The sequence below is a fragment of the Streptomyces sp. NPDC005728 genome (assembly GCF_040630895.1).
Lineage (GTDB): Bacteria > Actinomycetota > Actinomycetes > Streptomycetales > Streptomycetaceae > Streptomyces.
This window is the reverse complement of record NZ_JBEXYL010000001.1, coordinates 1-57,671: the sequence shown is the minus strand read 5'-3', so window position 1 is coordinate 57,671 and position 57,671 is coordinate 1. Positions and strand designations below refer to the sequence as shown.

Genomic DNA, 57,671 nt, shown 5'->3' with positions numbered 1-57,671 from the left:
CGTCAGCTGGACGTCCGCTTGGAAGCCGCCCGGCCACTGGTTGGTGATCTTGTACCTGACCGTGCAGGCACCGGACGCCGGCGGGGTCGTACCGCCGTCGCCACCGCCGCCGCCCGTCTCGGAGGTGTCGCCGTAGACGACGCCCCGCCCGTTGCAGGAGGAGGGCGCGAGAGCCGGGCGGCCCCCGGTGAGGGTGGGGACCGCCCGGCCGGCGGTGCGATGTCGCGCCCCACAGGGGCACGGGGAACGGCGCGACCAGCCACCGGCAACCCGCGGCTGCCGTGTCGGCCGAGGCCGCGCAGCGTCTCGCGGGGACTTATTCGAGCAACTCCGCGTACGAGCCCATGGCCAGGGCGATGTCCGCCTCGGCCCAGAACCGGTGGTACGTGAAGACGGGCGCCGCGCCGCCCTTGAGGTAGGCCTCGACCTTCGACCAGGCCGGGTCGTTCTTGTAGAAGGACCGGATCGAGGAGAACGTCGACGAGGAGTTGATCGCGTCGCCGTTCGGCATCGTGCCGCTCCAGCCGCTCGGCACGTACACGCTGTCGCCGAACCTGCTGTAGTCGCTGCGGGTCTCGGGGACGGCGACGCCGAGGCCGTCCTGGTAGTTGGCCCACATGCCGTCCAGCAGCGCCTTCGCCGTCGACTTCGCCGCCGTGTCACCGGACCTGGCGGCGTAGTAGGTGAGCGTCTTGGCGTAGGCGGCCGTCACGCCGACGTCGTCGGTGTAGTCGGCGACGGTGACGTGAAGTCCGCTGTTGCTGCCGGGACCTGACGCGTTCCAGGTGTCGGGCCGGCCGGACCACTGGAGCGTGGAGGGGATCCGGTAGGTGCCGTCCGGGTTGACCGTGGTCCTGGACAGCGCCCACTTCACCCACTTGTCGAGGATCGCCTTCGCGGGGGCGTTCCCGGTCTGCTGGTAGTACTCGGCGACCCGCTCCATCGACCAGGCCTGGAACCCGAACCACTGGTTCGAGGGCGGGTCGTGGTAGACGGGCTGCCAGTCGTAGTACATGCCGTAGAACGTCGACGTGTCCGCCGGCGGGGCGGCGTAGCGGCCCTGCCAGCTGTTGGTCGCGCCGCCCGCGATCGCACCCTCGGACGACTGCAGCCACTGGTAGAACTCCAGCTGCCGCTGCAGCGACTTGCCCCAGTCGGCCGCGCCCGTCGCCGACTTCGGCTTCAGGTCGGCGTACGAGCTGAGCGCGTATGCTGCCAGCGGGTTCTGGTAGCCGCCGTGGACATGGCTGGAACCGATCCGCCAGGCCCAGCCCGCGCTGGTGTCGGTGGCGCCGCCCCAGGCGTAGTACCAGGACAGCAGGTAGTGCGAGGCGTCCTTGCCGGTGCCGGCCGTGCAGGCGGACGGGCCGACACAGGTGCCGATCTTCTTGAAGTACTTGTCGTACATCGCATACCGCAGGTAGTCGCCCATCTTCGCTGCCTTGGCGACCGTTGCGGACACGTCAGGGCCCTTGCCCTGCGCCTTCGCCCACACGTCCGCCCAGTACGCGGCCTGCACCGCGCGCGCATCCGCGTCCGGGGCGTCCGTGTACTTCCACTGCCTGGCGTAGGAGGAGTCGCCGGTGAACAGGTCCAGATAGCCGTTGGTGCCGCCGTACCGGAAGGCGTCGCAGGTCGGCTGCGGGACGGTCTCCCAGACCGACTCCTGCGGACCGCGCTGGAAGGTGTTGATGTACGACGGCCCCGTCGCCGTCGGGCCCGCCTCGCACGCGCCCGGCTCGTTGCCGTAGCCGTAGACGTTGTCCACGTCCTGGATCCAGTGCATACCGTATACGTCGTCCGTACCGTATGCAGTCTTCAGTTCACCGGCGATCGGATCCGATCCCACCGGCACCGACGTGTCCAGCTTCGCCGGATACTCGTTCGGCGTGTCCAGCTCCGGCGCGTACGTCGCCGGCTTCGAGGCGTTGTAGAAGGAGTTAGTCGGCTGGTCGGCATGGGTCGGGATCATGTACTTCTCCATGAGGGCCCACGCGCCGTTGAACTTCGACCAGTCACCGGTGACCTTGCCGTACATGGCCTGCAGCCAGAGAAGGTAGCTGTAGGCCTCCGACGTGGTCTCGTGGCCCTGGTCAGGGGCCTCGACGATCAGCGTCTCCACCGAGTGGTACGGGATCCCCTCGGGGGAGAAATAGCCGTTCGCCGGATTGGTGATCTTCCCGTACAGGTCCAGGAAACGGGCGTCGTACGCCTTGGACGCGGCCAGCTCCGTCACCGTGACCGTCGCCTTGGTGTGGCCGGTCGCCGTGGCGGTGAAGGTGGCGCTGCCGGTGCCGGAGGTGTCGGCGGCGATGGTCACCGTCTGTCCGGTGTTCCAGCTGGACGGCGTGAAGACCAGTGACGAACCGCCGGTGACCGTGAGGCCCGTGTTGCCGTCCGTGCGGGCCACGCTCACGGTCACACTCGCGCTCGGCTGCGTCGACAGCTTCACGTCGAACGAGCCCGACTTGCCCTGCTGGATGCCCAGCTGGGCCGGCGAGGCCACGACCGCGGGTCCCGAGGCGACCGTGATGCCGACCGGCGTGGACGCGGCGGACGCGCCGAGACTGTCGTACGCCTTCGCCACCAGCGAATGACTGCCCACGGTCAAGCTTGAGGCCGGGAGCGTGTAGGGCGCGCTCGTGTCCGTACCGAGCAGCGTGGTGTCGTCGTAGAACTCCATCTTGCTGATCGTCGCGTTGTCGGCCGCCGCCGCGGTCGCCGCGAGCGGCACCGCGTCCCCTTGCGTGTACACCGCGCCGGCACTCGGGCTGGTCAGCACCGTGACCGGTGGCTGGTGCGCGCCGGCGCAGGTGGTGCCGTTGACCGCGAAGGAGGCCGGGGCGGCGTTGGCGCCGCTGTAGGTGAACTGCGCGCCGGCGGAGACCGCGGCTCCGGCGGCGATCGTGCCGTTGTACGAGGCGTTCTGGACGGTGATCGTCCGGCCGGACTGGGACCAGGTGCCGTTCCAGCCGTTCGTCAGCTTCTGGTTGCCCGTGTAGTCGTAGGCCAGGGTCCAGCCGTCGATCGCGGCCGTGCCGCGGTTCGTGATCGTGAGGTCGGCCGTGAAACCCGAACCCCAGTCGTTCGTCTTGTAGTCGACGCTGCACTGGACGGTCGCCGCGTGCGCGGCGGTGGTGCCGGTGGCGAGCATCGTCAGGGGCAGGGCGAGTGCGGCCGGTGCGGCGGTCCACCACCGCCGCACGGCTCTGCGTCTGCGTCCGGGATCCATGTGCTGGTTCCTCCTTGCGGCGTGCGGCTCGGGAGAAGTCAAGGCTTGAACCAGTGGGAGCGCTCCCATAGTGAGGATGCGCCTGTGAGGGGTCAAGGTGCTTGAAGAGTCGAAAAGATTCGACGGATCCGGTTGAGGAAAAGTCAGGCAACTCCCCTGGGCAACCAAGCCACTTGGCGCTACGTTCCTTCGCACCAGTGGGAGCGGTTCCATTCAGTCGACGCGCCGGTCACGGCGCGCCAAGCTGCAAGGAGTCGCTCATGCGACACCCCCCGCGTTCAGTACTTTTAACCGCCGCCGGTGCGGTCGCGCTCCTCGGAGGCGTGGGCGTCCCGGTGGTCACGGCCGAGGGAGCCACGCCCGCGTGCACGGTGGAGTACGCCGTCACCAGCCAGTGGGACAGCGGTTTCCAGGGCTCCGTGAAGATCACCAACAACCAGGCCGCGCTGAACAGCTGGCAGCTCACCTTCGACTTCGCCGGCGGACAGCAGGTCACCCAGGGCTGGAACGCCAAGTGGTCCCGGTCCGGCACCACCGTGACCGCTGCCAACGAGAGCTGGAACGGTGCGCTCGCCACCGGCGCGAGCGTCAGCGCCGGATTCCTCGCCTCCTGGTCGGGCAGCAACACCGTGCCGACGACGTTCAAGCTCAACGGCACGACGTGCAACGCGGATCCGGACCCCACGACACCCCCGCCGACCGATCCGCCACCGTCGGGCGGCACCGCACCCGCGCTGCACGTGTCCGGCACCAGGCTCGTGGACTCCGCCGGCCGGACCCGCCGACTGCTCGGCGTGAACCGCTCTGGCGGCGAGTTCATGTGCGTACAGGGCTACGGCATCTGGGACGGCCCCGTCGACGACGCCGCCGTCAAGGCGATCGCCGACTGGAAGGCCGACGCGGTCCGCATCCCGCTCAACGAGGAGTGCTGGCTCGGCCTGTCCGGCATCAAGCCCGAGTACGGCGGCACGAACTACATCAACGCCGTCAAGGACCTGGTGGCTCGCGTCGAGGCGCACGGCATGACACCGATCCTCGAGATGCACTGGTCCTACGGCCAGTACACCGGCAACTCGGCCGGCTGCTCCGACGTGCACGCCACCTGCCAGAAACCGATGCCGGACCAGCAGTACGCCCCGTCCTTCTGGGCGTCCGTCGCCGGAACCTTCAAGGACGACCAGGCGGCCGTGTTCGACCTGTTCAACGAGCCCTACCCGGACCGGGCGACCTCCAGCCCGGCGGACGCCTGGACGTGCTGGCGGGACGGCGGCACCTGCCCCGGGATCTCGTACGAGGTCGCCGGTATGCAGGATCTTGTAGACAGCATCCGAGGGGCCGGGGCGAAGAACGTCATCATGGTCGGCGGTCTGGCGTATGCGAACGACCTCAGCCAGTGGACTGCATACAAGCCCACCGACGCCACCGGCAATCTCGCCGCCGCCTACCACGTCTACAACTTCAACACCTGTGCCGGCGAGAGCTGCTGGAACTCCACCCTCGCCCCCGTCGCGGCCCAGGTACCGCTGGTGGCCGGGGAGATCGGTGAGAACACCTGCTCGCACGGATTCGTCGACCAGGTCATGAAGTGGTTCGACGACCGCGACCTGTCCTACCTCGGCTGGACCTGGAACACCTGGGACTGCTCCTCCGGCCCGTCCCTGATCTCCGCCTACGACGGAACACCCACCGCGTACGGCATCGGGCTGCGTGACCACCTGCGCGCCCTCAACCCGTAAGCCCCGCAGGGGACTCACAGAAGAAGGAAACCCGCACTCATGAGTCGTACACGAACATCACTGCTCGCTGCCCTGGCACTGATCGCCGGGGCCTCGGGGACCGCCCTCGCCGCAGCACCGGCCGGCGCCGCGGCCACGGCCGTCCCCTGCACCGTCGACTACAAGGTGCAGAACCAGTGGGACACCGGCTTCACCGCAGCCGTGACCGTCACCAACAACGCGGCCGCGAAGTCGGGTTGGACGCTGAAGTGGTCGTACGCCGGGAACCAGCAGGTGACCAGCGGCTGGAACGCCAGGATCAGCCAGAGCGGCACCGCCGTCACCGCCGCCAACGAGAGCTACAACGGCACGCTGACCACCGGGAGTTCGGTCAGCTTCGGCTTCAACGGCTCCTACAGCGGCACCAACGCCGTACCCGCCGCCTTCACCCTCGACGGCGTCACCTGCAACGTCGACGACGGCAGCAGCGGAGGCGGCGGGGGAGACGGCGGCGGGGGAGGCACCGGCACGCGCGTCGACAACCCCTACGCGGGCGCCAAGGTGTACGTGAACCCGGAGTGGTCGGCCAAGGCCGCCGCCGAACCGGGCGGCAGCCGCGTCTCCGGCCAGCCCACCGGCGTCTGGCTGGACCGCATCGCCGCGATCAACGGGGCGGGCGGCGGCATGGGCCTGCGCGCCCACCTGGACGCGGCCCTCGCCCAGAAGGGCAGCGGCGAAGAGGTCGTCCAGCTCGTCGTCTACGACCTGCCGGGCCGGGACTGCGCGGCGCTCGCCTCCAACGGCGAACTCGGCCCCACCGAGATCGACAAGTACAGGACACAGTTCATCGACCCGATCGCGGCGATCCTCGCCGACCCGAAGTACGCCTCCCTCAGGATCGCCACCACCATCGAGATCGACTCGCTGCCCAACCTCGTCACCAACACCGGCAGCCGCGCCACCGCAACCCCCAACTGCGACACCATGCTCGCCAACGGCAACTACGTGAAGGGCGTCGGCTACGCCCTCGCCAAGCTCGGCGCCATCCCCAACGTCTACAACTACCTCGACGCCGGCCACCACGGCTGGCTCGGCTGGGACGACAACTTCGCCCCCGCCGCCACCCTGTTCAAGCAGGCGGCCACCAGTGAGGGCGCGAGCGTCGACGACGTGGCCGGGTTCATCACCAACACGGCGAACTACAGCGCCCTGAAGGAGGACAACTACACCATCAACGACAGCGTCAACGGCACCTCGGTGCGCCAGTCGAAGTGGGTCGACTGGAACCGCTACGTCGACGAGCTGTCCTTCGCCCGGGTCTTCCGCAGCCAGCTCGTCTCGGTCGGCTTCAACGCGAACATCGGCATGCTGATCGACACCTCCCGCAACGGCTGGGGCGGCACCACCCGCCCGACCGGACCCGGCCCGAGGACCAGCGTGGACACCTACGTCGACGGCGGCCGCTACGACCGCCGTATCCACGTCGGCAACTGGTGCAACCAGGCCGGTGCCGGCCTCGGCGAACGCCCGCAGGCCGCCCCGGCGGCCGGGATCGACGCCTACGTGTGGATGAAGCCCCCGGGCGAGTCCGACGGCTCCAGCACCGCCATCGCCAACGACGAAGGCAAGGGCTTCGACCGCATGTGCGACCCGACGTACACAGGCAACGCCCGCAACGGCAACAACATGTCCGGCGCCCTGCCCGACGCCCCGCTGTCCGGACACTGGTTCTCCGCCCAGTTCCAGCAGCTGATGCAGAACGCCTACCCGCCGCTGTCCTGACCGGGTGAGCCTCCGCCGGGGCCGGTTCCCGTCCCGAGGGACAGGTCCCGGCGGATCTCCCGCTCCAGGAAGCACGCGCCCGTCGCCCGTTTGCCGACCCTCCCGATTCCGCTGCCCGGTTTTGCCGTACCGGCAACACGGCCGGCCCCCGACCGGTGTGCCGCCGCACGCTGACCGCATCCCGAGGAGAGGCTGACCACCATGGCGCACGACCACCACGCAGACGACCGTCACGCACACGAGCAGCGGCACGCACCCTCCCACGCACACACGCATGACACCGACATCGACTGGAACGAGTCGGCTCCCCGGCTGGAGGCCCAGGCGGAGCTGTTCACCCCCGTCTACGAGCGCGCCATGGCCTGGCTGGCGAAGGAGGTGACGGAGCCGGGGCTGATCGTCGACGCGGGCAGCGGCCCCGGCGTCGTCGCCTGCCTGTTCGCCGAGGCCTTCCCCGGTGCGCGGGTCGTCGCCGTCGACGGCACCGAGCCGCTGCTGGAGCGTGCCCGCGCCCGCGCCGCACGGCAGGGCGTGGCCGACCGCTTCGACACTCTCGCCGGTGAACTGCCCGGTGTGCTGGGCGAGTTGGACTACCCGGCCGATCTGCTGTGGGCCAGCCGCAGCCTGCACCACCTCGGCGACCAGCAGGCTGGGCTCGCCGCGTTCGCCGACCGGCTCGCCCCCGGCGGCACCCTGGCCCTCCTCGAAGGCGGCCTCCCCTCCCGCTTCCTGCCCCGGGACATCGGCATCGGGCGCCCCGGACTTCAGACACGGCTGGACGTGCTGGAGGGGGAGTGGTTCGCCCGGATGAGGGCCGACCTGCCCGGCTCGGTCGCGGTGACCGAGGACTGGCCGGCGCTGCTGACCGCCGCCGGTCTGCAGCACACCCGCACCCGCAGCTTCCTGCTCGACCTGCCCGCCCCGGCGACCGACCGGGCCCGCGCCTACGCCGCCGCCACCCTGTCCCGGCTGCGCGATGCGGCCACCGAGAGCCTGGACGCCGAGGACCGCGCCACCCTGGACCGGCTGCTCGACCCGGCCGACCCGGCGAGCGTGCACCGCAGGCCGGACGTGTTCGTTCTGGGCGCGTACACGGTCCACACGGCGGTACGGCCCGTCTAGGCGCCGTGCCCAGCACAGCCCCGGCCGGGCATACACGCTCACCCGCGCCCCACGCCCCACGCCCCGCGCCCCGCGGACCGTCCGCGTCCCGCACTCCTCGAAGGACGCGGACGGGACCTGCCGTTTGACCCTTTCCCGTGGGTCCGCGTCCAGCGGCTGCCCGGCGGGATCACGCAGCACGGCGATCCGCCGGGCGGCGAGCATCCGCGCGCGGACGACCGAGGGCCCGGCCTCCGTGCCGTACGACGTGCCGGAGTCCCCGGGGCCGTCGCGACCGCTCATCCGGCCGACCGTGCCGGCCCGTTGGAGCCGCACGGGGCCGCGGACCTGGTGTGCGCGGGCCGGGCCGGGACTCACCGCGGCGGAACGGCACCGCTACCTTCCCGCCGTGCCGTACCGCCGTACCTGCGACGGGACTTGACTTGGAGAGCGCTCGAAGTGATGAACTCCCTGCTCGTACACCGACACGCAGGGGGAACATCATGAACGACGCTCCGGTCGCGCTCATCACCGGCGGCGGCAGCGGTATCGGTGCGGCCGTCGCCCGGCAGCTGCTGGACGCCGGGCACCGGGTCACCGTCACCGGACGCGGGGAGCAGCGGCTGCGGGATTTCGCCGACAGTATGGGAAATCCCGACCGACTGCTGACGGTCGCCGGTAGTGCGTCTGCATTCGACGACATACAGGATGCGGTCGACCGTACGCTGAAGGCATACGGTCGACTGGATACCGTCATCGCCAACGCCGGCTTCGCCACCCACGACGCCGTCGCCGACGGCGACCCGTCCGGCTGGACCGAGATGGTCCTCACCAACGTCCTCGGCCCCGCGCTCCTGATCCGCGCCTCCTTCGAGGCGCTGAAGGAGACCCGCGGCCGGATCGTCCTCATCGGCAGTGTCGCCGGGTTCGTGAACACGCCGGGCAACATCTACGGCGCCACCAAGTGGGCGGTCACCGGGCTCGCCGAGAACACCCGGCGCCAGGTAACGGAGTTCGGCATCGGTGTCACGCTGGTAGCCCCCGGCCGGGTGGAGACCCCGTTCTGGGACGGCAACGGCAGCCTGCCCCCGGGGCATCTCCTGACCGCGGACCAGATCGCCGACTCGGTGGTCTGGGCGATCCGGCAGCCGGCCGGGGTCGACATCAACACCGTGGTCGTACGCCCGCTGGGTCAGCCCAACTGACGTAGGCTCGGCCTCAGTTGTTGGCCAGGAACTGCTTGGCCAGCTGGTCCCCGAGGGTCACGGCGGCGCTGTGGCTCTCGATGGGGGAGACCTTCGAGTTCTTGAACAGGATGTAGGTCACGCCGGAGTCGGCCCCGCCGGTCGCCGGGTCGGGGTCGATGCCGAGCGCCTTGGCGGTGGCGTACGAGGCCTCGCCGATGATCTTCGTGGGGCCGGTGTCGCCGACGACGGCGTACTCGACCTTGTTGTTGTAGATGACGGCGACCACGCCGCCGCCCTTGATGCCGGCGCCGGAGTAGTTCCAGATGCTGCTGGAGCTGGGGACCACGACGTACGGCAGGGACTCGGCCTTGAGCGGCTTGCCGTCGGACTGGTGGAAGGCGGTGTCGTCCTGGTACCAGGGGTCGCGGTCCTCGTTGCAGTTCGTGGTGCGCTGGCCGTCGCAGTCGACGTCCATGTCGGCCTTCCAGAACACGGCGCCGTTCTTGCCGCACACGGGGACCGTGGCCGAGGTCTCGTCGTCGGTCTTGTACTTGCCGTTGGATATCTGCGAGCAGGACGTCACCTTGGCGAGCAGATCGGCCGCGCTGACCGAGCCCTCCTGGGTGGACGTCGGTGCGTGGTGGCCGGAGGCATGGGCGGGCAGCACTCCGGCTGCGAGGAGGGCGGCCCCGGAGGCCGCGGCGAGGGTCAGTGTTCGAAAACGCACTGTGGGGGACCCTTCTGTTAGGAAAGTTTCCTTACCGGGTGCCGTACAAGGTGGCCCCATCTGCATGTCCCCGTCAAGTCCTTGCGGGGAAGTCCCGCAGGCTGTGCGCTTTGCGGGGTTCCGCTCCCGGGAGAACACTGGTCGTGTCGAACTGGGAGGCGAAATGTCATGTTCGTGCGCACCGTCTATGTGACCGGCGACCCCGCGAAGATCGACACGGCCGTCAGAGCCCTGAACACGGAAGGCCGGGAGCTGCTCCAGGAGCGTCCGGGCTACCGCGGGGCCGGGGTCTTCGTGGACCGGGATCTCGGCAAACTGCTGGGCGTGAGCTGGTGGGACACGGCCGAGGCGCGGCACAACAGCGACGAGGTCATGCGATTGCGCAGGAAGGCCCTGCTGGAGCCGTTCGCCGGAACGCTGACGGTGGAGAACTTCGAGGCGGTGGTGTACCACCCGCTCCAGCCGCCGCGCATGGGCGGCGGACTGCGCGTCACGCGGGTGGAGTTCGACCCCGCGGACGCCGACCTGGTCGCCGAGACGTTCCTGTCGACCGTGATCCCGCGGCTCGAGACGCTGCCGGGCCTGGCCACGGCCGGCCTGCTCGTCGACCGGGACCGCGGTACGGGCCAGGTCGGCACCCTCTTCACGGACCGTGACGCGATGGTGGCCTCGCGGGCCGGTCAGGCGGCGGCCCGGCACGAAGGCGTCGCCAAGGCGCACGTGAACGTCGTCGGTCTGGAGGAGTTCGAGGTCGTGCATACGGACGTGCACCTCGCCTGAAGGGCGTGCACACGGGCGTGCACGCCGGCTGACCGGCCCCGTACGGGCATCCGGATCCCCCTCCCACGGCGAGGCATGCCTCCTCCCGCGGGGATGTTCGGGAAAACGGCCGTCCGGCCTTGCCGCTCGGCCGTCCCGCCCCGCGGCTCGGCCGTCCGCCTGCCGCCGGGGCGGGCGAACGGCCGTTCGCCGGGCGATGGTCAGCCCATGTCGAAGGTGGCCGGGTCCGGGCCGAGCCGCCGGTCCTCGTTCAGGGCGCTGATCGCCGCGAGGTCCTCGTCGTCCAGGCTGAAGTCGAACACCTCGATGTTCTCCTTGATCCGCGACGGCGTCACGGACTTCGGGATCACGACGTTACCCAGCTGGATGTGCCAGCGCAGCACGACCTGGGCCGGAGTGCGGTTGTGCTTCTGCGCGATGGCGACGACGGCAGGTACCTCCAGCAGGCCCTTGCCCTGGCCGAGCGGGGACCAGGCCTCGGTGGTGATGCCCTGCTCCCCGTGGAACTCGCGCGCCGCGCGCTGCTGCAGGTGGGGGTGCAGCTCGATCTGGTTGACCGCCGGGATGACCGAGGTCGCGTCGATCAGCCGCTCCAGGTGGTCGGGAAGGAAGTTGGACACGCCGATCGCCCTGACGCGGCCGTCGGAGTACAGCTTCTCGAACGCCTTGTACGTGTCGAGGTACTTGCCCCGGGACGGCAGCGGCCAGTGGATCAGGTACAGGTCCAGATGGTCGAGACCCAGCTTCTCCAGTGACGCGTCGAACGCGCGCAGTGTGGCGTCGTACCCCTGGTCGCTGTTCCAGAGCTTGGTGGTGACGAAGATGTCCTCACGGGGCAGGCCGGAGGCGGCGATGGCCTTGCCGGTGCCCTCTTCGTTGCCGTAGATCGCCGCTGTGTCGATGCTGCGGTACCCGGCCTCGAGTGCCGTGGCGACGGCCTGCTCGGCCTCGTCGTCCGGCACCTGCCAGACGCCGTAGCCCAGCTGGGGCATCTCGACGCCGTTGTTGAGGATGATCGGGGGGACCTTGCTGCTCACGAGCTTCTTGATCCTTCGGTTGTCGACAGGTGGTACTCCCATCGTCAACGATCACGCGCCACGATGCATTCCTGACCGCGGAATCCGCACCGACTGACCGGCGAGTCAGTCTCCGGAACCTCGGATTGGCCGGAAACGCATCCGACGTTATCGGTCCGGACCATTGACCGCGGCCCGTCATCCCGGGACTCTGTATCGCGCCACCGGACGTGTGACTGAACCCGGTGCATGCATGTGAACGGCCTCTGACCACGGCTGTTGTTGCCCACTGAGAACCCCCACCCTCAGGAAAGCGGGTACGCACACATGAACAAAACCCTGTCCACGACCCCTCGCACAGCCCACTCGGACCCCAAGACCTCCGATGAAACGGCCTGGCAGAGTCCCGGCTACCAGGTCGTGGAGACCGCCCTCGAGGTGACCGCCTACGCCCTCGCCGACCGCCGCACGCCCGAGCCGCCCCAGGCCTCATGAGCATGACCGTCCCGCCCGTGACGGACGCTGTGACGACTGCCCGCCCCGACGGCCACATGGCCGCGGCCGGCACCGACGGCCGTACGACCACGGCCCCATGGCCCCCCGCAGAGTTCACCGAGCGGCTGCGCGCCGTCAACGCCGCCCGGTACCACGACCGGCACCCCTTCAACCTGCGGATGCACCGCGGCGAGCTGACCCCCGCCGAGCTGCGCCGCTGGATCGCCGCCCGTTTCCACTACCAGCGGCACATCCCCGTCAAGGACGCCCTGATCCTCGCGGGGCTCGACCGGCCCGAGCAGCGCCGCGTCTGGCTGCGCCGCATCCGCGACCACGACGGCACGGGGGACGGCGGCCCCGGGAGCGAGGGCGGCATCGAGCGCTGGCTGCGGCTCGGCGAGGCCGCGGGCCTCGGTCGCCAGGAACTGTGGGACGCCTCCCGGGTGCCACCCGGGGTGCGGTTCGCGGTCGAGGGCTACGTCACCTTCTGCCGGCTGCGACCCACGCCGGACTCCGTCGCCGCCTCCCTGACGGAGCTGTCCGCGCCGGACCTGATGCGCACCCGCATCGCCGCCTTCGAACACCACTACCCGTGGATCGACCCGGCCGGCCTCGCCTACTTCCGCACCCGTGTCACCCAGGGCGCCCGCGACGGCGAGGAGGCCCTCGCCCTGGTCCTCGACCAAGCCCGCACCCGCGAACAGCAGGAACGGGCGGTGGCCGCGCTCACCTTCAAGTGCGAGGTGCTCTGGGCGCTGCTGGACGCGGTGGACGGGAGCGGCCCGTGACGGCACGACACCCCGTCCCCGCCGGGCGTCCCGCTCCCGCCGGGCGTCCCGCCCTCGCCAGGGGTCCCGCTCCCGCCGGGCGCGTCGAACCCGTCGGCGGTGTGACGGCCTGGCGTCCCGTACTCGCCCGGGGCGTGGTGCTGCGGCACGACCCGGTGCGGGACGCGGATCTGTTGCTGCTGCCGGAGCGCGTGGTCGTCCTGCACGGCCGTGCGGGCGCCGTCCTCGGGCTGTGCGACGGCAGCCGGAGCGTGACCGGCGTCGTGGCCGAGCTGTCCGCACGGTTCCCCGGCGCACCCGTCGCCGTCGAAGTCCCCGACTTCCTGGCCGCGTTGCTCAGGGAGGGCTGGCTGACATGACGACCGTCGACCCGCCATGGGCCCTGCTCGCCGAACTCACTCACGCCTGCCCGCTGCGCTGCGGCTATTGCTCCAACCCCGTCGAACTGGTCGGTCGGTCAACAGAGCTGACCACCGAGGAGTGGTCCGGGGTGTTCCGGCAGGCGGGCGCCCTCGGTGTCGTCCACACCCATCTGTCCGGCGGTGAGCCGCTGCTGCGCCGCGACCTGCCCGACCTGGTGGCCGCCGCCGGCACGGCCGGCCTGTACACCCAGCTGGTCACCAGCGGGGTGGGCCTGGGCGAGCGGCGGCTGGCCGGGCTGGTCGCGGCCGGCCTGTGCAGTGTGCAGCTGTCCGTGCAGCACGCGGACCGCGCCGCGGCCGAACGCATCGCGGGCGTAAGGTCGTTCGCGGCGAAGGAACGCGCGGCCCGGCTGATCCGCGAGGCGGGGCTGCCTCTCGGCCTCAACGCCGTCTTGCACCGCGCCAACCTCGACGCGCTCGACGACCTGGTCCGTCTCGCCGTGGACTGGGGCGCGGACCGGCTCGAACTGGCCCACACCCAGTACCACGGCTGGGCACAGCGCAACCGGGCCGTGCTGCTGCCCACACCGGGCCAGGTGGAGCGCTCCCGCTCGGCCGTCGCCCGCTGGCGCGAACGGCTGGGTGACTCACTGGAGTTGGTGTGGGTGGCCCCCGACCTGGTGGACGCCACCGCGAAACCGTGCATGGGCGGCTGGGGCAGTATCTCGCTCACCGTCGCCCCCGACGGCACCGTCCTGCCCTGCCCGGCCGCGGCCACCCTGCCCGGCCTGGACCCGCCGAACGTAAGGGACCACCAACTGGGCGAGATCTGGCGGGAGTCGAAGGCCTTCAACGCCTTCCGGGGCGAGTCCTGGATGCCCGAACCCTGCCGCGGCTGCGCCCTGCGCGACACCGACCACGGGGGCTGCCGCTGCCAGGCGTACGCCCTCACCGGCGACCCGGCCCGCACCGACCCCGCCTGCCGGCACGCCCCGGACCACCACCTCGTACACGACCTCGTGCGCGGGCCCAGGCAGCTCGCGTACGCCTACCGACAAGCCCCGCGCGAAGGAGGAACATGAGACGCCGACGCCTGCGGGCGGCCCTGACGGCACTCGCGCTGACCACCGCCGGCCTCGCCGCGCTGCCCGCCGCCGTGCCCCCGGCCGTCGCCGCCCCCGCCCCGCACCGGCCGGCCGCCGCCCGCGACTGGTCCACCGCCGTGGTCGACTCCACCACGGCCCGCTACACGCCGACGAGCATCGGCGGCTGGTCGTACCCGGTCGGCCTCTACCTCTACGGCCAGTACCTCACCTACCGGCGCACCCACGACGCGCGGTACCTCGCCTACATCAAGAGCTACGTCGACCGCTTCGTGAAGAGCGACGGCTTCATCGGCCAGTCCTTCAACAGCCTGGACAGCATGCAGGCCGGCCGGCTGCTGGTGATCCTGCACCACGAGACGGGCCAGGACCGCTACCGCAAGGCGGCGAAGAAGATCCGCGACCGCCTCGCCACCTATCCGCGCACGAGCGACGGCGGTTTCTGGCACGCCGACAACAGCAGCCGTGCCCACCAACTGTGGGCGGACGGCGTCTACATGGTGAATCCGTTCCTCGTCGAGTACGGCAGGGAGTTCGGCGACAGCGCGTACACCGACGACGAGGCGGCCAGGCAGCTCGCCGTCTACGGCGGCCGTCTCCAGGCCGCGAACGGGCTGTTGAAGCACGCCTACGACGAGTCGAGGACCGCGAGCTGGGCCGACCCGCGGACCGGACTCGCCCCCGAGCACTGGTGCCGTGCGGTCGGCTGGTACTCGATGGCGATCGTGAACGTCCTCGACGCGATACCGGCGGACCAGCCACGGCGGCCCCGGCTCCTCGGCATCCTCCGGCGCCTGGCGGCCGGCCTGGAGAGGTACCAGGACCCGTCGAGCGGCCGCTGGTTCCAGGTCATGGACAAGGGGAGCAGGAGTGACGACTGGACCGAGACGTCCTGCTCCAGCATGTTCACCTACGCCCTCTCGCGCGGCGCCCGGCAGGGCTATCTCGACCCGCACTACGCGGCCGTCGCCCGGCGCGGCTACGAGGGCGTGCTGGCGAAGGTCTCGGTCGGCGCGGACGGCCGCACGAACCTCGCCGACATCTCCGTCGGCACGAACGTCGGCGACTACGCGTACTACGCCGCCCGGACCCGGGCCACGAACGACTTCCACGGCCTGGGCGCCTTCCTGATCATGAACGAGCAACTGCAAGGAGATTGATGTCATGAGCACGACCAGAAGGGTGCTCCTGGGCGCCGCTCTGGGCGGCGCGGCCTCGACCGCCGCCGGTCCGCCGGCCGCGACCCCGGACCGGGCCGGGTCCTGGCGGCTCAAGTGGTCCCCGTCCGCGAGCGGCGACGGACTCGGCGCCTTCGAGACCGTCGAGGACGACCGCGCGAACTCCCACCCCGCCGGACACCCGCACATCCACGCCACGGGCGACAACTGGCGTTTCACCATGCACACAGTCGACCGCGACACGTCGACCGACCGCCAGCGGCAGGAGGTCACCGGCCTGCGCACGAGCGGCAGCAGCTACCTGAAGTGGACCGAGGGCCAGACCTGGCGGATCACGTATGCGATGTACATCCCCGGCTCGCTGAAGGCGACCACCACCTTCACGCACATCATGCAGATGAAGCAGCCCGGCAACGGCACCTCGCCGATCGTCGTCCAGTCCCTGCGCCGCGTGAACGGCAAGCAGAGCATCGAGCTGAAGCTCGCGATCGCCGGCATTCTGGTGGGCCGCACCGATCTGGAACCGCTGCACGACCGATGGACCGACGTGGACTTCCAGATCAAGGTCGGCAACGGTTCGGCCGGTTCGGTCCGCTGGATCCTCAAGAGTGGTTCCACGACGGTGGTCGACGAGTCGAGGACCGGCGTCGACACGTTCCTCGCCGACCGCGCCCGTCCGAAGTGGGGCATCTACCGCTCCCTCGGCGACACCTCCGGCTCCCTGCAGAACACCTACCTGCTGCTCTCCAACCTCCGTGGCCACCAACTCGCCTGAGGAGTCGTCACATGCGATCCGGCATCCCCCACGGGAGAGGCGCGGCGGCGATCGTCCTGTCCGTCCTCGCCGTCGTCCTCGGTCTCACCCACCCCGCCGCCCTCGCGGCCCCCGAGCCCTCGCCCCGCGCCGCCGTCTACGACGTACGCGACTACGGCGCCAAGGGCGACGGATCCGCCAACGACACCCCCGCCGTCAACAGGGCCGTCATCGCGGCCAACGCGGCCGGCGGCGGCACCGTCCGCTTCCCGGCCGGCACCTACAAGTCCAAGAACACCATCCGCATGAAGAGCAACGTGACGCTCCAGGTCGACACGGGCGCCACGATCCAGGGCTCCTCCGCGGACACCTACGACCCGCCCGAGCCCAACGCGTACGACAAGTACCAGGACTACGGGCACAGCCACTTCCACAACGCGATGATCTACGGCGACCGCCTCACGAACATCGGCTTCACCGGCGGCGGAGTCATCGACGGCGCCGGCAACCTGATCACCGGCAACCCGAAGTCCGGCGAGGCCGACAAGATCATCTCGCTGACCCGTTGCGACGGACTGCGCCTCGGCGACGGTCTCACCCTGCGCCGCGGCGGCCACTTCGCGGCCCTGATCAACGGCTGCAGGAACGTCACCTCGGACCATCTCACCATCGACACCGCGAGCGACCGCGACGGCTGGAACATCATCTCCACGACCGGTGTCACGGTGACGAACGCCACCATCAGGGCCAACGACGACGCCCTCGTCTTCAAGAGCGACTACGCACTCGGCGCCAAGCTCCCCAACGGCCATGTCCGGGTGAGCGATGCGTATCTCTCGGCGAAGTGCTGCAACGCCCTGATGTTCGGCTCCGAGACCTGCGGCGACTTCTCCGACTACCAGTTCGAGAAGATCCGCATCGAGGGCGCCGACAAGTCCGGCCTCGGCATGGTCTCCATGGACGGCGCGAAGATCTCCGACGTCCACTACCGCGACATCACCATGACCGGCGTCCACTCACCGATCATGCAGAAGATCGGCACCCGCAGACGCTGCGGCAACAGCCCCGGCATCGGCTCGATCAGCGATGTGACGTACGACCGCATCACGGCCACCGGCAACAACCCCTCCTTCAGTCCGACCCTGTGGGGCGAGTCCGGCCACCGGATCAGCCACGTCACGTTCAACCACGTCGACATCACCGTGCCCGGGGGCAACGGCACCATGTCCACCGGCGTGCCGAGCAACGACCCGGACGACTACAACCCGAAGGCCATCGGCACCCGCCCGGCCTACGGCTGGTACCTGCACAACGCGGACGACATCACCTTCACCGACAGCTCCGTGACGTTCGCCGCGGACGACGGCCGTCCCGCGGTCATCGCCAACGCCGCGAGCGGCATCCGCCTCACCCGCTTCACCGCCCGGCGCGGCAGCGAGTCCCCGCACGACGCCGGCTTCCAGAACGTCACCGGCTACTGCCTGACCGACAGCCACAACACCTCCGGCGGCGCGCTGCGGATCTCGTCCACCGGATCCACCGAGCAGTGCGGTACGGCGGTGGGTCCCCGAGACCTGGAGAACCCCCGCCAGGACTTCCTCCGCAACTCCGTCGGCGGTCTCTTCCTGCACTGGGGCCTGCGTACCGCCCCCGCCCACACCGACTGCACGGCCTGGGAGAACGACGTCACCCGTGGCGGCTGGACGCCGGACTACTGGGTGAACGAAGCCCGAAAACTGCATACGCAATACCTTGTACTGGCTACGTTCCACAGTCGACTGGGCTACGCCCGCCCCTGGCCGTCGAAGATCCCCGGCTCCTGCTCGACCCGGCGGGACTTCCTCGGCGAGCTGATCACCGCTGCCAAGGCCCAGGGCATGAAGGTCATCCTCTACATGACCGACGACCCCCAGTGGCACGACGAGGGCGGCCACGAGTGGCTCGACTCGGCCGCGTACTCCGCCCACAAGGGCAAGAACGTCGACCTGGCCACCCGTGACGGCTTCGGCCAGTTCAGCTACGACAACTTCTTCGAGGTCATGGACCGCTACCCCGACCTCGGCGGCTTCTGGATCGACAACGACAACGCGTACTGGGAGAGCCACGACCTCTACGCGCAGATCTACCAGAAGCGCCCGAACTACACGCTCAGCAACAACAACGAGGACACGTCGATCATGGACATGATCAGCAATGAGCAGAAGACGGGCATGACGCCTGCATACGATTACCCGCAGGCTGTATACACAGCTCAGCCCCGCCTGACCGAGGCCGACTTCAAACTGCCCTCGTCCGGCGCCTGGTGGTACGACGGCTCCGATCCGTCGGTCGACCGTATGCTCACCCTCGGCCGGCTCATCACCAACGCCGGTTCCTCGGTCAAGGCGCTGATGGCCGAGACCGCCCAGGTCAACGGGAAGTTCCCGGCCAACCAGGCAGCCTTCAACAACTTCGCGAACACCTACCTCGACCCCGTCTGGGAGTCCCTGCACGGCACCGAGGGCGGCGGCTACCTGTACGGCGGCCTCAAACCCGGCTTCTGGAACGACGGCGCGCACGGCGTGACCACGATCGCCAGGACGGACCCGAACCGCCAGTACATCCACGTCCTGACCCCGCCCGGCACCGGCTCCCTGCGCATCCGCGACAACGGCTACCGCATCTCCTCCGTCACCAACCTCCGTACGGGAGCAGCGGTTTCGTGGTCGCAGTCCGGTGGGGTGCTCACCCTGACCGGCCTCGCCGCCTGGGACCCGTACGACACCGTCTTCAAGGTCACCACCGCCGGCCGCCAGGGCATCCTGACCGGCGTCAAGGTGACCGCGAGCGCCTCGGCGAGCGGCCACACCGGCTCCGCCGCCGGTGACGGCGACCACCTCACCTACTGGGACAACGACAAGACCCTCCCCGTCACCCTCACCTTCGACCTCGGCTCGGCCAAGAGGGTGCAGTACCTCGGGCTGAACCAGCGCGAGGACTCCGTCGCCTACGCCCGCTCGGCCACCGAGCAGTCCGCCCGGATCAAGGACTACAAGGTGTTCCTGAGCAACGACGGCACGACCTGGGGCAGCGCCGTGAAGAGCGGGCAGCTGGCGAGCCGCCGTGGCATCCAGGGCATCGACCTCACCGCCGCGAACGCCCGCTACGTCCGCCTGGAGATCGACTCCACCTGGGCCGCCTCCACCGACACCACCCGCCACAAGCGGCTGCGGATCGACGAGGCGTGGATCGGCACCGCATACGCCGCACCCGCGAACGGAGGACGCTCATGACCCGCATCAGAGCAATGGCGGCCGCGCTGGCCGGGCTGCTCATCGCCGCCGCGATCCCGCTGCTGACCGCCGCACGCCCCGCGGCCGCCTCCGACAACGGCCAGTCGGTCCGCCCCGCCATGGGCTGGAGCAGCTGGAGCTTCGTCCGCCGTTGGCCGACCGAGGCGAAGATCAAGGCGCAGGCCGACGCCCTGGTCTCCACCGGCCTGAAGGACCACGGCTTCGTCCACGTCAACCTGGACGACTTCTGGCAGAAGTGCGACTCCAACGGGTTCGTCGTCGACTCCTACGGCCGCTGGGCCGTCGACACCGACAAGTTCCCCGGCGGCATCAAGGCCCTGGCCGACCACATCCACGCCAGGGGACTGAAGTTCGGCTTCTACGTCACTCCTGGCATCGCCAAGAACGCCGTACTGAAGAACACCCCGATCGAGGGCACGTCGTACCACGCGAAGGACATCGCGGACACCTCGAAGACGGAGAAGAACTACAACTGCAAGAACATGTACTACATCGACTACTCCAAGCCGGGCGCGCAGGAGTTCGTGAACTCCTGGGCGAGGCAGTTCGCCTCCTGGGGAGTCGACTACCTGAAGATCGACGGCGTGGGCAGCCAGGACGTCCCGGACGTGCAGGCCTGGGACAAGGCCCTGCGCGCCACCGGACGGCCCATCACCTTCGCCCTCTCCAACAACCTGCCGATCGCGAACGCCTCCACCTGGCGGCAACTGGCGAACAGCTGGCGCACCCAGGGCGACGTCGAGTGCTACTGCGGGCCCGGCCCGAGCGGCAGCGGCTACCCGCTGACCGACTGGAAGCACGTGTCCACCCGCTTCACCTCGGCCGCCACCTGGCAGCCGTACGCCGGCCCCGGCGGCTGGAACGACCTGGACTCCCTGGAGATCGGCAACGGCGACCAGGCGGGGCTCACCGCCGACCAGCGGCGCTCGCACTTCACCCTGTGGGCGATGGCGGGCGCGCCCCTGCTGCTCGGCACCGACCTGACCCACCTCGACCCGGTCGACAGGGCCATGCTCACCAACGACCGGCTGATCGGCGTCGACCAGGACGGGGTGGCCGCGAAGCGGCTGGTGAACAGTGGTGTCCAGCAGGTCTGGAGCAAGCGGGAGAACAGCGGCGCGTACGTGGTGGCGCTGTTCAACACCGCAACCTCCGGCAGCGCCACGGTCAAGGTGAACTGGTCCCAGGCCGGCTTCACCGGCTCCGGCGACGTCACCGACCTGTGGTCCGGCTCCCACACGGGCGTGGTCACCGACTCCTACAGCGCGACCCTGCGCCCGGGCGAGACCCGCCTGATCCGGGTGAAGCCGGTCACCTCCCCGGAACCGGCCGACTCGCCGTACCCGGCGGCCGCTTCACCGGGCATGGCCGTCGCCCCCTACGAGTACCTCGGCTGGGGCAAACCGCAGAACCCCGCCTCGGTGATGTCCGCGACCGGCGTCAAGTGGTTCACGCTCGCGTTCGTCCTCTCCGACGGCACCTGCAACCCGAAGTGGGACGGCTCCCGCCCGCTGACCGGCGGCAGCGACCAGTCGGCGATCAACGCCATCCGGTCCGCGGGCGGTGACGTGATCGTCTCCGTCGGCGGCTGGAGCGGAGCCAAGCTGGGCGAGAAGTGCTCCAGCGCCGCCGCGCTCGCGGGCGCCTACCAAAAGGTCGTCAGCGCCTACCGGTTGAAGGTGCTGGACATCGACATCGAGAACACCGAATGGTCCAACGCCACCGTCCGCCGGCGTGTCGTCGACGCACTGAAGACCGTCAAGGCCGACAACCCCGGCCTGAAGACCGTCATCACCTTCGGCACGACGACCGGCGGCCCCGACTCCACCGGCGTCGACATGATCAAGCGGGCAGCCGACTCCGGCCTGGCGAACGACGTCTGGTGCATCATGCCGTTCGACTTCGGCGGCGGCACCACCACCATGGGCACCCTCACCACCCGGGCCATGGAGGGCCTCAAGGCGCGGGTCGAGGCGGCCTACGGCTACGACGACACCACCGCCTACGCCCACATCGGCCTGTCCTCCATGAACGGCAGGACGGACGACTCCGGCGAGCGGGTCCGCGTCGCCGACTTCAGAACCATGCTCGCCTACGCCCGGCAGCACCACATCGCACGCCTCACCTACTGGTCCGTCAACCGCGACCGCCCCTGCGGCCCCGGCACCGACGGCGACTCCTGCAGCGGCGTGTCGCAGCAGCCGTACGACTACCTGAAGGTCTTCGCCCAGTACACGGGCTGAGGGGAACACCCATGAATCTCACGAGAGTTCTGCCGTTCGGTCTGGCCGTGGCCCTCGCGCTGCCCCTCGCCGGACTGAGCCAGGGCACCGCCCGCGCGGCCACCGACCACCAGGCCGAGGACGCCCTGATCTCCCAGGGCACCGTGGCCGCCAACCACACCGGATACACGGGCACCGGCTTCGTCGACTACACCAACGTCCAGGGTTCCTACGTGGAGTTCACCGTGAGCGCGGCCGCCGCGGGCACCTCCTCGGTGACCCTCCGCTACGCCAACGGCACCTCCACCGACCGCCCCATGGACATCTCCGTGGGCGGCACGGTCGTCGCGTCCGGTGTCTCCTTCCCGGCCACGACCGACTGGAACACCTGGGCGACCAAGAGCGTCAACGTCCCCCTCTCGGCGGGGACCAACAAGATCCGCGCGACCGCGACCACCGCCAACGGCGGCCCCAACCTCGACCGCATCAGCCTCGCCGCCGCGGCCGACACCCAGGCCCCCACCCGCCCCGGCCGGCCCAGCTGCTCCGACCTCGGCGAGAGCGGCCTCACCCTCGCCTGGGGCGCGTCCACCGACAACGTGGGCGTGACGGCGTACGACCTCTACGAGCACGGCAACAAGATCGGCGAGGCGTCCGGGACCGCGACCAGCAAGGCACTCACCGGGCTCACCCCCAACACCACCTACAACCTCACCGTCATCGCCCGGGACGCCGCCGGCAATGCCTCGCCGGCCAGCCCCGTCGTCGACTGCACGACGAAGCCCAGCTCCGACAGCACACCGCCGACCGCACCCGGCATACTGTCCACCGCCGACATCACATCGAATACAGTCGACCTCAGCTGGGGCGCGTCGACCGACGACCGTGCGGTCGTCGCCTACGACATACGAAGCGGGACCACCGTCTACAAGACGGTCACGGCCGGCACATCGACCACGCTCACCGGCCTCGCCTGCAACAGCCCCTACTCCCTCGACGTCGTCGCCCGCGACGCGGCAGGCAACGTCTCCGCGCCCAGCAACACGGTCACCTTCACCACCAAGGCCTGCGCCACCGACGGCGGTGTCCCCTCCTCCATCGCCACGCTCTCCACCGGCTGGACCATCCCCTGGGGCACCTACTGGATGCCCGACGGCCAGTCGGCGCTGGTCACCGAGCGGGACGACTTCCGGGTCTGGAAGCTGACCAAGAGCGGCAGCAGGACCCAGGTGGGCACCGTTCCCGAAGCCGTCACCACCAACGGAGAGGGCGGGCTGCTCGGAGTGGCCGTCGACCCGAAGTGGGACACCGACCACTACGTCTACTTCATGCACACCGCATCCGAGGGCAACCGTGTCGTCCGCATGACGTACGACGGCACCAAGCTCGCCGACTACAAGGTGCTGCTCCAGGGCATCAAGAAGAACCGCTACCACAACGGCGGCCGCCTCGCCTTCGGGCCCGACGGCTACCTCTACGTCTCCACCGGCGAGGCCCAGACGCCCGACCTCGCACAGGACAAGAACTCCCTCAACGGCAAGATCCTGCGCATGACGACCGACGGCAAGCCGGCGCCGGGCAACCCGTTCGGCACCTACGTGTACAGCCTCGGCCACCGCAACCCGCAGGGCCTCGCCTTCGACCGCAACGGGCGCCTGTGGGAGGCCGAGTTCGGCAACAGCTCCAAGGACGAGCTGAACCTCATCAAGCCCGGCGCCAACTACGGCTGGCCCACCTGCGAAGGCAGCTGCAGCGTCGCCGGCATGACCAACCCCAAGGCCACCTGGAACGTCTCCGAGGCCTCGCCCAGCGGCATCGCCATCGTCCGCAACGTCATCTACATGGCGTCCCTGCGCGGCGAACGGCTGTGGCGCATCCCGATCAGCGGGGACGCCGAGAAGGTCGGCACTCCGACGGCGTACTACGTCGGCACCTACGGCCGGCTGCGCACCGTCACCAAGGTGCCGGGCGCCGACCAGCTGTGGCTGTCCACCACCAACTGCGACAACAACGGAGGCGCGGCGGACGGATCCGACAAGATCTTCAAGGTGACCGTCAGCTGACGAACCGTCAGGCCCGGTAGAGGGCCTCGACCTCGCTCTCGTACGCCTTCTCGATCGCCTTCCGCTTCAGCTTCAACGACGGTGTCAGCAGGCCGTGTTCCTCGGTGAACGGCTGCGCCAGGATGCGGAAGGTGCGGATGGACTCGGCCTGGGAGACGAGGGTGTTGGCGGCGACGACCGCCCGCCGCACCTCCGTCTCCAGGTCCGGGTCCCGCACCAGCTCGGCCGGTGTCAGCTTCGGCTTGCCGCGCATCTGCAGCCAGTGCTCCACGGCATCCTGGTCCAGGGTGACCAGGGCGGCGATGTACGGGCGGTCGTTGCCGACGACGATGCACTGGTTGACCAGCGGATGGTCACGGACCCGTTCCTCCAGGACACCGGGGGAGACGCTCTTGCCGCCGGAGGTCACCAGGATCTCCTTCTTGCGGCCGGTGATGGTCAGATAGCCGTCCTCGTCGAGGGAACCGAGGTCGCCGGTGGCGAGCCAGCCGTCGTGCAGGGTCGCGTCGGTGGCCTTCTGATTGTTGAGGTAGCCCTGGAAGACATGGCTGCCGTGCAGCCAGATCTCCCCGTCGTCCGCGATGTGCACGGTGGTGCCCGGGATGGCCTGGCCGACGGTGCCGTAGCGGGTGCGCTCGGGCGGGTTGGCGGTGGCAGCCGCGGTCGACTCGGTCAGGCCGTAGCCCTCGTAGATCTGCACGCCCGCGCCCGCGAAGAACAGCCCCAGCCGGCGGTCCATCGCCGAACCACCGGACATCGCATTCCGTATACGGCCGCCCATGGCCGCACGGACTTTTGCATACACGAGCTTGTCGAACAGCTGATGCTGCATCCTCAGTGCCGCCGACGGGCCCGGCCCGATGCCCCAGGCCTTGGCCTCGACGGCGTCGGCGTACCTCACGGCGACCTCGACCGCCTTCTCGAACGGCCCGCCCTTGCCGTCCTTCTCCGCCTTGCGCCGGGCCGCGTTGAACACCTTCTCGAAGATGTACGGCACCGCGAGGATGAAGGTGGGCCGGAACGCGGCCAGGTCCGGCAGCAGCGCGGCCGCGTGCAGCTGCGGCTGGTGCCCGAAACGGACCCGGCCGCGGATCGCGGCGACCTCCACCATCCGCCCGAAGACGTGCGCGAGCGGCAGGAACAGCAGCGTGGAGGCCTCGTCGCCCTTCTTCGAGTGGAACACCGGCTCCCAGCGCCCGATCATGGTGTCCGACTCGTACATGAAGTTCCCGTGCGAGAGCACACAACCCTTGGGGCGGCCGGTCGTGCCCGAGGTGTAGATGATCGTCGCGATGGAGTCCGGGGTGACCGCCTGCCGGTGCCGGTGCACCACCTCGTCGTCGAGATGCGCACCGGCGTCGTACAGCTCCTGCACGCAGCCCGAGTCCAGCTGCCACAGCTCCCGCAGCTGCGGGAGCCGGTCGATGACGGTGGCGATCGTCATCGCGTGGTCCTCGTGCTCCACGATCGCCGCCGACACCTCGGCGTCGTACAGCATCCAGAAGCACTGCTCGGCCGAGGAGGTCGGGTAGATCGGGACCACCTGCGCGCCGATCGTCCACAGCGCGAAGTCGAACAGGGTCCACTCGTAGCGGGTCCGGGACATGATCGCGACCCGGTCGCCGAACCGGATGCCACGGGCGAGGAGCCCCTTGGCCAGGGCGAGGACCTCGTCACGGAACTCGGCGGAGGTGACGTCCCGCCACTGCCCGGACTCGTCCTTGCGGCCCAGCGCGATGTGCAGGGGGTCCGTCCGGGCATGCTCGAAGACGACATCGGCCAGACCGCCCACCGGCGGTGCCGACGTCAACGGAGGGGTGGTGAACTCGCGCAAACCCTCGCTCCCCGATCCTCGCTCCTCGGTCACGCCCATGTGATGCTCCGCTCAGCGCCGTGAAAGCTACCCCACCCGATCGCCGATCGGGAGGGGTACGGAAACCGAGCAAACCGCACCTTCTGCCCGGACGACGACCGGAAAATGCCCTCACATGGGGAAGGGCCGGACACAATACTGACGGGTCAGTAAGTTTCGGTGCCGTAATCTCCACCGAATCTGTACGACCCGATTACGGCCCATGGCCCTGTCCGCGCAGGGTACAGGGGTGAGACCACACCGTTCCTGCGCCGGATCGGCCGGCTCACGTATCAGCGCCCGCCGCGCTGCCCGCGGTGCAACCGGTCCCCGCCCGCCAGGACCGCAGCCGCCAGCGCGTTCGCCGCGCCCTCCGCCGCGCCGCGGCGCCGGCCCTGCACCAGCACGAAGTCGACCTTGCCCAGCTCCGGCAGGCCCGAGCGGTCCGGTACCCGGAACAGCCCCGGCGGGATCAGCCGCCGCGAATGGGCCATGACGCCGAGCCCGGCACGGGCGGCGGCGATCAGACCGTTGAGACTGCCGCTGGTGCACACGATCCGCCAGTCCCGCTCCTGCTCCTCCAGCACCTCCAGGGCGCGGGCACGGGTGATGCCGGGCGGGGGATACACGATCAGCGGGACCGGGCGCTCCGGCTCCAGACGGAGGTGCTCGGAGCCGATCCACACCAGGTCGTCCCGCCACACCAGCTCGCCGCGCGGATCCTGGGGGCGCCGCTTGGCCAGCACCAGATCGAGCTTCCCGGCCGCCAGCTGCTCGTGCAGCGTCCCCGACAGCTCCACGGTCAGCTCCAGGTCGACCTCCGGATGGTCGTGCCGGAAGCCCTCGAGGATCTCCGGCAGACGGGTGAGGACGAAGTCCTCCGAGGCGCCGAAGCGCAGCCGGCCGCGCACCCGGGTGCCCGTGAAGAACGCCGTCGCCTGCTCGTGCACCTCCAGCAGCCGACGGGCGAAGCCCAGCATGGCCTCGCCGTCCTCGGTCAGCTGCACGGAGTGGGTGTCCCGGGAGAACAGCTGACGGCCCGCGGCGTCCTCCAGCCGGCGCACGTGCTGGCTGACCGTGGACTGGCGCAGCCCGAGCCGCCGGGCGGCCTGCGTGAAGCTGAGCGTCTGCGCCACCGCCAGAAACGTCCGCAGGTGCGTGGGGTCGTACACGAGGGCAGCGTACCCCGGTTATCGCGGAAGACGATGACAGTCAGAGTGGTGTGCGGGATTCCCGATCGGTGTGGTCAGGAGGACGATGGAGGGGGGTCCTGCGGGGTCCCGCACCGCGCTGACGAACAGCAAGACGAAGAGCAAGACGAACAGCAAGACGAACAGCAAGTGGAGAACCGTGAAACGCCTGCGCTGGCCGAGCTGGATGCCGATCGACCCGTACGTCGTGCTGCTGCTCGGCACAGTGGGCCTCGCGGCGCTCCTCCCGGCCCGGGGCACCGGCGCGGACGTGGCCTCAGGAGCGTCCACCGCGGCGATCGCCTTCCTCTTCTTCCTCTACGGCGCCCGCCTCTCCACCCGTGAGGCCCTGGACGGCCTGAGGCACTGGCGGCTCCACATCATCGTCCTGGCCTGCACCTTCGTCGTCTTCCCGGTCCTCGGCCTCGCCGCCCGCGGCCTGGTGCCGGTGGTCCTGACCCAGCCGCTGTACCAGGGGCTGCTGTTCCTCACCCTGGTACCGTCCACCATCCAGTCGTCGATCGCCTTCACCTCGATCGCCCGCGGAAACGTGCCGGCCGCCATCTGCGCCGGCTCGTTCTCGTCACTGGTCGGCATCGTCGTCACCCCACTGCTGGCGGCCGCGCTGCTCGGCAGCAACGGCGGCGGGTTCTCCGCCGACTCCCTGGTGAAGATCGTCCTCCAGTTGCTCGTGCCGTTCCTCGCCGGACAACTGCTGCGCCGCTGGATCGGCGGCTTCGTCGCCCGCCACAAGAAAGTCCTCGGCCTGGTCGACCGCGGCTCGATCCTGCTGGTCGTCTACACCGCGTTCAGCGAAGGCATGACCCGGGGCATCTGGCACCAGGTCAGCCCCGTCCGGCTGGCCGCCCTGCTCGCCGTCGAGGCCGTCGTGCTCGCCGTCATGCTCGTCCTGACCTGGTACGGAGGCAGGGCGCTCGGCTTCGGCCGGGAGGACCGGATCGCCATCCAGTTCGCCGGGTCGAAGAAGTCCCTCGCCTCCGGGCTGCCCATGGCGAGTGTCCTGTTCGGCGCCCACGCCTCCCTGGCCGTGCTGCCGCTGATGCTCTTCCACCAGATGCAGCTGATGGTGTGCGCGGTCATCGCCAAGCGGCGCTCCCACGACCCGGAGGCGGAGGCGGAGGCGGAGGCGGAACCGGCCGGGCCGGCCGCGGCGTCCCGCACCGCGGTCGGCACCGGCTCCCGCTGAGGCCCGCCCGGCTCGTCAGCCGGCGTCAGCCGCCGACCCGGTCCAGGGGCAGCCACAGCACGGTGTCCTTCGGGGACCGCAGCACCTTCGGGTCCGACAGCTCCTCGTCGGTCAGGGCGCGGTCCCAGACATGGACCTCGTCGATCGCGCCGGTGAAGGAGGCGCGGCTGTCCATGCGCTGGCCGAGGTGCACGCCGAAGGGGGAGTTACGGCTGACGGAACCCGGCACATCGGCGACGGTGGACTGCATACCGTCGACGGACAGCGAAAGCCCGTCGGCACTCCGCCGCAGGACCAGGTGGTGCCACTGGCCGTCGTTGTATGCCGTAGCCGTACGCACGTATGCAGTCTGCGGGGCGGCCGCACCGTTCCGTACGGTGATCAGGCCCTGCACACGCTTGTTCGCCGGCTCGCCGCGCACCCACACCTGCGGCTGACTGGTGCCGATACCGCCCATCCACAGCAGCGGCTGCTCCCCGGTCGTGGCGGTGTACCGGAACCACAGGGACGCGGTGAAGTCCCCGCTGCCGAGGGGCAGCTCGGGGCGGTACGGCAGGCGCACGGCGTCGTCGGTGCCGTCGAACTCCAGCGCGCCGCCGAACACGCCGTCCGTCTCCTCGGCGCCGCCGAGGACTGCGGCCGGACGTCCGTGCGGGGCACGGTCGGCGGTGCGCGGGTCGGGTCCGCGGCGCGGGGCGAGCCAGTCCTCGGTGAAGCGGGCGAAACGGATCTCGTCGCGCGCGTCGACCGCACCGCCCTCGTACATCAGGCCGACCGTGTCGCCGTCGGCGCGCACCAGGTCGGAGTATCCGGACCAGTCCGTGGTGACGACCGTGCCGCGGTCCACGCTGTCCCAGGTGCGGCCGCCGTCGTAGGAGGAACGGATCATCATGGTGCGGCGCCGGTCCGGGTCGCCGGGGCAGGCCAGCAGGATGCGGTCGCCCAGGCGGAGCATCGAGCCCTGCACCTGCGGGGTGTAGAGGTCCGGGAGGTCGCGGAAGGGCGCGGTGAAGCTGCCGCCGCCGTCACGGCTGACGGTCTGGGTGCGGTGGCCGAGGTCGGTGCCGTCCTGCTCCCGCCCGCTGACCAGGACCGATCCGTCCGTGCGTTCGGTCAGGGTGAGTTCGGAGGGCTTCTGCCGGAAGGTGCCGTCGGCGGCGATCGGCCAGGTGTCGGTGGCGCCGATCCGCCAGTGGCCGCCGTGGTCGTCGCTGACGATGAGCGCGGCGTGGTTGGCGGTGACCCGGCCGCCGTTCCACGTCTCGGTGTTGACGCCGAAGACCAGCCGGCCGGCGTACCGGCCGCGGGTGAGCTGGATACCGTGTACGGGGCCCGTCGCGTACCAGGAGTTCCAGTCGGCCGGCAGGATCTCGGGGCTCAGATCGCGCGGCTCGGACCAGGTCAGTCCGTCGTCGTCGCTGTACTGCAGGTGTGGGCTGCGGTCACAGGGCACCGAGCAGCTGGCGCTGTCCGTACGCCCCGTGTTGTACGTCTCGGCCAGCCAGATCCGGCCGGTGTCGCGGTCCACGATCGGTGCCGGGTTGCCGTGGGTGTCGCCCGCGCCCTCGGTGACCACCTGCAGCGGGCCCCAGGTCCGGCCGCCGTCGGTGGAGCGCTTGAGCACGATGTCGATGTCCGCCGCGTCCCCGCAGTTGAGGACCCGGCCCTCGGCGAAGGCCAGCAGGGTGCCGTCGGTCGTCCGCACGATCGCCGGGATGCGGAAGCAGGCGTAGCCCGGGTCCTGGGACGCCTTGAAGAGGATCTGCTGATCGAACTCCGGGGCGTCGGCGGCTGGTTGGGCCTGCGCGGGATGGGGGGAGGTGAGCGGCTGCACGACAAGTGCCGCCGCCGCGAGGGCGATGAAGAGTGCGGATCTGAGACGGGCGCGAAGACCTGACGGCATGGAGCGACCTGCCCTTCGTCGGCCGGGCATCTGGACATCCGGACATCCCATGTCCAACGTGCGCTCCCCCGACGGTAGTTGGGGCTCGGGCGCCTCACAAGAAGCGTGCAGAACAAGAAGCGCGGCGGGCTACAGGACGAGAAGCGCGGCGGTCTGCGGAACAAGAGGACCTCCGGTCTGCTGGGCAAGAAGCGTGCAGGCCGGGACAGGAGGCGCGCCGGCTCACGGGCGCAGGACGACCTTGCCCCGGTTGGCCCGCCTCTCGATCGCCTCGTGTGCCTTCGCCGCGTCCTCCAGTGCGAACTCGCCGTGCACGGCGGGCTTCAGGGTGCCCTCGGCGAACAGCCGCCACAGCTCCTGCCGCCACTGCTCGTACAGCTCCGGCCGGCCGCGGGCGATCAGTGCCATCTGGAAGCCGATCACCGATTTGGCCCCGACCAGCAGGTCGTACGCCTGGATCGTGCCGCCGCCCGAGCTGTAGGACACCAGGCGGCCGTGCGGGGCTAGCGCGGCGAGGGCGGGGGTGAGCAGATCACCGCCGACCGCATCCAGTACACAGTCGACCGGCTCTCCCCAACTGTCGTCGCCATATTGAATACAGTCGTCCGCGCCCAGCGACCTGACGAAGTCCGCCTTGGCCGGATCGGACACGGCGCCCACCACCCGGCCCGCACCCCGCGCCCGGGCCAGCTGGACCGCGAGCTGTCCGACCCCGCTCGCCGCCGCCGTGACCAGCACGGCCTCACCATGCACGGGGCGCGCCGCCTCCAGCGCGCCCAGCGCCACCAGCCCGCTCCGCACCAGTGCCACCGCGTCGACGGACGTGGCGCCGTCGGGTACGGGGGAGGTCATGGTCTCGTGGAGCAGGGCGAAGTCCGCGTACCCGTGGCCGAAGCACAGCCCGGTGACCCGGTCGCCGGTGCGGAAGCGGGTCGCGCCCGCGCCGACGGCCACCACCTCGCCGGCGATCTCGCCGCCCAGCGGGACCGGCTCGGCGGCTTCGGTGACCTTGCGGACGACGGGCAGGGTGACGCCGACCGCCTCGCAGCGCACCAGCAGCTCCCCGGCGCCGGGTTGGGGGACGGGGGTCTCCTCCAGGAACAGGGGGCCGCCGGCGGACTCGTACCGGACGCGACGCATCGCAACCTCCAGCCGCCGGGCGCGCCGACGGATCGTTGGGAATTCCCATGAATTCATTGGGGGCCCCAACGATAAGGGATGGTCATGGGGAAGTCCAACGATTCTTCGATAGGCTGCCTGCATGGCCGACGCACCCTTCCCCGCCATCCGCGCCCTGCCCAGCTGGCTCCTCGGACGCGCCGCCGCCCACGGCCGCTCCCTGGTCGCGGACGCCCTCGCGACCGAGGGTCTGAGGATGTGGCACCACGTGGTCCTCTCCGCCGTCCGCGACCTCGCCCCCGTCGCCCAGGCCGACCTCGGCCGCAGCGTGGGCCTCGACCCCAAGGACCTGGTCGGCATCCTCAACGACCTGCAGTCCGCCGGCCATGTCGTCCGCGCCCCCGACCCCAAGGACCGGCGCAAGAACGCCGTGTCCCTCACCGACGACGGCGCCCGCCTCCTCACCCGCTGCGAGAAGGCTGCACGCGAGGCGAACGACGAGCTGCTCGCCCCGCTGTCCACGGACGAACGCGATCAGTTCATGGGCCTGTTGATCCGGATTTCCGGCACGGACGGCTGATGGCGGCTAACGTTCCGTCATGACCGCAGCTCCCGTGCTCGATCCGCAGCGCACCGCCCTCGTCCTCATCGACCTGATGGACCGCGTCGTCGCGCTGCCCCTCGAACCCCTCAAAGGCCCCGAAGTGCTCGCCAGGTCCGAGGAGCTGGCGGCCGCCTTCCGCAGTGCCGGCGCACTCGTCGTGCTGATCCGGGTCGAACGCCCCTCGGTCGCCGAACAACCGCCCGGCAGCGGCCTCGTGGCGGGGCTGCGCCGGGACGGCGACCTGGAGATCGTCAAACGCACCATCGGCGGCTTCCACGGCACAGGCCTGGACGAGCGGCTGCGTGAACGCGGCATCCGCACCCTGGTGTTCGGCGGCGTGTCCACCAACCTCGGCGTCGAGTCCACCGCCCGCGCCGCCGCCGACCTCGGCTACGAACTCGTCTTCGTCGCGGACGCCATGTCCGCCTTCACCGCCGCCGAGCACGAGGCGTCCGTCCGGCTCGACTTCCCGCGACTGGGCACGGTCGTGACCGCCTCCCAGGTACGCCTCGCCACCGACTGAACCCTCACACCAGCACCCCGCCCCCGTCCACGAGCACCACCGACCCGGTGCTGTAACCACCGCGCATCAGGTACAGGTACGCCTCCGCCACATCCGCCGGCTCGCCGACCCGCCCCACCGGCAGCGACTCGGCGGACGAACGGTACAGCCACTCCCGCTCGGCCTCCGGCAGCTCCCGCCACAGCTCGGTGCGTACCACCCCGGGCGAGACCACATTGACCCGAACCGGCGCCAGTTCCACGGCCAGCGCCCGGGTCAGGGACTCCATCGCCCCGCACAGCGCCGCCGCAGCGGTCGTCCCCGGCATCGGACGCCGCCCCACCGTCCCGGTGGTCAGCACCACCGACCCGCCCTCACGCACCGAGCCGGCACCGTACTTCACCGCCGCGTACGCACCCCACAACCGCGTCTCCAGGAACCGCCGGGCCCGCCCGAGATCCGTCCCGGCCGGACTCTCCAGCACCAGCGACTCGCCTGCCGTGTACACCAGGTGGTCGAAGCCGCCGACCCTCTCGAAGAAACCGCGCACCGCCTCCTCGTCCGTCGCGTCCAGCACACACCCCTCGGCGTTCCCGGGCAGCCGCTTCAGCGCCGCGTCCACACTCTCCTGCCGGCGCGAAGCGACCACCACCTCGGCACCCTCCCGCGCCGCACCCTCGGCGACCGCGAGCCCGATGCCCGACGTACCCCCGATGACGACGACGCGCTGTCCCTGCAGATCGATGGGAAGTCCCTCTCCAAGCCGGTGTTCCATCTCGTTCGGACGGTTTCCAGCCTGCGGCCGTGAGGGTACGGCCGTCCAAGACCTCTTCTGCCGACGGCGATTCCCTGGAGGTATCGCCACCGGAGTCACGGAAGGGGCGGCCATGGACCTGGACCTCAGAAAGGTCCGCTGCTTCGTGGCGGTCGCCGAACTGCTGCACTTCGGCCGCGCCGCCGAGCAGCTGCACATCGCCCAGCCCGTGCTCAGCCGTCAGATCCGTGCGCTGGAGAAGGACTTGGGCGCCGAACTGCTCGTACGCGACAGCCACGGCGTGACATTGACCGACGCCGGACGGCAACTCCTCGACGACGGACGCCAGTTGCTCGCCACCGCCGACGGGACACGCCGCCGGGTCCTCAGGGCCGCACGCGGGCCCAGACGGCTCGTCGTCGGCTTCCGCGCAGGGGTCGTCGTCACCCACGCCCTGCGCGCCTTCTCGGCCGCCCACCCCCACGCCGAGGGCAACGCCCGCCGCGTCGAGTGGGACGACCAGGAGCGGCTGATCCTCGACGGTACCGTCGACGTCGCCTACGTACGACGACCGGTCCAGGAGGACGGGCTGGAACTGCGCCCCCTGTACGGCGAACCCCGGGTCGCCATGCTCCCGGCCGGCCACGGCTGGCCGGCAAGCAGGAGCTGTCGCTCGCCGACCTCGACGGCGAGACCTGGCTCCGGTACTCCGACCCCCGGCCGGGCGACCTGCCCATCCGCACCATCGAGGAGAAGTTCGAATGCGTGGCCGCGGGCACCGGCATCACGCTCGTCCCGCGCTCCGTCGCCGAGCAGTACTCCCGCCCGGGCATCAGCTACGTACCGGTCACCGACGCCGAGCCCGACCAGGTGCTGCTGGCCTGGGCGGCCGGCCGGCACTCACCCCTGGTCGCGGCGTTCGCCGAGGTGGCGGCGGTGAGGGCGGTGGCGGGCAGGGCGGCCGGGGGCGGCTGAGGCGGGGCCCCTCGGGCGCAGGGGGCGCTCCCCGCCGTTCGGGGCCCCGCCGCCGTGCCGCGGGGAACCGGTCAGCCCTGGGCGGCCGCGGCCCGCAGGGCGACGCGGTCCTCGCCCGCGTACACGTTCATCGAGCTGCCCCGCAGGAAACCCACCAGGGTCAGACCCGTCTCGACGGCCAGGTCCACCGCCAGCGACGACGGCGCCGAAACCGCCGCCAGTACCGGGATCCCCGCCATCACGGCCTTCTGCGCCAGCTCGAACGAGGCCCGGCCGGAGACCAGCAGAACCGTCCGCGACAGCGGCAGCTCCCCGTGCTGCAACGCCCGCCCGACCAGCTTGTCGACCGCGTTGTGCCGGCCCACGTCCTCCCGTATGTCCAGCAGTTCCCCGGCCTCGCTGAACAGCGCGGCGGCGTGCAGCCCCCCGGTCCGGTCGAACACCTGCTGGGCCGCACGCAGCCGGTCGGGGAGGCTCGCCAGCAGCTCGGGGGTGACCCGGACCGGGGGGTTGTCGGCGATCGGCCAGCGGGCCGTCGTCCGTACGGCGTCCAGGCTGGCCTTGCCGCACAGCCCGCACGAGGACGTGGTGTATACGTTCCGCTCCAGGCTGAAGTCCGGCAGCGCGATGCCCGGGGCGGTCTTCACGTCGACCACGTTGTAGGTGTTCGAACCGTCTGCGGTCGCCCCCGCACAGTAGACAATATTCTGCAGATCGGATGCAGTCGCCAGGACACCCTCGCTCACCAGGAACCCCGCCGCCAGCGCGAAGTCGTCGCCCGGCGTACGCATGGTGATCGCCAGCGGTTTCCCGTTCAGCCGGATCTCCAGGGGTTCCTCGGCGACGAGCGTGTCCGGCCGCGTGGAGAGGGCCCCGTCGCGGATGCGGAGGACCTTGCGTCGTTCCGTGACTCGTCCCATGTCCTGATCAGCCCCGGTTCTGTACGTGCTGGTAGCCGAAACGGCCCTTGATGCAGAGATTGCCGTGGGTCACCGGGTTGTCGTGCGGCGAGGTGACCTTCACGATCTCATTGTCCTGCACATGGAGCGTGAGGTTGCAGCCCACTCCGCAGTATGCGCACACCGTGGTCGTCTCGGTCTGCCGTGACTCGTCCCAGGTACCCGCTGCCCGCATGTCGAACTCCGACCTGAACGACAGCGCCCCCGTCGGACACACCTCGATGCAGTTCCCGCAGTACACGCAGGCGGAGTCGGTCAGCGGCGCATCGTGCTCGACGGCGATCCGCGCGTCGAAGCCCCGCCCGGCGACCGAGATCGCGAAGGTGTTCTGCCACTGGTCGCCGCAGGCGTCGACGCACTTGTAGCACAGGATGCACTTGTCGTAGTCGCGCACGTACAGCTCGTTGTCGAGCTTCGGCTCCTCGTTCAGCCGGGCCGCGCCGGGGCCGAAACGGTCCGGCTTCGCCTCGTACTCCTTGATCCACCCGGCGACCTCCGGAGTCGTCGACAGGTCGACCGAGGAGGCCAGCAGCTCCAGCACGATCCTGCGGCTGTGCCGGGTCCGCTCGGTGTGCGTGCGGACCTCCATCCCGGGCTCGGCCCTGCGCGAGCAGGCCGGTACGAGCGTCCGTGACCCCTCCACCTCCACCACGCACACCCGGCAGGCGTTCTTCGGCCGCAGCGTGTCGCCCTCGCACAGGGTCGGGACGTCCTTGCCCGCCGCCCGGCACGCGTCCAGGACGGTCGAGCCCTCCGGCACCCGGACCTGCTCGCCGTCGAGGGTGAACTCCAGAAGCCGGCGCGGGATCCCCAGCGGTGTGACGGTCATTCGTACGCCCCCAGACGGTCGATGGCGGATTCCACGGCGTTCCAGGCGGTCTGCCCCAGACCGCAGATCGAGGCGTCCCGCATCGCCCGCCCCACGTCGCGCAGCAGGGCGATGTCGTCGGCTGCCCCGGCGCCCGTACGCTCGACGATCCGGGCCAGCGCCTCCTCCTGCCGGACCGTCCCGACCCGGCACGGCACGCACTGCCCGCAGGACTCGTCGCGGAAGAACTCGGCGATGCGCAGCAGCAGGCGCGGAAGCGGCACGGTGTCGTCGAACGCCATGACCACGCCGGAACCGAGCGTGGTCCCGGCCTCCCGCGTCCCCTCGAAGGTGAGCGGGACGCCGAGTTCGTCGGGCCGGACGAAGCCGCCGGCGGCACCGCCCAGCAGCACCGCCCGCAACCGGTCCCGTACCCCGGCCAGGGCCAGCAGCTCGCCGAGCGTCGCACCGAACGGCAGCTCGTACACGCCGGGCCGCTCCACGCTGCCCGACACGCAGAACAGCTTGGGCCCGGTGGACCGCCCCGTGCCGATCGCCGCGTACGCCGGTGCCCCCATCGTCAGGATCGGCAGCACGTTGACCAGCGTCTCCACGTTGTTCTCGACCGTGGGCTTGCCGAACAGGCCCCTCTCCACAGGGAACGGCGGCTTGGAGCGGGGCTCGCCCCGGTAGCCCTCGATGGAGTTGAACAGGGCCGTCTCCTCGCCGCAGATGTACGCGCCCGCCCCGCGCCGGATCTCGATGTCCAGGCGGTAGCCCTGGCCGAGGATGTCGTCGCCGAGGAGGCCACGGGCGCGGGCCTGGTCGATCGCATACTGCAGACGGCGTACGGCTCGCGGATATTCACCACGGATGTATACAAAAGCCCGGTGTGCGGATATTGCATACGACGCGATCGTGACCGCCTCCACGAGCGCGTACGGGTCGCCCTCCATCAGCACCCGGTCCTTGAAGGTGCCCGGTTCGGACTCGTCCGCGTTGCACACCACGTAGTGCGGATGGTCCGGCTGGGACGCCGTGGCCTGCCACTTGCGGCCGGTGGGGAAGGCCGCGCCGCCGCGTCCGACCAGCCCCGAGTCCGTGACCTCCCGGATCACCCCGGCGGGACCCAGCTCGAAGGCCCGGCGCAGGGCGGTGTAGCCGCCGTGCGCCCGGTAGTCGTCCAGTGAGGACGGATCCACCACACCGACACGGCGCAGCAGCACCAGCGACGGATCGCCCGCCTGGGGGACCGCCGTCACCGCCGACGGCTCCTCGGGCGCCGCGTCCGGCGCGCTCGCCGCGAGGACGGCCGCCTCCACGGCCGCGGGCGCCGACACCGCCGTACGCACCGGATCGCCCGCCCGGACCGCCAGGGCCGCCGGGGCCCGCTCGCACAGCCCCAGACAGGGGCTGCGCTCGATGCTCACCCCGCTGCCCGGGCCGAGCCGCGCCTCCACTCCGGCGCACAGCTCGCCCGCCCCGGCGGCCATGCAGGCCAGGTCCGTGCACATGTGCAGAACAGTGGCCGGGCGCGGCGTCACCGAGAACATCGCGTAGAACGTGGCCACGCCGTACGCCTCCGCCGGCGGCACGGTCAGCCGCCGGCACAGGTAGCCCAGGGCGCCCTCGCTGATCCAGCCGATCCGGTCGTTGACCGCGTGCAGCCCGGGCAGCAGCAGATCACGCCGGTCGCGGGCCGCCCGGCCGCCGCGCGCCCACCTCAGGTCGGCGTCCGTACGGTCGCCGCCCTCCCAGGAGGACTCCGCAGGGCCCAACAACGCGTCGACGGCGGCCCGTTCCTCGTCCGTCGGCTTGCTGTCACCGAAGTGCAGATCCACGCCCTCACCTCACGTACGTCACGGCCGGCAGCTTCTCGATCCGGATCGCCGACGCCTTGAACTCCGCCGTCCCCGCGATCGGGCAGTTCGCCTCGATCGTCAGCTGGTTGGTGTCCACCTCGTCGGGAAAATGCATGGTCATGAAGGCGAGGCCGGGCCTGAGCGCGGTGTCGATCCACACCGGCGCCACCACCGACCCGCGCCGCGAGGACACCCGCACCTCCTCACCCACCACGACCCCGTACCGCTCGGCGTCCTCCGGGCACAGCTCGACGTACTCGCCGCGCCGCATCGGAGAGGCGAAACCACCGCTCTGCACACCGGTGTTGTACGAGTCCAGACGCCGTCCGGTGGTGAGCCGGATCGGGAACTCCTCGTCCGTGAGATCCACCGGCGGATCGTGCTGCACCAGCCCGAACGGCGCTGCCGGCCCGCGCCTTTCCGGGTCCTTCTCCCACAACCGGCCGTGCAGATAGGCGGGTTCGAGTCGCTGGGTGCTCGGGCACGGCCACTGGATGCCCTGGTGCTCCTCCAGCCGCTCGTACGTCATCCCGTAGTGGTCCGGGGACACCGAGCGCAGCTCGTTCCACACGGCCTCCGCGTCGGCGTACTTCCAGTCGTGGCCGAGCCGGAACGCCAGTTCACAGAGGATGTCGATGTCCTCACGGGCCTCGCCGGGCGGGGTCACGGCACGGCGCACCCGCTGTACCCGCCGCTCGCTGTTGGTGGTCGTGCCCTCCGTCTCCGCCCATCCGGCGGTCGCCGGCAGCACCACGTCCGCCAGCTCGGCCGTCTTCGTGAGGAAGATGTCCTGCACGACGAGGAAGTCCAGCGCGCGCAGCCGCCGTACGGCCTGCTCGCTGTCGGCCTCCGACTGCGCAGGGTTCTCCCCGATGCAGTAGACGGCCCGCAGGGAGCCCTCCTCCATCGCCTCGAACATCTCCGTCAGGGTCAGCCCGTAGTGCGGCTGGATGACGGTGTCCCAGGCGGACTCGAACTTCAGCCGGGTGTCCGCGTCGAGGATGTCCTGGAAGCCGGGCAGCCGGTTGGGGATCGCGCCCATGTCGCCGCCGCCCTGCACGTTGTTCTGCCCACGCAGCGGCTGCAGACCGGAGCCGTACCGGCCGACATGGCCGGTCAGCAGGGACAGGTTGATCAGCGCGCGCACGTTGTCCGTGCCGTTGTGGTGCTCGGTGATGCCGAGCGTCCAGCACAGCTGGGCCCGCTCGGCACGGGCGTAGGCGTGCGCCAACTCCCTGATGGCGCGGGCCGGTACGCCCGTCACCTTCTCCGCCAGCGACAGCGTCCACGGCTCGACCAGCTTGCGGTACTCCTCGAAGCCCGAGGTCGCCCGCTCGACGAACGCCTCGTTGACCAGGCCCGCACGGATGATCTCCCGGCCGACGGCGTGCGCCATCGGGATGTCGGTGCCGACGTTCAGCCCGAGCCAGCTCTCGGCCCACTCGGCGGTGGACGTCCGTCGCGGGTCGACCGCATACAGTCGACCGCCGTTCCTGATCCCCTTCAGCACGTGCTGGAAGAAGATCGGATGGGCGAAGCGGGCGTTGGAGCCCCACATCACGATGACGTCGGTGTGCTCGATCTCCGCGTACGACGACGTGCCGCCGCCGGAACCGAACGCGGCCGACAGGCCCGCGACGCTCGGGGCGTGGCACGTCCGGTTGCAGGAGTCGACGTTGTTGGTGCCCATCACGACCCGGGCGAACTTCTGCGCCACATAGTTCATCTCGTTGGTGGCGCGGGCGCAGGAGAACATCCCGAACGCCCCCCGGTGGCGCGCGAGGCCCCGCGCGGCCCGGTCCAGCGCCTCCTCCCAGGCCGCCTCCCGGAACGGCTCGTCACGGGAGTCGCGCACCAGGGGACGGGTGAGCCGGGTGTAGGTCTTGGGCTGCCGATTCCTCATGCGGCGCTCCTCAACGCGAGCAGGTCCGAGATGGCGTGCACGGTGCGCAGTGTGGGCACCGGCACTCCGGTGATCTCCGCGAGTTCGACGACGGCCGCGAGCAGCACGTCGAGTTCCAGCGGCTTGCCGCGCTCCAGGTCCTGGAGCGTGGAGGTGCGGTGGTCGCCGACGCGTTCCGCGCCCGCGAGCCGCCTCTCGATGGAGACCCCGACCTCGCAGCCCAGCGCCTCGGCGACGGTGAGGGTCTCACGCATCATCGTCTCGATGACCCGGCGGGTGCCGCCGTGCAGGCACATCTGCCGCATCGTCGCGCGGGCCAGGGCGCTGATCGGGTTGAAGGAGATGTTGCCGAGCAGCTTGACCCAGATGTCGCTGCGCAGGTCCTGCTCCACCGGGCACTTCAGGCCGCCGGCCTTCATCGCCTCGCTGAAGTCCAGACAGCGCGCGGAGACGCTGCGGTCGGGCTCCCCGACGGAGAACCGGGTGCCTTCCAGGTGCCGCACGACGCCCGGCGACTGCAGTTCGGTCGCCGCGTAGACGACACAGCCGATGGCCCGCTCGGGCGCGAGGACGGCGCTGACGGCGCCGCTCGGGTCGACGCTCTCGACGCGGTGGCCGTCGTAGGGGCCGCCGTGCCGGTGGAAGTACCACCAGGGGATGCCGTTCTGGGCGGCCACCACCGCCGTGCGCTCGTGCATCAGCGGCCGGATCAGCGGCCCGCATGCCGCGTACGCGTTGGCCTTCAGGCCCAGGAACACGAAGTCGGCCGGGCCGACCTCGGCCGGGTCGTCGGTGGCCTGGGGGTACGCGGTGAAGTCGCCGCGCGGGCTGAGCACGCGTACCCCGTACTGCCTCATGGCCGCGAGATGCGGTCCACGGGCGATGAGATGCACATCGGCGCCCGCGCGGTGGAGCGCGGCACCGACGTAGGCGCCGATCGCTCCGGCGCCGAGGACTGCGACTTTCACGGGAGCACTCCGTTCGGTTTGAGGGATACCGCGGAGGTGGGGGAGGAGGTGCCGGAACCTGACGGCTGAATCCTGTCGACGAAATATTGTCTACAGTATGGAGCTAGCCGCAGCAAGGGTTCGCGCGACGACCGTTGAGCGCATTCCGCATACCGTTCACCGCATACGGTCGACCCTGCGCCTTCTCAACTCCCGCGCCCCGCCCTACCGTCCGGCGTCATGAGCAGCCCCCCTGTCGCACCCCCGGGCTGGAGCCGCTGGCTCGTCCCGCCCGCAGCCCTCTCCGTCCACCTGTCCATCGGCCAGGCCTACGCCTGGAGCGTGTTCAAGCCGCCGCTCGAATCCGCACTGGATCTCGACGGCACCCAGAGCGCGCTGCCCTTCCAGCTGGCAATCGTGATGCTCGGGCTGTCGGCCGCGTTCGGCGGCACGCTCGTCGAGCGCAACGGGCCGCGCTGGGCGATGACCGTGGCCCTCGTCTGCTTCTCCTCCGGCTTCCTGATCTCCGCGCTCGGCGCCGAGACGAAGCAGTACTGGCTGATCGTCCTCGGCTACGGCTTCGTCGGCGGGATCGGCCTCGGGATCGGCTACATCTCGCCCGTCTCCACCCTGATCAAGTGGTTCCCCGACCGGCCCGGCATGGCCACCGGCATTGCCATCATGGGCTTCGGCGGCGGCGCGCTGATCGCCTCGCCCTGGTCCGCCCAGATGCTGGAGTCCTTCGGCACCGGCCACTCCGGGATCGCGCTCGCGTTCCTCGTGCACGGACTGTCGTACGCCGTGTTCATGACGCTGGGCGTGCTCCTCGTGCGTGTGCCGCGCACGGAGAAGCCCGTCGAGGGCGGGCCGGCCGCCGCCGGCGGCGTGCAGGTCTCCGCCCGCAGCGCCGTGCGCACCCCGCAGTTCTGGTGCCTGTGGGTGGTCCTGTGCATGAACGTGACCGCCGGAATCGGCATCCTGGAGAAGGCCGCGCCGATGATCACGGACTTCTTCGCGGACAGCTCCACCCCGGTGTCTGCCTCGGCCGCTGCCGGCTTCGTCGCGCTGCTGTCGGCCGCCAACATGGCCGGCCGGATCGGCTGGTCCTCCACCTCCGACCTGATCGGGCGCAAGAACATCTACCGCGTCTACCTCGGCGTCGGCGCCTCGATGTACCTGCTGATCGCGCTGTTCGGGGACGCCTCGAAACCGCTGTTCGTCCTGTGCGCGCTGGTGATCCTCTCCTTCTACGGCGGCGGCTTCGCGACGATCCCCGCCTATCTGAAGGACCTCTTCGGCACCTATCAGGTCGGCGCCATCCACGGCCGGCTGCTCACCGCCTGGTCCACGGCCGGCGTGCTCGGGCCGCTGATCGTCAACTGGATCGCCGACCGGCAGGAGGCGGCCGGGAAGCACGGCTCGTCGCTGTACGGGCTGTCGTTCGGCATCATGATCGGCCTGCTCGTCGTCGGTTTCGTCGCCAACGAACTCGTCCGTCCCGTCCACACCCGCCACCACGTCCCCGCCCCGAGGGAGGCCGCAGATGCCCAGCGACAGCAGCCCGCCTAGCCGGCGGGGCCTGATCGCCCTCGCCTGGCTGTGGGTGGGAGCGCCCCTCGCCTACGGGGTGTACGAGCTCGTCCAGAAGGCGACGCAGCTGTTCACGGCGTGAGTGCTCGGGCGTCCGAGGGTCTGAGGGAAGCCGACAACTCGGGCGCCCGATTCCTGTGGCTTCACCTGCCGCCGTACTCGCGAGTCACTGATCAGACTGGTGGATCCCGCTACCCAAGGCAACGAGGGGGACCCCTGTCATGCACGGCTCGCGCATCGCCGCCATCGGTCACTACCAGCCAGCCAAGGTGCTCACCAACGACGAGCTGGCGGGCATGGTCGACACCAGTGACGAGTGGATCCGCAGCCGGGTGGGCATCCGGACCCGGCACATCGCGGGCCCGGACGAACCGGTCGACGAACTCGCCGCGCACGCCGCCGCCAAGGCCCTGGCCGCCGCCGGACTCGCTGCGCACGACATCGACCTGGTGCTCGTGGCCACGTCCACCGCGATCGACCGCTCCCCGAACACCGCCGCCCGGGTGGCCGCCCGGCTCGGCATCCCGCAGCCGGCCGCGATGGACGTCAACGTCGTCTGCGCCGGCTTCACCCATGCCCTCGCCACCGCAGACCACACGGTCCGGGCGGGCGCCGCGAGCCGGGCGCTCGTCATCGGCGCCGACAAGATGTCCGCGGTCACCGACTGGAGCGACCGCACCACCTGCGTCCTGGTCGGGGACGGGGCCGGGGCCGCCGTGGTCGAGGCGTGCGGGCCCGGCCAGGAGCCCGGGATCGGGCCGGTGCTGTGGGGATCGGTGCCGGAGATGGGCAACGCGGTGCGCATCGAGGGCACCCCGCCGCGGTTCGCCCAGGAGGGGCAGAGCGTCTACCGCTGGGCCACCACCCAGCTGCCGCCCATCGCCCGGCGGGCCTGCGAGAGGGCCGGCATCGACCCCGCCGACCTCGCCGGGGTCGTCCTGCACCAGGCCAACCTGCGCATCATCGAGCCGCTCGCCCAGAAGATCGGCGCCGTCAACGCCGTGATCGCCCGCGATGTCACCGAATCGGGCAACACCTCCGCGGCCAGCATTCCGCTCGCGCTGTCCAAGCTGATCGAGCAGGGCGCCGTCCGCAGCGGCGACCCGGTGCTGCTGTTCGGCTTCGGCGGCAACCTGTCGTATGCCGGTCAGGTCGTACGGTGCCCGTGAGGCCGACCGCGAAGGCGTCGTCCGCGGGGGCGTGCGGGGCGGCGTGACGCGCTCAACTCCCGCTTCCTCTGGCTTTTGTGCACCGTAGACTGTAGACGAAAGACAATTCATAGTGGGCAGTCCACCGTGTACCGCATACAGCCTGCTGTGTACGGCAGCCAGCCCAGGAGGGGGACCGTGATGTTGTCGACCGGACTGCCGCAGGGAGCCGTGCCCAAACTGGAACGGCCCGGCCCGCTGCGTGACCGTGTCTACGAGGCACTGCTGGAGCTGATCACCACCCGCGCTCTCCATCCCGGCCAGCACCTGGTGGAGAGCGAACTCGCCGGTCACCTGGGTGTCTCCCGGCAGCCGGTCCGCGAGGCGCTGCAGCGGCTGAACACCGAGGGCTGGGTCGACCTGCGGCCCGCGCAGGGCGCCTTCGTCCACGAGCCCACCCAGGAGGAGGCCGACCAGCTCCTGACGGTCCGCACTCTCCTGGAGGCGGAGGCGGCCCGGCTGGCCGCCCTGAACGCCGACAAGGCGGGTATCGACGCCCTCCGGGACATCGTGGAGCAGGGTCGGCTGGCCGTCGCCGCCAACGACGTCACCCAGGCGGTCGCCCTGAACGCCGCCTTCCACGCCAAGATCATGGAACTGGCCGGCAATACGGTCCTCGCCGGGCTGGCCGCCCAGGTCGACCGCCGGGTCCGCTGGTACTACACCCCCGTGGCCCGTCTGCGCGGCGGCACCTCCTGGCAGGAGCACGAGGAGCTGATCTTCGCCATCATCGACCGGGACGAACAGCGCGCCACCCGCCTGATGCGCGAGCACACCGAGCACACGCGGCAGTCGTACCACGAGCAGAGCGCTTCCTGAGCAGCGTCCGCTACACGCCGGCCAGGTGCCGGGCCGCCGGTGCCGTCGTGCACCGGCGTGCCTCCACCCCCAGCATCCCCGTCAACACCGCCACCAGGAGCAGCAGTTCGGCGTAGGCGGGGAGACGGGTGGCCGGCAGGGTGGTCAGGAGGGCGACGAGGGAGCCGGCGGCGCGGTAGCGGACCGGGCGGAGGTTCAGGGTGGCGCGGAAGGCCGCGTCGCCCGCCAGGAACAGGGCCACGCCGCCCGCCAGTGCCAGTGCCGGGCCTCCGTGGGGGTGGTCGCCGAGGTGGCCGAGGGTCTTCTTCATGCCGGCGGCGAGGTAGGCGATGCCCAGCAGCATGGGCAGGAAGGCGTAGTAGTAGGCGTTCATCGCCAGCCGCCACCGCCGCGGCGCCGGTGTGGCGCGGAAGGCGGCCTCCGCGCCCTCCTCGTCCCGGACGAAGTACGTCCACCACAGCGCGACCGCGACGGCGAGTGCGAGGAACGCGCCGCCGAACAGGCCCGGGGTGAGCGGCAGATCGCCGATGCCGACGCCGATGGAGATCACGGACTCGCCGAAGGCGATGATCAGCAGCAGCCCGTGCCGCTCCACGAAGTGCGCCGGGTCCAGGGTGCCCAGCTGCACTCGGAGCGTCGCCGCGCTGCGGCCGTCCCGGCGGCCCGGCCCGTGCTCGGCGACGAACGGCGTCACGAACTGCAGGACGACCGCGAGCAGCCACAGACCGTCCGCGGCGAGGCCGTTGGTGCCGCCCGCGGCCGTCACGGAGAGGGCGGCCAGCGCGTTCGGGACGCCGTACCAGACGGAGTCCCAGCCGTGGCTGCGTGTGTACAGCGTCGTGTGCACGATCACCACGAGCAGGAAACCCAGGCCGAAGACCACGCCGGTGTCGTCGAAGACCCGGGGGATCGCCAGCGCGCACACCAGGAACGCGCCCATGCCGAGCATCAGCAGCAGCCGCCGCGACGGGCGGTCCGGCGGCACCTGGTTGGTGAGGTAGGCGTAGGCGCCGTACATCCAGAACAGCACGACGAGGATCAGTGCCACGCGGCCGGCCGTGGCGAACGACAGGTCGTGCGCCAGCAGCACGGTGAGCTGGGTCAGCGTGAAGACGAAGACCAGGTCGAAGAAGAGTTCCAGGGTGGTGACCCGGCGGCCCGGCTCCTGGGCCGGTCCGGGCATGTCTGTGGTGTCCATGCGGTGTTCCCCCTCCGGTGATCGGTGAGCCGATCGTAGAGGGGGAACACCGGGCGGGACGCGGGGAGATGGAGCCGGTCGTCAGGCGGCCGGCTGCGGCTGTGCGGTCGGCACGACCGTCCCGTCCCTGCGGCCCGGCTGCCGCAGCAGCAGGGCGACCGCCGCTGCCGCCATCGACACGCAACCGGCCAGCGCGTACGCCCCGTTGTAGCCCCAGGCGCCGACCACCATCGAGCCGAGGCCGCCGCCGAACAGGCCGCTGACGAGCTTGCCGCTGTACACCAGGCCGTAGTTGCTGGCGTTGTAGTTCTCGCCGAAGTAGTCCGGGGTGAGCGCCGCGAACAGCGGGTAGAACGCGCCCCCGCCGAACCCGGAGAGGAACGCGAAGAACAGGAACAGCCACTCGCTCCTGACGTCGCCCGCCCAGATCACCCCGAACTGGGCGAGCCCCAGGACGACGATGACGAACACGAGGGTCGGCTTGCGCCCCCAGCGGTCGGACAGCCAGCCCACCACGCCCCGTCCGACCCCGTTGATGACCGCCATCACGCCCATCGAGGAGGCCGCGACCAGCGGGCCGAAGCCCACGTCCTTGGCGAAGTCGACCTGGAAGGAGATGCCGAAGATGGAGACTCCCGCGGTCATCACGATGCAGATCCACATCAGCGGGAGCATGCCGGTGCGGATCGCCTCCTTCGGCGTGAACTGCCGTACGGCGGGCGGGTTCTTGGCGAGGGACGTGGTGCTCTGCATGTCGCCGGAGAAGGTGAGCGGGTCGATGTCGGCCGGCCACCAGTTCTTCGGCGGGTCCTTGAAGAAGAACGCCGAGGCGGCCACCACGATCAGGATGTAGCAGCCGATCAGGTCCAGGACCCGGTGGTAGTTCGCGGTGTCGAAGGCGTAGTTGAAGATGAAGATGAAGGGCAGGGAGCCGTACGCGAAGCCGCCGTTGACGAAACCCGTGCGGGCGCCGCGCCGTTCGGGGAACCACTTGCCGACCATGTTGATGCACGTCGCGTACACCAGCCCGGCGCCTACCCCGCCGACGACGCCGAATCCGAGGATCGCCAGCCAGACGTTGCTGAGATGAGACAGAGCCAGGAATCCGATCAGGCACATACCGGATCCTGTATACATCGCCCTGCGGGCGGTCAGGATGCCCTTCTCCCGCAGCCACCCCGCCGGGAAGGCGATGCCGGCCTGGAAGAACACCCAGACGCTCAGGATCCAGAAGGTGTTGGACTGCGTCCAGCCGTGCGCGTGGGAGAGGGTGTCCTCCGCGGAGCCGTACGCGTACTCGAAGACGCTGATCGCCATCATGGCGATCCACGGCAGGTACACCATGATCTTGCGGGAGTGGCCGAGGATGTCCCGGTCACTCTCCCCGATCCGGTACACGCGCCCGTGCGCGTCGGTCACTTCACGGTACGGCCGCGGGCCGGCACCGGTGCTGTTCGTGGCTATCGGGTCTGCCGTCATGTCACGCCATCTCCTCGCCGAGCGGATGCGGGTTGGGGACGATGCGCCGGGCGTTCGGCCTGCCCGGTGCCTTGAGGAAGAGGGCCAGCACCGCGGAGGCCAGACCGATGGAGCCCGCGAGGACGAACGCGCCGTGGTAGTCCCACTCGCCGACGACGACCGCGCCCAGACCGGAGCCGACCAGGCCCGAGATCAGCTTCGAGCTGTAGACCATTCCGTAGTTGGTGGCGTTGTTGTTCTCACCGAAGTAGTCCGCCGTCATCGCCGCGAACAGCGGGAAGATCGCCCCGCCGCCGAACCCGGAGACCATGGAGCAGAACAGGAAGAACGGCATGCTGCCCATCTGGCCGGAGACCAGCACCCCGAACTGCGCGCTACCCAGCACCAGACACACGATGATCAGCGTCTGACGGCGGCCGTAGCGGTCGGAGATCCAGCCGATGACGCCCCGCCCGGTGCCGTTGACGATGGCCTTCAGGGACATCGCCGTGGCCACGATCCCGCCGGCGAAGCCCATGTCCTTGCCGAACGGAACCTGGAAGGCGATGCCGAAGATGTTGATGCCGGCCGTGCACAGCAGACAGAACCACATCATCCACAGGACGGGGGTCCGGGCGGCCTCCTTGGGGGTGTACTGCTTGACCGCGGGCGGGTTCTTCTCCAGGGCCCGCCGGATCTTCGGGTCCGCGGTGGCCTTCAGCGGGTCGACGTGCGCCGGCCACCAGTTCTTCGGCGGATCCCGGAAGAACCAGCCCGCCGTGGCCACCACCAGGCACAGGCCGACCCCGACCGCGGAGAACACCGTCCTGTAGTTGCCCAGGTCCAGGTACGAGGTGAAGAGGAACACGAACGGCACGGACCCGTAGGCGAAACCGCCGTTGACGAAGCCCGTCTTGCCGCCCTTGCGCTCCGGATACCACTTGCCGACCGTGTTCACGCAGGTTGCATACACAAGACCGGCGCCGATACCACTGCATGCACCGAAGCCGAGATAGGCGACGAAGACATGCGGCGCGAAGGCCAGCGCCACATAGCCCAGCAGCGTCCCCACCGCGCCGATCAGCATGGCCGTACGGGCGGGAAGCCGTCCGCTCTCCCGCAGCCGCCCGGCCGGAAAGGCCACGGCCGCCTGGAAGAACACCCAGACGCCCATCAGCCAGAAGATGTGCCCGCTGCTCCACAGATGCGCCTCGTGGAGCGTGTCCTCCGCCGACGTGAACGCGTACTCGGCGGAACTGATGCCCATCATGCCCACCCAGGGCAGGATGACCATCCACTTCCGTGTCCGGCCCATCAGATCGACGTCTCTCTCGCCGACCCGGTACACGCGGCCGTTGCGGTCCGTCACCTCCCTGTAGGGAACGGACCTCGAATAGTCGGTGGTTTTCATCCCTGCTCAGCACCCCTTGCGTCGAAAGCTCTGGCCAGCGCCCCCTGTCCAATGCCTTTCGTGCGCGCACGGGTCCCGGGGCCTGCCGACGCGCACCGTCGGCCGGCCCCTGCTCCCTCACCTCATGAACCGCCCCCCGACAACCCTGCCGCCCGCGCCCACCGGTACTTCGCGCCGAGCACGGCCACCGGCCGCTCGGTCGTGTACGGGTACGCGACGACCCCTCGCTCGAACAGGTACTGGCAGGCCTCCTCGACCTCGACGTCCCCCGCGAGGGACGCCACGACCGGCTTCTCGACGCCCCGCTCGCGGAACTCGGCGACCACACGCGCGGTCAGCTCGGCGAACACCATCGGCGGTGTGACGATCGTGTGCCAGTAGCCGAGCACGAGCGCATGGATCCGCGGGTCCTCCAGACCCAGCCGGATCGTCGCCTCGTACGTCGACGGCGGCTCGCCCCCGGTGATGTCCACGGGGTTGCCGGCCGCCCCGAACGGCGGGATGAACCGGCGGAACGCCTCGTCCAGGTCGGGCGGGATCTCCATCAGGGACAGCCCGTTGTCGGTCACCGCGTCGGACAGCAGCACGCCGCTGCCGCCCGCCCCGGTGATGATCACGACGTTGTCGCCCTGGGGGGCGGGCAGGACGGGCAGGGCGCGGGCGTACTCCAGCATGTCGTTGAGGCCGGGTGCCCGGATGACACCGGCCTGCCGGAGGATGTCGTCGTACACCGCGTCGTCGCCCGCGAGTGCACCGGTGTGCGATCCGGCAGCCTTCGCGCCCGCCGCCGTACGGCCCGCCTTCAGCACCACGACCGGCTTCTTCGGCACGGTCGCGCGGGCCGCCTCCACGAACGCCCGCCCGTCCTTGAGGTCCTCCAGGTGCATGGCGATGCACTCGGTGTGCGGGTCCTCGCCGAACCAGGTCAGCAGGTCGTCCTCGTCCAGGTCGGACTTGTTGCCGAGGCCGACGATCGCCGACACGCCCGTCTTCGTGGTGCGGGCGAAGCCCAGGATGGCCATGCCGATTCCGCCGGACTGCGAGGTCAGCGCCACACCGCCCTTGACGTCGTACGGCGTGCAGAACGTGGCGCACAGGTCCTGCCAGGTGGAGTAGTAGCCGTAGATGTTCGGGCCGAGCAGGCGGACGCCGTGCCGTTCGGCGATCCGCACGATCTCCGCCTGGAGTTCGTGCTCGCCGGTCTCCGCGAAACCGGAGGGGATGAGGACGGCGTTGGGGATCTTCCTGCGTCCCACCTCCTCCAGGGCCGCGGCCACGAACTTGGCGGGAATGGCGAAGACGGCCACATCCACCTCACCGGGAACGTCCGTGACACTCTTGTACGCCTTGCGGCCCAGAATGTCATCGGCCTTGGGGTTCACCGGATGGATCTCCCCGGAGAAACCGCCGTCGATGAGGTTGCGCATCACCGAATTGCCGATCTTGCCCTGCTCGTTGGAGGCGCCGATGACGGCGACGGAGGAGGGCTGCATCAGCCGACGCATCGTCGACAGGATCTCGTCGCGTGTATACCGTCGACGGGATGGTGTCGGCGATTTTGCGAGGATCACCCGGATGTCGGCGGCCATCGCGCCCTCCGGTGTCGCGATCACCGGGTTGAGGTCCACCTCGGCGATCTCCGGGAAGTCCGCGACCAGTTGGGACACGCGCCGGATCTGCTCGGCGACCGCCCACCGGTCCACGCCCGCCTGCCCGCGCACCCCGCGCAGGATCTCCGCCGACCGTATGGAGTCGAGCATCGACAGCGCCTCGTCTGCCGACACCGGCGCGAGGCGGAACGTCACGTCCTTCAGCACCTCGACCAGCACCCCGCCGAGCCCGAACGCCACGACCTTCCCGAAGGTGGGGTCGGTGACCGCGCCGACGATGACCTCCTGCCCCTGGGGCAGCAGCTCCTGCACCTGCACGCCGTCGATGCGGGCCGCCGCGTCGTAGGCGCGCGCGTTCTCGACGATCCGGCAGAACGCGGCCCGTACGTCCGGCGCTCCCTCCACCCCGACGACCACACCGCCGGCGTCGGTCTTGTGCAGGATGTCCGGCGAGACGATCTTCATCACGACGGGCCCGCCGAAACGTGCCGCTGCGGCCACCGCCGCGTCGACGTCCCGGGCCAGTTCCTCTCCCGGTACGGCGATCCCGTACGCGTCGGCGATCACCTTGCCCTCGGGCGCGGTCAGTGCGGTACGGCCCTCGGCGCGCACGGTGTCGAGGAGCGACCGCACCCTCAGCACCCGGTCTTCGGACATCACGTCAGATCACTCCGTTCGACTTCAGCAGGCGCAGCTCCTCGTCGCCGAGGCCCAGTTCGCCGATGTAGACCTGTTCGTTGTGCTCGCCGAGCAGCGGGGATGCGGTCACCTCGACGGGGGAGTCGGAGAGTTTGAGCGGGCTGCCGACGGTGACGAACTCGCCACGCTCGGGGTGCGGGACGCGCACCACCATTTCGTTGGCGGCCAGCGAGGCGTCCTCGATGATCTCCTTCGTGGACAGGATCGGCCCGCACGGGATGTTGTGGGCGTTCAGCCGCTCCAGCACCTCCCACTTGGGGAGCGTGGACGACCACTCCTCGATCAGCTGGAACATCTTGCTCAGCTTCGGCAGCCGGGCCTCGGGGGTCGCCCACTCGGGGTCGTCGGCGAGTTCGGGCCGGCCGATCAGTGTGCTGACCGGCTTCCAGCCCACGGGCTGGACGATGACGTACACGTAGTCGTTCGGCCCGCCCGGCGCGCACTTGACCGCCCAGCCCGGCTGGCCGCCGCCGGACGCGTTGCCCGAACGGGGAACCTCGTCGCCGAAGTCCTCGTTGGGATATTCAGCGAGGGGGCCCTGTGCCAGGCGTTGCTGGTCGCGCAGCTTCACCCGGCACAGGTTGAGTACAGCGTGCTGCATGGCCACGTTGACCCGCTGCCCACGCCCGGTGTGCTCCCGCTGGTACAGCGCCGCGAGTATCCCCGCCACGGCGTGCACCCCCGTCCCCGAGTCCCCGATCTGGGCTCCCGTCGCCAGCGGCGGCCCGTCCTCGAAACCGGTGGTCGCCATCGACCCGCCCATGGCCTGCGCGACGACCTCGTACGCCTTGAACTCGGTGTACGGCCCGTCCCCGAACCCCTTGATGGAGGCATAGACGATCCGCGGATTGATCTCCCTGATGCGGTCCCAGGTGAACCCCATGCGGTCGACCGCGCCCGGCCCGAAGTTCTCGACCATGACGTCCGAGCGCCGGATCAGCTCGGTGAGGATCTCCTTGCCGCGCTCGGTCTTGGTGTTCAGGGTGATGCTCCGCTTGTTGCAGTTGAGCATCGTGAAGTAGAGCGAGTCGACGTCCGGCAGGTCCCGCAGCTGCTTGCGGGTGATGTCGCCGGTCGGCGCCTCCAGTTTGACGACGTCGGCACCGAGCCAGGCGAGCAGCTGGGTGGCGGAGGGCCCGGACTGGACGTGCGTCATGTCCAGGACGCGGATGCCGTCGAGTGCCGTGCTGGGCGTTCCGGTCATGAGGGCCACCTCACTTGTACATGGTCTGGTTCATGGTTCCGGGGGCGTACGCGTCCGGGTCGACCCAGACGTTGATCAGCGACGGCTTGCCCGACTCGCGGGCGCGGCGCAGGGCGGGGCCGATGTCGGCGGGGTCGCGGACCTCCTCGCCGTAGCCGCCCAGCAGCTGCGCGAACTTGTCGTACGCCACGTCGCCGAGAGTGTTGCCGACCCGTTCGCGCTCCTTGCCGTACTTGGCGGCCTGGCCGTAACGGATCTGGTTCATCGAGGAGTTGTTGCCGACGATGCCGACGAACGGGAGGTCGTAGCGGACGAGGGTCTCGAAGTCCCAGCCGGTGAGGGAGAACGCGCCGTCGCCGAAGAGGGCGACGACCTCCTTGTCGGGGCGTGCCTGCTTGGCGGCGAGCACGAAGGGGACGCCGACGCCGAGCGTGCCGAGCGGGCCCGGGTCCATCCAGTGGCCGGGCGATTTGGGCTGGACCACCTGCCCGGAGAAGGTGACGATGTCGCCGCCGTCGCCGATGTAGATCGAGTCCTCGGTGAGGAAGTCGTTGATCTCGTTGACCAGCCGGTACGGGTGGATGGGGGAGGCGTCCGAGCGCAGCTGCGGCAGCCGCTTCTCGATCGCGGTCTGTTCGGCGGCCCGCAGTTCGTCCAGCCACTCCTTGCGCCTGGACGCACCACCGTTGAGGCGTCCCGAGGCCGCTTCGGTCACGGACTTCAGCACCAGGCCGGCGTCGCCGACGATGCCGAGGTCGACGTCCCGGTTCCTGCCGACGGTGCGGTAGTCCAGGTCGATCTGGACGACCGTGGCGTCGGGGGACAGCCGCTTGCCGTAGCCCATGCGGAAGTCGAACGGGGTGCCGACGATCACGATGACGTCGGCGTGGGAGAACGCGTACCGGCGGGAGAGCTGGAAGTGGTGCGGGTCGCCGGGCGGGAGCGTGCCGCGGCCCGCTCCGTTCATGTACGCCGGGATGTTGAGGGTGCGGACGAGGTCGATGGCGGCCTCGGTGCCGCGGGTCGTCCACACCTGGCTGCCCAGCAGGATCGCGGGATTCTCGGCGTGCACCAGCAGGTCGGCGAGTTTCTCGACGGCCTCCGGGTCGCCGGCCGTGCGGGTCGAGGCGCGGTAGGCGCCGGGCCGGGGCACGCGCGCCCGGTCCGCCGGCACCTTCGCGTCCAGGACATCGCGGGGGATCTCCAGGAAGGAGGGGCCGGGCGCACCGTGGTAGCACTCGCGGAACGCCATCGACACCATGTCAGCGGCCCGCGCCGTGTCCGGGACCGTCGCCGCGAACTTGGTGATCGGTGCCATCATGTCGACGTGCGGCAGGTCCTGCAGGGACCCCATCTTGTGCTGGGTGAGCGCCCCCTGGCCGCCGATCAGCAGCATCGGGGACTCCGCGCGGAAGGCGTTGGCGACCCCGGTGACCGCGTCCGTGGTGCCGGGGCCCGCGGTGACCACCGCGCAGCCCGGTTTGCCGGTGATGCGGGCGTAGCCGTCGGCGGCGTGCGCGGCGACCTGCTCGTGCCGTACGTCGACGACTTCTATGCCCTCGTCGACGCAGCCGTCGTAGATGTCGATGATGTGGCCGCCGCACAGGGTGTAGATGCGGTCGACTCCCTCGGCCTTCAGTGCCTTGGCGACGAGATGACCACCGGAGATCACGTCCTGGGTGTCGTCGGGCATGACGAAGTCCTGTCCCTTCGTTCAGGGGTGGGAACGCGCTGGTGGAGCGCGTCCACGGGTCACTGCATACGATCGACTGTCGATTGCATACAGTCGACGAATACTGTATGAAGCTTGTTATCCCGCATCCGGTGGGTGGTGTCCAGGGGGCGTGCGGCACTTTTCAGTCATCGGAGTTCGGCCTCTCGATGGCTTCGCAGACAGGAGCCGAAGTGGACCTGTACGAACACCAGGCAAGGGAACTCTTCGAGGAACACGGCATCCCGGTGCCCCGGGCGGAGATCACCGACTCGCCCAAGGAGGCCCGCGAGATCGCACGCCGGCTCGGCGGCCGCGTCGTGGTCAAGGCGCAGGTGAAGACCGGCGGCCGGGGCAAGGCGGGCGGAGTGAAGCTCGCCGCCGACCCGGCGGCGGCCGAGCTGACCGCCCGGCAGATCCTCGGCATGGACATCAAGGGCCACACCGTCGGCAAGGTGATGCTGGCCCAGCCCGTCGACATCGACAGCGAGTTCTACGTCTCCTACGTCCTCGACCGTGCGGCGGGCCGTTTCCTCGCGATCGCCTCCGCCGAGGGCGGCATGGAGATCGAGGAGGTGGCCGCGTGCCGGCCTGAGACGGTCGCACGGATCCTCGTCGACCCGGTCGAGGGCGTCACCTCGGCCAAGGCCGCCGAGATCGCCGACGCGGCCGGGCTGCCGCCGCGGACCGTCGACGTCCTCGTGCGGCTGTGGCAGGTGCTGGTCCGCGAGGACGCGCTGCTCGTCGAGGTCAACCCGCTCGTGCGCACCCGCCGGGGCGACATCCTCGCCCTCGACGGCAAGGTCACCCTGGACGACAACGCCCGCTTCCGGCAGGCACGTTGGGGCGACGGGCCGCAGGAGCACCACGATCCGCTGGAGGTGGAGGCCGCCGCCCGCGGCCTCAACTACGTGAAGCTCGACGGTGAGGTCGGCGTCATCGGCAACGGCGCGGGCCTGGTCATGTCGACTCTCGACGTGGTCGCCGGCAGCGGTGCGCGGCCCGCCGACTTCCTCGACATCGGCGGCGGAGCCTCCGCCCGGATCATGGCCGACGGGCTGTCGGTGATCCTCTCCGACCCGGCCGTGAAGTCGGTCTTCGTCAACGTCTTCGGCGGGATCACCGCCTGCGACGCCGTCGCCGACGGGATCGTGTCGGCGGTCGACAGTATCCGGCTGACCAAACCGCTGGTCGTCCGCCTCGACGGCAACAACGCCGCCCGGGGCCGCGCGATCCTGCGGGATCGCGCGCACCCGCTGGTCGAACAGGTCACCACCATGGACGGCGCCGCCCGCCGGGCCGCCGAACTCGCTCGTACCGCCTGAGGAGGGGGAACATGGCCATCCATCTCACCAAGGAGAGCAAGGTCCTCGTCCAGGGCATGACCGGCGGCGAGGGCATGAAGCACACCCGGCGGATGCTCGCGGCCGGCACGGACGTCGTCGGCGGGGTGAACCCGCGCAAGGCCGGCCGGACCGTCGACTTCGACGGGCAGACCGTACCCGTCTTCGGGTCGGTCGCCGACGGTATGCAGTCGACCGGAGCCGATGTCACCGTCGTCTTCGTCCCGCCGGCCTTCGCCAAGGCCGCCGTCATCGAGGCCGCGGACGCCCGCATCCCGCTGGCCGTCGTCATCACCGAGGGCATCCCGGTCCACGACACCGTCGCCTTCACCGCGTACGCCGCCGAGCGCGGCACCCGGATCATCGGCCCCAACTGCCCCGGCCTGATCACCCCCGGCCAGTCCAACGCCGGCATCATCCCCGCCGACATCACCAAGCCGGGCCGCATCGGCCTCGTCTCCAAGTCGGGCACGCTCACCTACCAGCTGATGTACGAGCTGCGCGACATCGGCTTCTCCACCTGTGTCGGCATCGGCGGCGATCCCGTCGTCGGCACCAGCCACATCGACTGCCTGGCCGCCTTCCAGGACGACCCCGACACCGAACTCGTCGTCCTCATCGGGGAGATCGGCGGTGACGCGGAGGAGCGCGCGGCCGCCTACATCCGTGAGCACGTCACCAAGCCCGTCGTCGGCTACATCGCCGGGTTCACCGCGCCCGAAGGCCGGACCATGGGGCACGCGGGCGCCATCGTCTCCGGCTCGGCCGGTACGGCGCAGGCGAAGAAGGAGGCGCTGGAGGCGTCGGGCGTCCGGGTGGGCAGGACCCCGACCGAGACGGCGGAACTCGTCCTCGCCCAGCTCGCCGAAGCGCAGTGACGTCACTCATAGTCGGCGCGCGGCGACTGTCGGCTTCCAAGACTCATCGGTAACTTCTTCGGTCACGTCGGCGGCTCCCAAGTAGGGCGTCTCGCCGTCCGGCGCGCACGTCCGGCGAAATCGTCCGGCGAAATCGTCCGGCGCACGACGGTGCGAGCCGTCGTGCGCCGGACGGCCCCGCACCTTCATGCACTCCCGCACCCTCGTGTACTCCCGCACCTTCATGCACTCCCCGGCTTCCTCGCACTCCCTCGACTTCACGCACCCCCTGGACCGTGCACCGAGAGCGGAGCATCCGAATGGCACCCACCCTCACCCTCAAAGCCGGAACGTCCTGGGCCGAGGCCTGGCAGCGCTGCCTCGCCGCCGCGCCCGAAGCGTTCCGTGACGACCGTGTCCTCAACCTCTGGAACGCCGCCTGGCAGGCGGACGGCCGGGCGCTGCCCGCCATCAGCCCTGTCGACGGCAGCCCGATCGCGGGCCCTCCCCGGCTGGACCGGGCCGCAGCCCGGCAGGCCGTGCGGGCCTCGCTCGACCAGCACCGCGCCTGGCGGAACGTCCCGCCGGCCGAACGCCGTGCGCGGGTCGCGGCCGCCCTCGACGCCCTCACGGCACACCGCGAACTCCTCGCCCTGCTGCTCGTCTGGGAGATCGGCAAGCCCTGGCGGCTCGCCCAGGCGGACGTCGACCGCGCCGTCGACGGGGTCCGCTGGTACGTGGACGGCATCGAGCCGATGATCGCCGGCCGGGCACCGCTGGACGGCCCGGTGTCCAACATCGCCAGCTGGAACTACCCGATGAGCGTCCTCGTCCATGCCCTGCTGGTGCAGGCGCTCGCGGGCAACGCGGTCATCGCCAAGACCCCGACCGACGGCGGAGTCGCCTGCCTGACCCTCGCGTGCGCGCTCGTCGCCCGCGAGGGGATACCCGTCACCCTGGTCAGCGGCAGCGGGGGCGAGCTGTCGCAGGCGCTGGTGCGAGCACCCGAGATCGGCTGCGTCTCCTTCGTCGGCGGCCGCGACACCGGCGCCGCCGTCGCCACGGCCGTCGCCGACCTCGGCAAACGGCACGTACTGGAACAGGAGGGCCTGAACACCTGGGGCATCTGGAACTACTCGGACTGGGACGCGCTCACCGCGGTCGTCCCGAAACTCTTCGACTACGGCAAACAGCGCTGCACCGCCTACCCGCGCTTCGTCGTCCAGCGGGACCTCTTCGACGCGTTCCTCTCGGCCTACCTGCCGGCGGTCCGCAGGGTCCGCGTCGGCCACCCCCTGGCGGTGGAGCGCAGGGACGACCCGTGCCCGGAACTGGACTTCGGCCCGCTGATCAACGCGGCCAAGGCGAAGGAGCTGCGCGACCAGGTCGCGGAGGCCGTCGACCGGGGCGCCGTCCCCCTGTACCGCGGCAAGGAGGCCGACGCCCGCTTCCTGCCCGGGCAGGACACCTCGGCCTACGTCCACCCGGTCACCCTGCTCAATCCTCCCCGCTCCTCCCCGCTCCACCACGCGGAACCCTTCGGCCCGGTCGACACGATCGTCCTGGTCGACACGGAGGCGGAGCTGCTGGCGGCGATGAACGCGTCCAACGGCGCCCTGGTCGCGACCCTGTCCACCGACGACAGGGCCACGTTCGAGCGGCTGGCGCCGCAGATCCGCGCCTTCAAGGTCGGCCACGGCAAGCCCCGCTCCCGCGGCGACCGCGACGAACTGTTCGGCGGCTTCGGCGCGTCCTGGCGCGGGGCCTTCGTGGGCGGTGAGTTGCTGGTGCGCTCCGTCACCCGGGGCCCGGCGGGGGAGCGGCTGCCCGGGAACTTCCCGGAGTACCAGCTGATGCCCTGACCCGCGCGTTCCTGCGCACCGTGCACGTCCGCTCACCTGCCGTACCACCCCGGCGGCCGTGGCCCTCAGACCGGCCCGGCCGCCGCTCAGCGCACGGATACGCAGGTGAAACGCACTCCGAAACCTTGGTATTGTTGTCCATGTCGCCGCGGGGAACAGCCCCGTCAAGGCGGCAGACACCTGGTCCGGGTGGCGGAATGGCAGACGCGCTAGCTTGAGGTGCTAGTGCCCTTTATCGGGCGTGGGGGTTCAAGTCCCCCCTCGGACACCATCACCACAGACGACAACGCGACGAGCACCCCGACCTGGCGGTCGGGG

General features: G+C 70.3%; 43 protein-coding genes, 1 tRNA gene and 2 pseudogenes (1 of these 46 running past the window's edge). 26 read left to right on the top strand and 20 right to left on the bottom strand.

The genetic code is table 11. The features are described from left to right. Nucleotides 1–159 (bottom strand): annotated as a pseudogene (locus ABZ471_RS00230) (cellulose-binding domain-containing protein); its annotated part reaches 249 nt to the left of the window's first position; the annotation flags it as partial. Nucleotides 160–316: 157 nt separating this feature from the next. After that, a complete protein-coding gene (locus tag ABZ471_RS00225) occupies nucleotides 317–3,232 on the bottom strand; it encodes a glycoside hydrolase family 48 protein (protein WP_359060687.1) in 2,916 nt (971 codons plus the stop codon). 260 nt (nucleotides 3,233–3,492) lie between these two features. Here ABZ471_RS00225 and ABZ471_RS00220 point away from each other — a divergent pair, with 260 nt between their 5' ends. The 4 genes from ABZ471_RS00220 (at nucleotide 3,493) to ABZ471_RS00205 (ending at nucleotide 9,035) form a co-directional block, all read left to right on the top strand. Further along, on the top strand, nucleotides 3,493–4,968 hold the full coding sequence (locus tag ABZ471_RS00220; protein WP_359060684.1) for a cellulose binding domain-containing protein: 1,476 nt from the start codon (nucleotides 3,493–3,495) through the stop codon (nucleotides 4,966–4,968). 39 nt (nucleotides 4,969–5,007) lie between these two features. Continuing rightward, entirely contained in the window at nucleotides 5,008–6,729 is a 1,722-nt protein-coding gene (locus ABZ471_RS00215) for a glycoside hydrolase family 6 protein (RefSeq protein ID WP_359060682.1), read from the top strand. 201 nt (nucleotides 6,730–6,930) lie between these two features. After that, nucleotides 6,931–7,851: a class I SAM-dependent methyltransferase gene (locus ABZ471_RS00210; RefSeq protein WP_359060680.1), complete on the top strand. Its 921-nt coding sequence runs from the start codon at nucleotides 6,931–6,933 to the stop codon at nucleotides 7,849–7,851. 482 nt (nucleotides 7,852–8,333) lie between these two features. Beyond that, entirely contained in the window at nucleotides 8,334–9,035 is a 702-nt protein-coding gene (locus ABZ471_RS00205; protein WP_359060678.1) for an SDR family NAD(P)-dependent oxidoreductase, read from the top strand. Between the two features lie 13 nt (nucleotides 9,036–9,048). Here the strand turns inward: ABZ471_RS00205 and ABZ471_RS00200 are convergent, their stop codons facing one another. Then, complete coding sequence (locus tag ABZ471_RS00200) at nucleotides 9,049–9,744, bottom strand: glycoside hydrolase family 75 protein (RefSeq protein WP_359060676.1); 696 nt, start codon at nucleotides 9,742–9,744, stop codon at nucleotides 9,049–9,051. A 168-nt stretch (nucleotides 9,745–9,912) separates the two neighbouring features. Between ABZ471_RS00200 and ABZ471_RS00195 the strand changes: the two genes are divergently transcribed. Further along, the gene (locus ABZ471_RS00195; RefSeq protein WP_359060674.1) at nucleotides 9,913–10,524 is read left to right on the top strand and encodes a hypothetical protein; all 612 of its coding nucleotides are present in this window, start codon (nucleotides 9,913–9,915) and stop codon (nucleotides 10,522–10,524) included. 200 nt (nucleotides 10,525–10,724) lie between these two features. On the opposite strand, the gene ABZ471_RS00190 is transcribed toward ABZ471_RS00195, so the two are convergent. After that, nucleotides 10,725–11,561: an aldo/keto reductase gene (locus ABZ471_RS00190; RefSeq protein WP_359060672.1), complete on the bottom strand. Its 837-nt coding sequence runs from the start codon at nucleotides 11,559–11,561 to the stop codon at nucleotides 10,725–10,727. Nucleotides 11,562–11,867: 306 nt separating this feature from the next. Between ABZ471_RS00190 and pqqA the strand changes: the two genes are divergently transcribed. From pqqA to ABZ471_RS00145, 9 genes are read left to right on the top strand one after another with little or no spacing between them, the layout of a single operon-like run. Next, the gene (gene pqqA / locus ABZ471_RS00185; protein WP_359060670.1) at nucleotides 11,868–12,035 is read left to right on the top strand and encodes a pyrroloquinoline quinone precursor peptide PqqA; all 168 of its coding nucleotides are present in this window, start codon (nucleotides 11,868–11,870) and stop codon (nucleotides 12,033–12,035) included. A gap of 56 nt (nucleotides 12,036–12,091) precedes the next feature. Next, complete coding sequence (pqqC, locus tag ABZ471_RS00180) at nucleotides 12,092–12,823, top strand: pyrroloquinoline-quinone synthase PqqC (RefSeq protein ID WP_359061264.1); 732 nt, start codon at nucleotides 12,092–12,094, stop codon at nucleotides 12,821–12,823. Further along, nucleotides 12,820–13,182, top strand: coding sequence for a pyrroloquinoline quinone biosynthesis peptide chaperone PqqD (pqqD, locus tag ABZ471_RS00175; protein ID WP_359060668.1), 363 nt, complete (start codon nucleotides 12,820–12,822; stop codon nucleotides 13,180–13,182). The genes pqqC and pqqD overlap by 4 nt, the downstream gene beginning before the upstream one ends. Then, nucleotides 13,179–14,267 (top strand): pyrroloquinoline quinone biosynthesis protein PqqE, encoded by a 1,089-nt coding sequence (gene pqqE, locus ABZ471_RS00170; RefSeq protein ID WP_359060666.1) that lies wholly within the window; start codon nucleotides 13,179–13,181, stop codon nucleotides 14,265–14,267. Before pqqD ends, pqqE begins: the two co-directional genes overlap by 4 nt. Further along, a complete protein-coding gene (locus ABZ471_RS00165) occupies nucleotides 14,264–15,448 on the top strand; it encodes a glycoside hydrolase family 88 protein (RefSeq protein WP_359060664.1) in 1,185 nt (394 codons plus the stop codon). Before pqqE ends, ABZ471_RS00165 begins: the two co-directional genes overlap by 4 nt. Before the next feature lie 4 nt (nucleotides 15,449–15,452). Then, nucleotides 15,453–16,241, top strand: coding sequence for a Tat pathway signal sequence domain protein (locus ABZ471_RS00160; protein ID WP_359060662.1), 789 nt, complete (start codon nucleotides 15,453–15,455; stop codon nucleotides 16,239–16,241). Between the two features lie 11 nt (nucleotides 16,242–16,252). Further along, nucleotides 16,253–19,492 carry a glycosyl hydrolase family 28 protein gene (locus tag ABZ471_RS00155; RefSeq protein WP_359060660.1) on the top strand — a complete coding sequence of 1,080 codons (3,240 nt, stop codon included), beginning with the start codon at nucleotides 16,253–16,255 and terminating at the stop codon, nucleotides 19,490–19,492. Further along, a complete protein-coding gene (locus ABZ471_RS00150) occupies nucleotides 19,489–21,756 on the top strand; it encodes an alpha-galactosidase (protein WP_359060658.1) in 2,268 nt (755 codons plus the stop codon). Before ABZ471_RS00155 ends, ABZ471_RS00150 begins: the two co-directional genes overlap by 4 nt. Before the next feature lie 11 nt (nucleotides 21,757–21,767). Next, nucleotides 21,768–23,798, top strand: coding sequence for a PQQ-dependent sugar dehydrogenase (locus ABZ471_RS00145; RefSeq protein WP_359060656.1), 2,031 nt, complete (start codon nucleotides 21,768–21,770; stop codon nucleotides 23,796–23,798). A gap of 7 nt (nucleotides 23,799–23,805) precedes the next feature. On the opposite strand, the gene ABZ471_RS00140 is transcribed toward ABZ471_RS00145, so the two are convergent. Both ABZ471_RS00140 and ABZ471_RS00135 read right to left on the bottom strand, forming a co-directional pair. Further along, the gene (locus tag ABZ471_RS00140) at nucleotides 23,806–25,632 is read right to left on the bottom strand and encodes a long-chain fatty acid--CoA ligase (RefSeq protein ID WP_359061262.1); all 1,827 of its coding nucleotides are present in this window, start codon (nucleotides 25,630–25,632) and stop codon (nucleotides 23,806–23,808) included. A 311-nt stretch (nucleotides 25,633–25,943) separates the two neighbouring features. Next, nucleotides 25,944–26,822, bottom strand: a complete 879-nt coding sequence (locus ABZ471_RS00135; protein ID WP_359060654.1) for a LysR substrate-binding domain-containing protein — start codon at nucleotides 26,820–26,822, stop codon at nucleotides 25,944–25,946. A gap of 205 nt (nucleotides 26,823–27,027) precedes the next feature. Here ABZ471_RS00135 and ABZ471_RS00130 point away from each other — a divergent pair, with 205 nt between their 5' ends. After that, complete coding sequence (locus tag ABZ471_RS00130; protein WP_359061260.1) at nucleotides 27,028–28,047, top strand: bile acid:sodium symporter family protein; 1,020 nt, start codon at nucleotides 27,028–27,030, stop codon at nucleotides 28,045–28,047. Nucleotides 28,048–28,072: 25 nt separating this feature from the next. On the opposite strand, the gene ABZ471_RS00125 is transcribed toward ABZ471_RS00130, so the two are convergent. Both ABZ471_RS00125 and ABZ471_RS00120 read right to left on the bottom strand, forming a co-directional pair. Continuing rightward, nucleotides 28,073–29,950: a sialidase family protein gene (locus ABZ471_RS00125; protein WP_359060652.1), complete on the bottom strand. Its 1,878-nt coding sequence runs from the start codon at nucleotides 29,948–29,950 to the stop codon at nucleotides 28,073–28,075. Nucleotides 29,951–30,172: 222 nt separating this feature from the next. Beyond that, nucleotides 30,173–31,090, bottom strand: coding sequence for a zinc-binding dehydrogenase (locus tag ABZ471_RS00120; protein ID WP_359060650.1), 918 nt, complete (start codon nucleotides 31,088–31,090; stop codon nucleotides 30,173–30,175). Between the two features lie 121 nt (nucleotides 31,091–31,211). On the opposite strand from ABZ471_RS00120, the gene ABZ471_RS00115 reads away from it, so the two are divergent. Then, nucleotides 31,212–31,649: a MarR family transcriptional regulator gene (locus ABZ471_RS00115; protein WP_359060648.1), complete on the top strand. Its 438-nt coding sequence runs from the start codon at nucleotides 31,212–31,214 to the stop codon at nucleotides 31,647–31,649. Between the two features lie 19 nt (nucleotides 31,650–31,668). Next, entirely contained in the window at nucleotides 31,669–32,196 is a 528-nt protein-coding gene (locus tag ABZ471_RS00110) for an isochorismatase family protein (RefSeq protein ID WP_359060646.1), read from the top strand. Between the two features lie 4 nt (nucleotides 32,197–32,200). Here ABZ471_RS00110 and ABZ471_RS00105 read toward each other — a convergent pair whose 3' ends face one another. Continuing rightward, nucleotides 32,201–32,950, bottom strand: a complete 750-nt coding sequence (locus tag ABZ471_RS00105) for an SDR family oxidoreductase (RefSeq protein ID WP_359060644.1) — start codon at nucleotides 32,948–32,950, stop codon at nucleotides 32,201–32,203. A 112-nt stretch (nucleotides 32,951–33,062) separates the two neighbouring features. Here ABZ471_RS00105 and ABZ471_RS00100 point away from each other — a divergent pair. After that, nucleotides 33,063–33,904: pseudogene (locus ABZ471_RS00100) on the top strand (LysR substrate-binding domain-containing protein). Nucleotides 33,905–33,975: 71 nt separating this feature from the next. Here the strand turns inward: ABZ471_RS00100 and fdhD are convergent. Genes fdhD through ABZ471_RS00075 form a run of 5 tightly spaced genes read right to left on the bottom strand, consistent with a single transcriptional unit; the run spans nucleotide 33,976 to nucleotide 40,404 of the window. Next, nucleotides 33,976–34,824, bottom strand: a complete 849-nt coding sequence (fdhD, locus tag ABZ471_RS00095; protein WP_359060642.1) for a formate dehydrogenase accessory sulfurtransferase FdhD — start codon at nucleotides 34,822–34,824, stop codon at nucleotides 33,976–33,978. A 7-nt stretch (nucleotides 34,825–34,831) separates the two neighbouring features. Continuing rightward, complete coding sequence (locus tag ABZ471_RS00090) at nucleotides 34,832–35,692, bottom strand: 2Fe-2S iron-sulfur cluster-binding protein (RefSeq protein WP_359060640.1); 861 nt, start codon at nucleotides 35,690–35,692, stop codon at nucleotides 34,832–34,834. Continuing rightward, the gene (locus ABZ471_RS00085) at nucleotides 35,689–37,512 is read right to left on the bottom strand and encodes an NADH-ubiquinone oxidoreductase-F iron-sulfur binding region domain-containing protein (RefSeq protein ID WP_359060638.1); all 1,824 of its coding nucleotides are present in this window, start codon (nucleotides 37,510–37,512) and stop codon (nucleotides 35,689–35,691) included. The genes ABZ471_RS00090 and ABZ471_RS00085 overlap by 4 nt, the downstream gene beginning before the upstream one ends. Before the next feature lie 4 nt (nucleotides 37,513–37,516). Beyond that, entirely contained in the window at nucleotides 37,517–39,436 is a 1,920-nt protein-coding gene (locus tag ABZ471_RS00080; RefSeq protein WP_359060636.1) for a molybdopterin-dependent oxidoreductase, read from the bottom strand. Further along, the gene (locus ABZ471_RS00075; protein WP_359060634.1) at nucleotides 39,433–40,404 is read right to left on the bottom strand and encodes a 2-dehydropantoate 2-reductase; all 972 of its coding nucleotides are present in this window, start codon (nucleotides 40,402–40,404) and stop codon (nucleotides 39,433–39,435) included. The genes ABZ471_RS00080 and ABZ471_RS00075 overlap by 4 nt, the downstream gene beginning before the upstream one ends. Before the next feature lie 219 nt (nucleotides 40,405–40,623). Here ABZ471_RS00075 and ABZ471_RS00070 point away from each other — a divergent pair, with 219 nt between their 5' ends. The 4 genes from ABZ471_RS00070 (at nucleotide 40,624) to ABZ471_RS00055 (ending at nucleotide 44,000) form a co-directional block, all read left to right on the top strand. Beyond that, on the top strand, nucleotides 40,624–41,952 hold the full coding sequence (locus tag ABZ471_RS00070; RefSeq protein ID WP_359060632.1) for an OFA family MFS transporter: 1,329 nt from the start codon (nucleotides 40,624–40,626) through the stop codon (nucleotides 41,950–41,952). Continuing rightward, nucleotides 41,927–42,055, top strand: a complete 129-nt coding sequence (locus tag ABZ471_RS00065; RefSeq protein WP_359060630.1) for a hypothetical protein — start codon at nucleotides 41,927–41,929, stop codon at nucleotides 42,053–42,055. The genes ABZ471_RS00070 and ABZ471_RS00065 overlap by 26 nt, the downstream gene beginning before the upstream one ends. A gap of 139 nt (nucleotides 42,056–42,194) precedes the next feature. After that, nucleotides 42,195–43,142: a beta-ketoacyl-ACP synthase III gene (locus ABZ471_RS00060; RefSeq protein ID WP_359060628.1), complete on the top strand. Its 948-nt coding sequence runs from the start codon at nucleotides 42,195–42,197 to the stop codon at nucleotides 43,140–43,142. 180 nt (nucleotides 43,143–43,322) lie between these two features. Beyond that, nucleotides 43,323–44,000, top strand: coding sequence for a GntR family transcriptional regulator (locus ABZ471_RS00055; protein WP_359061258.1), 678 nt, complete (start codon nucleotides 43,323–43,325; stop codon nucleotides 43,998–44,000). A gap of 10 nt (nucleotides 44,001–44,010) precedes the next feature. Here ABZ471_RS00055 and ABZ471_RS00050 read toward each other — a convergent pair whose 3' ends face one another. The 6 genes from ABZ471_RS00050 to ABZ471_RS00025 form a co-directional block, all read right to left on the bottom strand. Next, the gene (locus ABZ471_RS00050) at nucleotides 44,011–45,198 is read right to left on the bottom strand and encodes a low temperature requirement protein A (protein WP_359060626.1); all 1,188 of its coding nucleotides are present in this window, start codon (nucleotides 45,196–45,198) and stop codon (nucleotides 44,011–44,013) included. Between the two features lie 81 nt (nucleotides 45,199–45,279). Beyond that, nucleotides 45,280–46,677, bottom strand: a complete 1,398-nt coding sequence (locus ABZ471_RS00045; RefSeq protein ID WP_359060624.1) for an OFA family MFS transporter — start codon at nucleotides 46,675–46,677, stop codon at nucleotides 45,280–45,282. Between the two features lies 1 nt (nucleotide 46,678). Then, on the bottom strand, nucleotides 46,679–48,067 hold the full coding sequence (locus ABZ471_RS00040; RefSeq protein WP_359060622.1) for an OFA family MFS transporter: 1,389 nt from the start codon (nucleotides 48,065–48,067) through the stop codon (nucleotides 46,679–46,681). Nucleotides 48,068–48,189: 122 nt separating this feature from the next. After that, nucleotides 48,190–50,334 (bottom strand): acetate--CoA ligase family protein, encoded by a 2,145-nt coding sequence (locus ABZ471_RS00035; protein ID WP_359061256.1) that lies wholly within the window; start codon nucleotides 50,332–50,334, stop codon nucleotides 48,190–48,192. Nucleotides 50,335–50,338: 4 nt separating this feature from the next. After that, nucleotides 50,339–51,580, bottom strand: a complete 1,242-nt coding sequence (frc, locus tag ABZ471_RS00030; protein ID WP_359060620.1) for a formyl-CoA transferase — start codon at nucleotides 51,578–51,580, stop codon at nucleotides 50,339–50,341. A gap of 10 nt (nucleotides 51,581–51,590) precedes the next feature. Beyond that, nucleotides 51,591–53,273, bottom strand: coding sequence for a thiamine pyrophosphate-binding protein (locus ABZ471_RS00025; protein ID WP_359060618.1), 1,683 nt, complete (start codon nucleotides 53,271–53,273; stop codon nucleotides 51,591–51,593). Between the two features lie 212 nt (nucleotides 53,274–53,485). On the opposite strand from ABZ471_RS00025, the gene sucC reads away from it, so the two are divergent. From sucC to ABZ471_RS00005, 4 genes are all read left to right on the top strand, one after another. Next, nucleotides 53,486–54,616, top strand: coding sequence for an ADP-forming succinate--CoA ligase subunit beta (gene sucC, locus ABZ471_RS00020; protein ID WP_359060616.1), 1,131 nt, complete (start codon nucleotides 53,486–53,488; stop codon nucleotides 54,614–54,616). 11 nt (nucleotides 54,617–54,627) lie between these two features. Continuing rightward, a complete protein-coding gene (sucD, locus tag ABZ471_RS00015; protein WP_359060614.1) occupies nucleotides 54,628–55,512 on the top strand; it encodes a succinate--CoA ligase subunit alpha in 885 nt (294 codons plus the stop codon). Between the two features lie 299 nt (nucleotides 55,513–55,811). Next, on the top strand, nucleotides 55,812–57,353 hold the full coding sequence (locus tag ABZ471_RS00010; protein ID WP_359060612.1) for an aldehyde dehydrogenase family protein: 1,542 nt from the start codon (nucleotides 55,812–55,814) through the stop codon (nucleotides 57,351–57,353). Nucleotides 57,354–57,536: 183 nt separating this feature from the next. Next, a tRNA-Leu gene (locus ABZ471_RS00005) sits at nucleotides 57,537–57,624 on the top strand. Nucleotides 57,625–57,671: the final 47 nt, after the last annotated feature.

What these genes read in the sequence shown, in the direction of transcription:
- ABZ471_RS00165 (WP_359060664.1), top strand. Translation starts at nt 14,264, where the DNA reads ATGAGACGCCGACGCCTGCGGGCGGCCCTGACGGCACTCGCGCTGACC.
- ABZ471_RS00080 (WP_359060636.1), bottom strand. Translation starts at nt 39,436, where the DNA reads ATGAGGAATCGGCAGCCCAAGACCTACACCCGGCTCACCCGTCCCCTG.
- fdhD (WP_359060642.1), bottom strand. Translation starts at nt 34,824, where the DNA reads ATGGGACGAGTCACGGAACGACGCAAGGTCCTCCGCATCCGCGACGGG.
- ABZ471_RS00055 (WP_359061258.1), top strand. Translation starts at nt 43,323, where the DNA reads ATGTTGTCGACCGGACTGCCGCAGGGAGCCGTGCCCAAACTGGAACGG.
- ABZ471_RS00215 (WP_359060682.1), top strand. Translation starts at nt 5,008, where the DNA reads ATGAGTCGTACACGAACATCACTGCTCGCTGCCCTGGCACTGATCGCC.
- ABZ471_RS00205 (WP_359060678.1), top strand. Translation starts at nt 8,334, where the DNA reads ATGAACGACGCTCCGGTCGCGCTCATCACCGGCGGCGGCAGCGGTATC.
- ABZ471_RS00155 (WP_359060660.1), top strand. Translation starts at nt 16,253, where the DNA reads ATGCGATCCGGCATCCCCCACGGGAGAGGCGCGGCGGCGATCGTCCTG.
- ABZ471_RS00090 (WP_359060640.1), bottom strand. Translation starts at nt 35,692, where the DNA reads ATGACCGTCACACCGCTGGGGATCCCGCGCCGGCTTCTGGAGTTCACC.
- ABZ471_RS00130 (WP_359061260.1), top strand. Translation starts at nt 27,028, where the DNA reads ATGCCGATCGACCCGTACGTCGTGCTGCTGCTCGGCACAGTGGGCCTC.
- ABZ471_RS00040 (WP_359060622.1), bottom strand. Translation starts at nt 48,067, where the DNA reads ATGAAAACCACCGACTATTCGAGGTCCGTTCCCTACAGGGAGGTGACG.
- ABZ471_RS00150 (WP_359060658.1), top strand. Translation starts at nt 19,489, where the DNA reads ATGACCCGCATCAGAGCAATGGCGGCCGCGCTGGCCGGGCTGCTCATC.
- ABZ471_RS00060 (WP_359060628.1), top strand. Translation starts at nt 42,195, where the DNA reads ATGCACGGCTCGCGCATCGCCGCCATCGGTCACTACCAGCCAGCCAAG.
- frc (WP_359060620.1), bottom strand. Translation starts at nt 51,580, where the DNA reads ATGACCGGAACGCCCAGCACGGCACTCGACGGCATCCGCGTCCTGGAC.
- ABZ471_RS00145 (WP_359060656.1), top strand. Translation starts at nt 21,768, where the DNA reads ATGAATCTCACGAGAGTTCTGCCGTTCGGTCTGGCCGTGGCCCTCGCG.
- ABZ471_RS00160 (WP_359060662.1), top strand. Translation starts at nt 15,453, where the DNA reads ATGAGCACGACCAGAAGGGTGCTCCTGGGCGCCGCTCTGGGCGGCGCG.
- ABZ471_RS00115 (WP_359060648.1), top strand. Translation starts at nt 31,212, where the DNA reads ATGGCCGACGCACCCTTCCCCGCCATCCGCGCCCTGCCCAGCTGGCTC.
- ABZ471_RS00220 (WP_359060684.1), top strand. Translation starts at nt 3,493, where the DNA reads ATGCGACACCCCCCGCGTTCAGTACTTTTAACCGCCGCCGGTGCGGTC.
- ABZ471_RS00225 (WP_359060687.1), bottom strand. Translation starts at nt 3,232, where the DNA reads ATGGATCCCGGACGCAGACGCAGAGCCGTGCGGCGGTGGTGGACCGCC.
- pqqE (WP_359060666.1), top strand. Translation starts at nt 13,179, where the DNA reads ATGACGACCGTCGACCCGCCATGGGCCCTGCTCGCCGAACTCACTCAC.
- pqqC (WP_359061264.1), top strand. Translation starts at nt 12,092, where the DNA reads ATGGCCGCGGCCGGCACCGACGGCCGTACGACCACGGCCCCATGGCCC.
- ABZ471_RS00025 (WP_359060618.1), bottom strand. Translation starts at nt 53,273, where the DNA reads ATGCCCGACGACACCCAGGACGTGATCTCCGGTGGTCATCTCGTCGCC.
- pqqA (WP_359060670.1), top strand. Translation starts at nt 11,868, where the DNA reads ATGAACAAAACCCTGTCCACGACCCCTCGCACAGCCCACTCGGACCCC.
- sucD (WP_359060614.1), top strand. Translation starts at nt 54,628, where the DNA reads ATGGCCATCCATCTCACCAAGGAGAGCAAGGTCCTCGTCCAGGGCATG.
- ABZ471_RS00105 (WP_359060644.1), bottom strand. Translation starts at nt 32,950, where the DNA reads ATGGAACACCGGCTTGGAGAGGGACTTCCCATCGATCTGCAGGGACAG.
- ABZ471_RS00210 (WP_359060680.1), top strand. Translation starts at nt 6,931, where the DNA reads ATGGCGCACGACCACCACGCAGACGACCGTCACGCACACGAGCAGCGG.
- ABZ471_RS00065 (WP_359060630.1), top strand. Translation starts at nt 41,927, where the DNA reads ATGCCCAGCGACAGCAGCCCGCCTAGCCGGCGGGGCCTGATCGCCCTC.
- ABZ471_RS00120 (WP_359060650.1), bottom strand. Translation starts at nt 31,090, where the DNA reads ATGCGTCGCGTCCGGTACGAGTCCGCCGGCGGCCCCCTGTTCCTGGAG.
- ABZ471_RS00125 (WP_359060652.1), bottom strand. Translation starts at nt 29,950, where the DNA reads ATGCCGTCAGGTCTTCGCGCCCGTCTCAGATCCGCACTCTTCATCGCC.
- ABZ471_RS00045 (WP_359060624.1), bottom strand. Translation starts at nt 46,677, where the DNA reads ATGACGGCAGACCCGATAGCCACGAACAGCACCGGTGCCGGCCCGCGG.
- ABZ471_RS00070 (WP_359060632.1), top strand. Translation starts at nt 40,624, where the DNA reads ATGAGCAGCCCCCCTGTCGCACCCCCGGGCTGGAGCCGCTGGCTCGTC.
- ABZ471_RS00050 (WP_359060626.1), bottom strand. Translation starts at nt 45,198, where the DNA reads ATGGACACCACAGACATGCCCGGACCGGCCCAGGAGCCGGGCCGCCGG.
- ABZ471_RS00110 (WP_359060646.1), top strand. Translation starts at nt 31,669, where the DNA reads ATGACCGCAGCTCCCGTGCTCGATCCGCAGCGCACCGCCCTCGTCCTC.
- ABZ471_RS00195 (WP_359060674.1), top strand. Translation starts at nt 9,913, where the DNA reads ATGTTCGTGCGCACCGTCTATGTGACCGGCGACCCCGCGAAGATCGAC.
- ABZ471_RS00010 (WP_359060612.1), top strand. Translation starts at nt 55,812, where the DNA reads ATGGCACCCACCCTCACCCTCAAAGCCGGAACGTCCTGGGCCGAGGCC.
- ABZ471_RS00035 (WP_359061256.1), bottom strand. Translation starts at nt 50,334, where the DNA reads ATGTCCGAAGACCGGGTGCTGAGGGTGCGGTCGCTCCTCGACACCGTG.